General features: G+C 71.2%; 46 protein-coding genes and 1 tRNA gene (2 of these 47 running past the window's edge). 26 read left to right on the forward strand and 21 right to left on the reverse strand.

The window, feature by feature from the left end; all coding sequences use genetic code 11:
- Nucleotides 1–104, forward strand: partial view of a sigma-70 family RNA polymerase sigma factor gene (locus tag OG588_RS38220; protein WP_405951205.1) — the final stretch only. 1759 nt of this gene lie to the left of the window's left edge; the window shows 104 of its 1863 coding nt (coding positions 1760–1863); its start codon lies beyond the left edge, outside the window; it ends in the stop codon at nt 102–104.
- A gap of 24 nt (nt 105–128) precedes the next feature.
- Here OG588_RS38220 and OG588_RS38225 read toward each other — a convergent pair whose 3' ends face one another.
- Complete coding sequence (locus OG588_RS38225; RefSeq protein ID WP_405951206.1) at nt 129–1109, reverse strand: thaumatin family protein; 981 nt, start codon at nt 1107–1109, stop codon at nt 129–131.
- Nucleotides 1110–1510: 401 nt separating this feature from the next.
- Here OG588_RS38225 and OG588_RS38230 point away from each other — a divergent pair, with 401 nt between their 5' ends.
- Complete coding sequence (locus OG588_RS38230; protein WP_405951207.1) at nt 1511–2071, forward strand: DUF3455 domain-containing protein; 561 nt, start codon at nt 1511–1513, stop codon at nt 2069–2071.
- A 60-nt stretch (nt 2072–2131) separates the two neighbouring features.
- Here OG588_RS38230 and OG588_RS38235 read toward each other — a convergent pair whose 3' ends face one another.
- Nucleotides 2132–4273, reverse strand: a complete 2142-nt coding sequence (locus OG588_RS38235; protein WP_405951208.1) for an ATP-binding protein — start codon at nt 4271–4273, stop codon at nt 2132–2134.
- A 299-nt stretch (nt 4274–4572) separates the two neighbouring features.
- On the opposite strand from OG588_RS38235, the gene OG588_RS38240 reads away from it, so the two are divergent.
- A complete protein-coding gene (locus OG588_RS38240) occupies nt 4573–5838 on the forward strand; it encodes an alpha/beta hydrolase (protein ID WP_405951209.1) in 1266 nt (421 codons plus the stop codon).
- Between the two features lie 13 nt (nt 5839–5851).
- Here OG588_RS38240 and OG588_RS38245 read toward each other — a convergent pair whose 3' ends face one another.
- The gene (locus OG588_RS38245) at nt 5852–8635 is read right to left on the reverse strand and encodes a LuxR C-terminal-related transcriptional regulator (protein ID WP_405953306.1); all 2784 of its coding nucleotides are present in this window, start codon (nt 8633–8635) and stop codon (nt 5852–5854) included.
- A 236-nt stretch (nt 8636–8871) separates the two neighbouring features.
- Between OG588_RS38245 and OG588_RS38250 the strand changes: the two genes are divergently transcribed.
- The 3 genes from OG588_RS38250 (at nt 8872) to OG588_RS38260 (ending at nt 12453) form a co-directional block, all read left to right on the forward strand.
- The gene (locus OG588_RS38250; RefSeq protein ID WP_366092906.1) at nt 8872–9540 is read left to right on the forward strand and encodes a LuxR C-terminal-related transcriptional regulator; all 669 of its coding nucleotides are present in this window, start codon (nt 8872–8874) and stop codon (nt 9538–9540) included.
- A 178-nt stretch (nt 9541–9718) separates the two neighbouring features.
- A complete protein-coding gene (locus tag OG588_RS38255; protein ID WP_366092905.1) occupies nt 9719–10402 on the forward strand; it encodes a DUF4255 domain-containing protein in 684 nt (227 codons plus the stop codon).
- A complete protein-coding gene (locus OG588_RS38260) occupies nt 10399–12453 on the forward strand; it encodes an ATP-binding protein (protein ID WP_405951210.1) in 2055 nt (684 codons plus the stop codon). Before OG588_RS38255 ends, OG588_RS38260 begins: the two co-directional genes overlap by 4 nt.
- A gap of 17 nt (nt 12454–12470) precedes the next feature.
- On the opposite strand, the gene OG588_RS38265 is transcribed toward OG588_RS38260, so the two are convergent.
- Nucleotides 12471–13898 (reverse strand): hydrolase, encoded by a 1428-nt coding sequence (locus tag OG588_RS38265; RefSeq protein ID WP_405951211.1) that lies wholly within the window; start codon nt 13896–13898, stop codon nt 12471–12473.
- A gap of 292 nt (nt 13899–14190) precedes the next feature.
- Between OG588_RS38265 and OG588_RS38270 the strand changes: the two genes are divergently transcribed.
- The 11 genes from OG588_RS38270 to OG588_RS38320 all read left to right on the forward strand — a co-directional run bounded on the left by OG588_RS38270 (nt 14191) and on the right by OG588_RS38320 (nt 28090).
- Nucleotides 14191–15783, forward strand: a complete 1593-nt coding sequence (locus tag OG588_RS38270; RefSeq protein ID WP_405951212.1) for a phage tail sheath family protein — start codon at nt 14191–14193, stop codon at nt 15781–15783.
- 65 nt (nt 15784–15848) lie between these two features.
- Entirely contained in the window at nt 15849–16292 is a 444-nt protein-coding gene (locus OG588_RS38275; RefSeq protein ID WP_019063375.1) for a phage tail protein, read from the forward strand.
- The gene (locus OG588_RS38280) at nt 16292–16789 is read left to right on the forward strand and encodes a hypothetical protein (RefSeq protein WP_405951213.1); all 498 of its coding nucleotides are present in this window, start codon (nt 16292–16294) and stop codon (nt 16787–16789) included. The genes OG588_RS38275 and OG588_RS38280 overlap by 1 nt, the downstream gene beginning before the upstream one ends.
- The gene (locus tag OG588_RS38285; protein WP_019063377.1) at nt 16786–16944 is read left to right on the forward strand and encodes a DUF6760 family protein; all 159 of its coding nucleotides are present in this window, start codon (nt 16786–16788) and stop codon (nt 16942–16944) included. The genes OG588_RS38280 and OG588_RS38285 overlap by 4 nt, the downstream gene beginning before the upstream one ends.
- A gap of 3582 nt (nt 16945–20526) precedes the next feature.
- A complete protein-coding gene (locus OG588_RS38290) occupies nt 20527–20949 on the forward strand; it encodes a phage tail protein (RefSeq protein WP_200691099.1) in 423 nt (140 codons plus the stop codon).
- Nucleotides 20950–20980: 31 nt separating this feature from the next.
- Nucleotides 20981–21700 (forward strand): LysM peptidoglycan-binding domain-containing protein, encoded by a 720-nt coding sequence (locus OG588_RS38295; RefSeq protein ID WP_266863037.1) that lies wholly within the window; start codon nt 20981–20983, stop codon nt 21698–21700.
- Nucleotides 21700–23607, forward strand: coding sequence for a VgrG-related protein (locus OG588_RS38300; RefSeq protein WP_405951214.1), 1908 nt, complete (start codon nt 21700–21702; stop codon nt 23605–23607). Before OG588_RS38295 ends, OG588_RS38300 begins: the two co-directional genes overlap by 1 nt.
- 61 nt (nt 23608–23668) lie before the next feature.
- Entirely contained in the window at nt 23669–24112 is a 444-nt protein-coding gene (locus OG588_RS38305; RefSeq protein WP_019062855.1) for a GPW/gp25 family protein, read from the forward strand.
- Between the two features lie 3 nt (nt 24113–24115).
- Complete coding sequence (locus tag OG588_RS38310) at nt 24116–26074, forward strand: putative baseplate assembly protein (protein WP_405951215.1); 1959 nt, start codon at nt 24116–24118, stop codon at nt 26072–26074.
- A 31-nt stretch (nt 26075–26105) separates the two neighbouring features.
- Nucleotides 26106–26672 (forward strand): phage tail protein, encoded by a 567-nt coding sequence (locus OG588_RS38315; protein ID WP_405951216.1) that lies wholly within the window; start codon nt 26106–26108, stop codon nt 26670–26672.
- Nucleotides 26669–28090: an NADase-type glycan-binding domain-containing protein gene (locus OG588_RS38320; RefSeq protein WP_405951217.1), complete on the forward strand. Its 1422-nt coding sequence runs from the start codon at nt 26669–26671 to the stop codon at nt 28088–28090. Before OG588_RS38315 ends, OG588_RS38320 begins: the two co-directional genes overlap by 4 nt.
- 34 nt (nt 28091–28124) lie before the next feature.
- On the opposite strand, the gene OG588_RS38325 is transcribed toward OG588_RS38320, so the two are convergent.
- Entirely contained in the window at nt 28125–28583 is a 459-nt protein-coding gene (locus OG588_RS38325; RefSeq protein ID WP_405951218.1) for a cupin domain-containing protein, read from the reverse strand.
- Between the two features lie 175 nt (nt 28584–28758).
- Between OG588_RS38325 and OG588_RS38330 the strand changes: the two genes are divergently transcribed.
- On the forward strand, nt 28759–29376 hold the full coding sequence (locus OG588_RS38330; protein WP_405951219.1) for a TetR/AcrR family transcriptional regulator: 618 nt from the start codon (nt 28759–28761) through the stop codon (nt 29374–29376).
- Nucleotides 29377–29397: 21 nt separating this feature from the next.
- Here the strand turns inward: OG588_RS38330 and OG588_RS38335 are convergent, their stop codons facing one another.
- Both OG588_RS38335 and OG588_RS38340 read right to left on the reverse strand, forming a co-directional pair.
- Entirely contained in the window at nt 29398–31782 is a 2385-nt protein-coding gene (locus tag OG588_RS38335) for a hypothetical protein (RefSeq protein WP_405951220.1), read from the reverse strand.
- A 3-nt stretch (nt 31783–31785) separates the two neighbouring features.
- A tRNA-Lys gene (locus OG588_RS38340) sits at nt 31786–31857 on the reverse strand.
- 77 nt (nt 31858–31934) lie between these two features.
- Here OG588_RS38340 and OG588_RS38345 point away from each other — a divergent pair.
- Nucleotides 31935–32321 (forward strand): hypothetical protein, encoded by a 387-nt coding sequence (locus tag OG588_RS38345; protein WP_405951221.1) that lies wholly within the window; start codon nt 31935–31937, stop codon nt 32319–32321.
- A gap of 70 nt (nt 32322–32391) precedes the next feature.
- On the opposite strand, the gene OG588_RS38350 is transcribed toward OG588_RS38345, so the two are convergent.
- Entirely contained in the window at nt 32392–33438 is a 1047-nt protein-coding gene (locus tag OG588_RS38350; protein ID WP_405951222.1) for a YbhN family protein, read from the reverse strand.
- A gap of 231 nt (nt 33439–33669) precedes the next feature.
- Between OG588_RS38350 and OG588_RS38355 the strand changes: the two genes are divergently transcribed.
- Entirely contained in the window at nt 33670–35148 is a 1479-nt protein-coding gene (locus OG588_RS38355) for a glycoside hydrolase family 3 N-terminal domain-containing protein (RefSeq protein ID WP_405951223.1), read from the forward strand.
- 64 nt (nt 35149–35212) lie between these two features.
- Here the strand turns inward: OG588_RS38355 and OG588_RS38360 are convergent, their stop codons facing one another.
- Complete coding sequence (locus tag OG588_RS38360) at nt 35213–36514, reverse strand: glycosyl hydrolase (protein ID WP_405951224.1); 1302 nt, start codon at nt 36512–36514, stop codon at nt 35213–35215.
- 8 nt (nt 36515–36522) lie between these two features.
- Here OG588_RS38360 and OG588_RS38365 point away from each other — a divergent pair, with 8 nt between their 5' ends.
- Nucleotides 36523–37533, forward strand: a complete 1011-nt coding sequence (locus tag OG588_RS38365) for an N-acetylglucosamine kinase (protein ID WP_405951225.1) — start codon at nt 36523–36525, stop codon at nt 37531–37533.
- Nucleotides 37530–39764, forward strand: coding sequence for a glycoside hydrolase family 3 N-terminal domain-containing protein (locus tag OG588_RS38370; protein WP_405951226.1), 2235 nt, complete (start codon nt 37530–37532; stop codon nt 39762–39764). The genes OG588_RS38365 and OG588_RS38370 overlap by 4 nt, the downstream gene beginning before the upstream one ends.
- Nucleotides 39765–39768: 4 nt before the next feature.
- On the opposite strand, the gene OG588_RS38375 is transcribed toward OG588_RS38370, so the two are convergent.
- From OG588_RS38375 to OG588_RS38400, 6 genes are all read right to left on the reverse strand, one after another.
- Nucleotides 39769–40653 carry a carbohydrate ABC transporter permease gene (locus OG588_RS38375; protein WP_405951227.1) on the reverse strand — a complete coding sequence of 295 codons (885 nt, stop codon included), beginning with the start codon at nt 40651–40653 and terminating at the stop codon, nt 39769–39771.
- Nucleotides 40650–41666, reverse strand: a complete 1017-nt coding sequence (locus OG588_RS38380; protein WP_405951228.1) for a carbohydrate ABC transporter permease — start codon at nt 41664–41666, stop codon at nt 40650–40652. The genes OG588_RS38375 and OG588_RS38380 overlap by 4 nt, the downstream gene beginning before the upstream one ends.
- On the reverse strand, nt 41666–43036 hold the full coding sequence (locus tag OG588_RS38385) for an extracellular solute-binding protein (protein WP_405951229.1): 1371 nt from the start codon (nt 43034–43036) through the stop codon (nt 41666–41668). The genes OG588_RS38380 and OG588_RS38385 overlap by 1 nt, the downstream gene beginning before the upstream one ends.
- Nucleotides 43037–43165: 129 nt before the next feature.
- Nucleotides 43166–43795: a peptidyl-prolyl cis-trans isomerase gene (locus tag OG588_RS38390; RefSeq protein WP_398848119.1), complete on the reverse strand. Its 630-nt coding sequence runs from the start codon at nt 43793–43795 to the stop codon at nt 43166–43168.
- A complete protein-coding gene (locus tag OG588_RS38395; RefSeq protein WP_405951230.1) occupies nt 43792–48024 on the reverse strand; it encodes an NEW3 domain-containing protein in 4233 nt (1410 codons plus the stop codon). The genes OG588_RS38390 and OG588_RS38395 overlap by 4 nt, the downstream gene beginning before the upstream one ends.
- 133 nt (nt 48025–48157) lie before the next feature.
- The gene (locus tag OG588_RS38400; RefSeq protein ID WP_405951231.1) at nt 48158–49042 is read right to left on the reverse strand and encodes a MurR/RpiR family transcriptional regulator; all 885 of its coding nucleotides are present in this window, start codon (nt 49040–49042) and stop codon (nt 48158–48160) included.
- 118 nt (nt 49043–49160) lie between these two features.
- On the opposite strand from OG588_RS38400, the gene OG588_RS38405 reads away from it, so the two are divergent.
- Nucleotides 49161–49925: a sugar isomerase domain-containing protein gene (locus tag OG588_RS38405; RefSeq protein WP_405951232.1), complete on the forward strand. Its 765-nt coding sequence runs from the start codon at nt 49161–49163 to the stop codon at nt 49923–49925.
- Nucleotides 49926–50161: 236 nt separating this feature from the next.
- On the opposite strand, the gene OG588_RS38410 is transcribed toward OG588_RS38405, so the two are convergent.
- On the reverse strand, nt 50162–50947 hold the full coding sequence (locus OG588_RS38410) for a DeoR/GlpR family DNA-binding transcription regulator (protein ID WP_405951233.1): 786 nt from the start codon (nt 50945–50947) through the stop codon (nt 50162–50164).
- Between the two features lie 143 nt (nt 50948–51090).
- Here OG588_RS38410 and OG588_RS38415 point away from each other — a divergent pair, with 143 nt between their 5' ends.
- From OG588_RS38415 to OG588_RS38425, 3 genes are all read left to right on the forward strand, one after another.
- A complete protein-coding gene (locus tag OG588_RS38415; protein WP_405951234.1) occupies nt 51091–51738 on the forward strand; it encodes a bifunctional 4-hydroxy-2-oxoglutarate aldolase/2-dehydro-3-deoxy-phosphogluconate aldolase in 648 nt (215 codons plus the stop codon).
- A gap of 112 nt (nt 51739–51850) precedes the next feature.
- Nucleotides 51851–53146, forward strand: a complete 1296-nt coding sequence (locus OG588_RS38420; RefSeq protein ID WP_405951235.1) for an MFS transporter — start codon at nt 51851–51853, stop codon at nt 53144–53146.
- The gene (locus OG588_RS38425; RefSeq protein WP_405951236.1) at nt 53143–53739 is read left to right on the forward strand and encodes an AAA family ATPase; all 597 of its coding nucleotides are present in this window, start codon (nt 53143–53145) and stop codon (nt 53737–53739) included. Before OG588_RS38420 ends, OG588_RS38425 begins: the two co-directional genes overlap by 4 nt.
- A gap of 63 nt (nt 53740–53802) precedes the next feature.
- On the opposite strand, the gene OG588_RS38430 is transcribed toward OG588_RS38425, so the two are convergent.
- The 5 genes in view from OG588_RS38430 to OG588_RS38450 are tightly spaced (at most 3 nt apart) and all read right to left on the reverse strand, a layout consistent with a single transcriptional unit that may run on beyond the window.
- Nucleotides 53803–54885: a class I SAM-dependent methyltransferase gene (locus tag OG588_RS38430; protein WP_405951237.1), complete on the reverse strand. Its 1083-nt coding sequence runs from the start codon at nt 54883–54885 to the stop codon at nt 53803–53805.
- The gene (locus OG588_RS38435) at nt 54882–56081 is read right to left on the reverse strand and encodes a glycosyltransferase (RefSeq protein WP_405951238.1); all 1200 of its coding nucleotides are present in this window, start codon (nt 56079–56081) and stop codon (nt 54882–54884) included. The genes OG588_RS38430 and OG588_RS38435 overlap by 4 nt, the downstream gene beginning before the upstream one ends.
- Complete coding sequence (locus OG588_RS38440) at nt 56078–56917, reverse strand: alpha/beta fold hydrolase (RefSeq protein WP_405951239.1); 840 nt, start codon at nt 56915–56917, stop codon at nt 56078–56080. Before OG588_RS38440 ends, OG588_RS38435 begins: the two co-directional genes overlap by 4 nt.
- A gap of 3 nt (nt 56918–56920) precedes the next feature.
- Nucleotides 56921–57223 carry an acyl carrier protein gene (locus OG588_RS38445; protein ID WP_317884646.1) on the reverse strand — a complete coding sequence of 101 codons (303 nt, stop codon included), beginning with the start codon at nt 57221–57223 and terminating at the stop codon, nt 56921–56923.
- Nucleotides 57220–57671, reverse strand: the 3' end of a protein-coding gene (locus OG588_RS38450; protein ID WP_405951240.1) for a beta-ketoacyl synthase N-terminal-like domain-containing protein. 4117 nt of this gene lie beyond the right edge of the window; 452 of the gene's 4569 nt are visible here — the last part of the coding sequence; its start codon lies off the right edge, out of view; its stop codon occupies nt 57220–57222. The genes OG588_RS38445 and OG588_RS38450 overlap by 4 nt, the downstream gene beginning before the upstream one ends.

The raw sequence follows: 57671 nt of genomic DNA on the forward strand, positions 1-57671 counted from the left end.
CGTGGTTCGGGCTGGGCGCTGACCCGTCGAAGCCGAGCAGCGGTCTCTTCACGGACGGTACGACGACGACCGCGGCGGGCCGGGCCTTCCAGTCCGCCGACTGAGCAGGCCCGGCCGCATCACCTGGGTCAGGGGCTCACCCCCCAGGTGATGCGGTAGCCGCACTCTCCCGAGCAGGTGAGGACGCTGGTCGCGTCGTCGTTGACGTAGGAGTAGGCGAAGGGCTCGGCCTTCTTGAACACGGCCGCCGAGTCGACGGGCCAGGACGAGGGGACGCACTGGGGGCGTGCGGCGTAGGCGCCGGTGCAGCAGGTCTGGTCCGTCTTGAAGACCAGGCAGGCGCTCAGGCAGGCCACGACCTTGCCGCCCCGGATCCGCTGCAACTTGGTGGGACAGGTCGCGTTGGCGTCCCGGGTGCAGCCCGCGGCGGAGCAGCCGTTCGCGTCGAGCTTGTCGCGGGACGAGCCGCCGTAACTGTTGATCCACATCGGCAGGTTGTTGCCCTCGACCAGGCTGACGTCGTAGAAGTCCATGCCGTTCCAGGCGTTCAGGTTGAACTCGGCCAGCGTGGACGGGAATTCGCCCCAGGTCGAGCCGCACTGGAAACGGCCGCAGTCCCCGGTCGCGCAGTGGCCGTCACCGGCCGCGTCGAAGGAGCAACCGGTGCGCGCCCACACCCGGACGTCCCAGTGGTCGGGGACGGCGAAGCTGAGGCTGGCCCCGGGCTTCAGCACCCAACCCGTCGCCTCCACAGGGTGTTTGGGGTCCGCCGCGATCGCGGGCCAGATGGTCTGGTCGAGGCGGTTGACGAGGGTGACGGTTCGCTTGCCGGGGGTCGCGGCCTTCGGCTGACCGGCCGCGCGGGACGGCGAGGGGCCGGACTTGGACGGCTTCCGTGCGTCAGGGGTGGGCGAGGGGGAGGGCTTGGCGCTCGGCGATGACGTCGTCGTGGGCGAGGGACCGGGGCGGGACGGGGTGCCGGCGGTCGCCGTACCGTGCGCGGACGACGGGCCGGCGACCGTGCGGTCTCCCGGGGTTCCCGTCTGCGCGCGGGTCAGCAGTACGCCGGTCACCACGGCGAGGCAGGTGAGGACCGCCGCGGCGGCCATGCCTGCCTGTCTGCGTCCCGGGCGGGGCGCGCGGCGGTGGCCCGCCACGGATCGTGCACGCCCTTGGCGGCGGATGGACAACCGGCAACGAGGCATCTCTCAACACTCCTGTCCGTTCCCACGTCTCCGTCGCGCGGCGATCCGGCCGACGGAGTCTTCCGTAGAGGAGACCGGCGGGCCGTGTGCCGGACAACGGAAACAGGGCCGGCAATACGCACGAGGTGAGCAGCGCTGGACACAAGTCGATCAGAAGTTGGCAACCCGGCCGTGATTGTTCCTCCATCGTTCCGCCGTACATTGCGGCTGCGGGACCGAAAGATCATCTGATCGGCCCGGGAGTCCGGACATCCGCGACCCCGATACCCGCGACCCTGTTCAGAAATTGCTCTGGAGACACATCGATGAAGATCGCCAGACGTCTTGTCCTCACCACCGCGGCCGTCACCGCCGTGGCCGCCGGCACGCTCGTGAGCGCCACCGTCGGCCAGGCCGCCACCCCGCAGCCGCCGCTGCGCCTCGGCGTCACCGTGCCCGACGCGCTGAAGGTCCCCGACGGCAACAAGCTCACCGGCGTCTTCTCCGCCGCCGGCGTCCAGACCTACACCTGCACCAACAGCGCCTGGACGCTGCTGGAGCCGGCCGCCACCCTGTGGGCCAAGAAGGACCCCGCCAAGCGTTCCGTCGCCCTGCACTCGCGCGGCCCGGTGTGGGTGTCCACGGTGGACGGCAGCGCCGTGAACGGCTCCGCGATCGCCAGTTCGCCCAAGACGGGCGCCATCCCCGAACTGCTGGTGAAGGCCACGGCCACCCGCGGCACCGGGACGTTCGCCGACGTCTCCTACGTCCAGCGCCTGGCCACGAGCGGCGGCGTCGCCCCCACCACGGCCTGCACCGGCACCAGCACGGACCAGGTCAGCGTGCAGTACACCGCCACGTACGCGTTCTACAAGCCCGCCAAGTAATTCGGCGGACGGCGACGGCAGTGGCTCCCGGGTACTTCCGAGGGGGCCACTGTCGGCCGCTCAACTCCCTTGCGGGGGCTCCTGTTCGGCCCTGATCCGGCCGTGCACCTCCCAGTCCCACACCGTCTCGCGCACCTCGTCGAGGGCCCGGGCCAGATGCCGGCGGTACGTGCTGAACGCCATGTTGAGCTTCCGCGCCACCGCGTCCTGGGTGGACGTCGAGTGGTAGGTCAGCGTCAGCACGTCGTGCAGATGTCGGGTGCGGGGATGGGCGTTCAGCCGCTGTACGGCCTTGCCGATCAGGTCGCGCAGCGCGGTCACCGGGTCGCCCTCGCTCAGCTCCTCCACCAGTCGGCTGCGCAGCAACGCATTGTCGGCGAGGCCGCCGGGGTCGAGCCAGCCGCGCAGCGCCTCCCGGACGGCGGCGTCCGACTCCTCCCGACTCAGCGGTGCGACACGGGACTTGGGCTTCCCGGCCGTCGCGGCCGGTGCCCCGCCGAGCAGGCGCGCGTCGATCCCCTCGGCCCACTCCTCCGCCCGCGCCGCCCGCCAGTCGTGGCAGAACAGGCCGTACCCGCGCTCGGCGTGGACGGCCCGCCGGGGCGGCTGGAACATGCCCAGGTACGTCATCAGCGGCGCCCAGAACTTCGGTTCGGCGCTGACGAAACAGGACCAGGCGCAGTGCTTGGCGCGCAGCAGCTCGAAGACGATCCGCATCCGCACCAGGTCCCATGACCGCGAGGGGCGGTGGTGGTTCTCCCCGTGCACCATGAACCGCGCCACACCGAGATGTTCACCCTGGCGCGGGGGAGTCATCGCGGAGACCAGCTCCCACGCCTCCGCCGTCACCGGGTCGGCCGCCCGGGTCTCGTCGTCGAGCGCGTCGATCCTCAACCAGGCCATGAATCCCAGCAGTTGACCCGTCTCGCAGCTCCGGTGGACATGGAACGCCTCGGGCTGGCGCCTCAACCAGTAGGAGACCGCGCGGGCGTTGTGCTCGCCCTCGACCTCGCGGGTCAGCTCGATCAGCGCGGGGGCGTCCTCCGGGCGCATCGGCTGCTCGTGGACGTCGGCCTCGTCCCGGGCGCCCTGGAACTCCCTCAGCCACTGCGCTCTGGAGACGATGTGGTTGAACTCCCGTGCGGCGCGCAGGGCTTCCTTCTCCGGCGCGTCGCGCACCCGCCCCACCAGATGGCGGCGGATCGTGCGGTGCATGGCCTTGTAGCGCTCCGGGTCGCGCCAGCGGAAGTCGCTGTCGAGGGCGTCACGGACCACGTCGTACGGGCACACCCCGAAGGGGCCCGACTTCATGAACGACAACTGCCGTAGCCAGGCGAAGAGTTCGGTGGCGTCCTCGCCCGGGAGCGCCACGCGCAGCAACTCCTCGGTGGTGTCCGCGACATGGCCGCACACCTCCAGCGCCCGCCGGTGGGCGGGCGAGGGCGGTCTGCCGACCATATGGGTCAGCAGCCGGTCGACGACCGTCCGTAACGGAGCCCAAAAGACCTCGTCCGTCGCGGCATTGTCGTGAGTCGCGGCCTCCGCCACCAGGCGCAGGGCGAGCGGATGACCCGCGGCGAACCGGAGGAGCGAGGCGTGCGGTGCGGGGTCGGCGCCCTGCGCGGTGAGCAGTGCCGCCGCGTCCGCGGGCCCCAACTCCCGCAGGGGCACGACCTGGAGGACCTCGCTCCACGCGAGGTCCGCCTTCCAGAGCGGGTCGGGCGCGTGCCGTCCGGCGACGACGACCAGGGCACCGGCCGGCAACCGGGGCAGGAAGCGGTCGCGTATCCACTCCTCCATGTCCCGGTAGCGCTCGAAGTCGTCGACCAGCAGGACAGCGTTGTCGCGGGCGAAGACCTCGGCGGTCGCCTCCTCGAAGGCCGACGGCGAGAGCTCGACCGTACGGGCGTCGACGCCGACGACCGGCCGGCCCGCGGCGCGTGCCTCCGCGCCGAAGCGCTGCAACAGCGCGCTCTTCCCCATGCCGCCCGGGCCGTGCAGCACGATGACCATCGGAGCACCGGGTTCGCCGGCCAACGCCCGCCGGAACAGGGCGAGTTCCTCGTGCCTGCCGACGAAATTCTGCAGCCGGGCGGAGGCCAGCTTGTCCGCCAGCCGACCGTTCCCGGCCGAACTGCCGTGTCCGTCCGCCGAGTTGTCGTCGCCGGGGCCGGACCGCAGGGCGGAATCGTCCTTCGCCATGCCGTTCCCCTCCCCGGAGTCGAGCGCTTCGGGCCGCTGCGAAACCTACCGGGTCGGGATGGACGACGGGATACGGCGCGACCTTACGTAGGGCTTACGGACGACTCGACCGATCGCCGGAGGGATGCCGACCGGACGCCGAACGGGGCGCCGTAAACCTGCGAGGGGGCCGTCCGTGGAAACCCGTACCGACCCGCTTCTTTGTCCTATTCGTGCTCGTTGAGGAACGCGGAAGGGTCCGAAGCCCTCCTTCTGTGTGAAGGAAACAGCACAGGCAAGGAATCTGGGGACTGAGTGGCATGGGTTTGACCAGCGAGACTACCGTTTATGTGGTGGCGGCCGTGGCTGCCGTCTGCGTGGCGCTGCTGGTCTGGGTGTGGCCGCGGCTCGCCAGTCGGGGCGTGCGGCACGTGCTCGGGCGGCTGGCAGCCATTGGAGTGACTCAGGTCACCATCATCGCGGCGTTCGCGTGCTGGCTGAACTCCTCGTACCAGTTCTTCGGATCGTGGGGCGAGCTGTTCGGCAACGTCGACACCGCCCCCGTCGGCGTGACCCAGGCGGCCGACCACACCGGTGACGGCTCGATCGGCGGCGTCACCGTCAAGGGGGCGCTGGTGCAGCCCGCCGGCGACGAGCAGCTGAAGCGGGTCAGCGGACTGCCCACCGGCAATCCCGCGGTGAACGGCAAGGTGGAGTCCGTCAAGGTCATCGGCCGCCGTACGGGAGTCGTCGACCCGGCGTTCGTCTACCTGCCGCCGCAGTACTTCCAGAAGGCGTACGCACGCCAGCGCTTCCCCGTCGTCGTCGCGCTCAGCGGCTACCCGGGCAGCATCTTCAACCTCGCGCAGTATCTGCGGGTGTCGCAGACCGCCGGGCAGTTGCAGAAGAGCGGGCAGATGCAGCCGACCATCATGGTGATGATCCGGCCGACGATCGCCCCGCCGCGCGACACCGAGTGCGTGAACGTCCCCGGCGGACCGCAGACCGAGACCTTCCTCGCCAAGGACCTTCCGCAGGCCCTCAAGTCCGTCTACCGGGTGGGCCACGACGCCAGCGCCTGGGGCGTCATGGGCTACTCCTCCGGCGGCACCTGCGCCCTGCAGCTGACGATGCGCAACCCGCACGTGTACACGACGGCCGCCGCGCTCTCCCCGGACTACCGGATCAAGGACGACCCCACCACCGGCAACCTCTTCGGCAGCGGCCTCGGCCGGGTGAACCGGGTCAACGGACACGACCTGATGTGGCGGCTCAAGCACCTGCCCGCACCCCAGGTCTCCGTCCTGGTCGCCGACAGCAAGCACGGCGAGCGGGGCTACCCGCAGACCCTCGCGTTCATCAAGGCCGTCAAGGCGCCCATGCGCGTCGCGTCGATCCTGCCCGAGTCCGGCAGCCACAACTTCCCCACCTGGGTACGGGAGATGCCCGCCGCCCTGAAGTGGATGAACCAGCAACTCACCTTCCCCCAGGACGTCGTGCCCCGGCACGTCCCCAAGAAGGGCAACAGCACCGTGCGGGCCGAGGGCACCGAGACCAAGAAGCCGACCGCCGGTACGCGCAAGTAGCGCACAGTGGCGGTCACTTCCCGTTCGCACGTCCCAGCGTCCCGGGCAGTTCGCCCCGTCGCCGGATGCCCAACTTCCGGTAGGAACTGGTGAGATGGGTCTCCACCGTGCGGCGGGCCAGGTGCAGCAGATCGGCTATCTCGGTGTTCGTCCGGCCGTCGGCGGCCAGTTCGGCGATCCGCCGCTCACTGCTCGTCAGGGAGCGGCAGCCGGTCCGGGCGGGGGCGGTGCGCCGGGCGCCGCTCTCGCCCAACGCCTCCTCCGCCAGCGCCCATTGACGCGTCGCCCCCAGCCGCTCGGCGCGCTCCGCGGCCTCCCGCAGACAGGCGCGGGCCCGCCGCCGGTCCCCGGCCGCCGTCAGTCCACGGCCCCGCACGGTCAGCGCCGACACCAACTCGGCCTCCGTCCCCACCGGCCCGTCCCGCAGCAGCCGTACGGCCTCCTCCGCGAGCTCCAGACCGCGTCGGCCGCCGGTTGCCGCGGCCAGGACGCGCAGTGAACGGCCCATCGTGCGGGGGGTGTTCCACACCCGGGCCAGCCGCAGCTCCTCCTCCGCCAGGGCGATGGCCTCCCGGGGACGGTCCAGGGCGAGACGGCACTCGGCGGCGGCCGTGCGCCACGGGGTGACGACCGGGCTGATCACCTCACGGGCCGACTGCCGGCGCCCGCACTCCAGGAAGTCGTGCAACGCGCCCGCCGTGTCGCCGGTAGCGGCACGCACCACTCCCCGCGCGTAGAGAAAGCGGTTCAACTCCCAGGAATCGGGCGCCGATCGCAGGTCGAAACCGTCCGCGAGCCGCAGCGCCCGCGCCTCCTCGCCGGTCGCCACGAGCGCCAGCAGCACCTGCGCCTGCCGGTTGGAGGGCCCGGTGTACGCCCGGTCCCGCGCCCACGGCTCCGCCAGCAGCCGCGCGTGCTCGCCGCGCGCGGCCAGGATGTCGGCCCGTACGTTGACCAGCGCCTCGTACATCGGGTGCAGCACGTCGGGACGCTGACCCACCAGGCCGCGCTCCACCAGCCGTTCCGCTTCCGGGAGTTCGTCGGCCCACTGGGCGACGGCGGCGGCCGTACCGAGCAGGAACGGCTCGGTCAGCGGATCGGCGGGCTGCGCGAGCAGCGCCCGCAGCCGCCGCATCGCCTCCGCCGCCGAGATCAGCCCGGCCGTGGCCGCATGCCGCACGACCAGCGCGTGACCGGCCGTACCGACCAGCTCCGGCGAGTGCTCGGCGGCGTCGCACAGCCACTGGTACACCTCCTTGCGCACCGACTGGTCCTGCTCGGACAGCAGCACCGAGGCGGTCTGGAGGGTCCGGATCAACTGCGGACGGTCCGTCAACTCGTCTTCCAGCGTGCGCAGTACGTCCACGGCGGCCACGGTCCTGCCCCGGCCGGCCAGCGCCGTGCCGAGCGCCACCGCCGCGCGCACCGTGTCCTGCGGTGCTCCGGACAGCCGTAACGCCTCGCTGAGTCGGGGGATACCGGCCGCCGCCGTCTGCGCCTGGTACTCCAAAGAGCCCAGTTCGGTGAGCAGTTGCTGTCTGCGGGCGTCCGTGAGCGGTTCCTCCAGGACCCGGCGCAGGAAGGCGGCCGCGTCGGCCGTGCGGCCGTCGTGCAGCGCGAGGGTGGCCGCCTCCTGGAGAGCGGTCGACGTCCAGAGCTCGCCCACCGGGTCGGCCAGCAGCAGCTGCCGGGCGACCGTGTCGGGGGAGACACCGTGGCGCTGCATCGTCTCGGCCGCCGCCGCGTGCGCGGCCCGCCGTCGAGCCGCGGGGACGCCGGTGAGCACCGCGTCCCGCAGGAGTGGATGCGCGTAGCGCGGACGCCCGTCGGGGTCCGGACGCAGCACCCCGAGCCCGCTCATCGCGGTGAGCCAGCCGGTCACCCGCGCCGGGTCGGCACCCGCCAACTCGGCGATCACAGCGGCCAGTTCGTCGGCGGGGCAGGTGGTGTGGCCGCTCGGCAGATCCCGTGGAGTGCCCCCGTCCCAGCCCTCGTCCAGCGCGGCCAGCGCTCGGGCGACCTCACCGGTGGCCGGGCCCGCGCTGTCCAACCACCAGGACACGGCGGCCGGATACGCGCCCGGGTACAGCGCGGCGGACGTCTTCGGCACGGTCGGATGCCGGCCGGCGCCGAGGTCGTCGAGCAGGGCGCGCAGCAGCAACGGGTTGCCGGCACCGGCCCGTACGCAGTCGTCGATCCACGGTGCGGGGGCGTCCGGGTGGGCCGAACGCACCAGCCCGGCGGCCGAGTTCGCGGTCAGCGGGGCCAGCGTGAGGGTGCGGACCAGGGCGGGCGACAGGGTGTGGGTCAGGCCCGGGGCCGGTGGGTCGACGTCGTACTGGCTGCGTTCCGTGGCGACCAGCAGGATCCGTAATCGGTCGACGTGCCGGGCGGACTCGACCAGCCAGCGGTGCGAGGCCGGGTCGGCGAGGTGGACGTCGTCCACCGCGATCAGTAGCGGCGCCCGGTCGGCGTAGGAGTGCAGCACCCGACGGAACAGCTCCGCGCTCGCCCGCTCGTCCCCGGCGAACGCCGTGTCCCCGAACTCCGGTACCGGGGCCATCAGTTGCAGCACGGTGGCGTACGGCACCGCCTGGTCGCGGGGCGAACAGCGGGCCCGCAGCACCCGCATGCCGTGCGCCAGGGCGTCCGTGACGGCACCCTCCAGCACGGTGGTGCGGCCCGTCCCGGTGGCCCCGCGCAGCAGCACCAGCCGACCGGCACCGGCCCGGGCCCACGCGGCCTCCGCCGCCAACAGCCGTGTCGCGTCCCGGTGTTCGGGCGGTGTCGCGGACATTGCGGCGTCAGACGTCGTCCCCGTCATCGCGGTCCTCCTCATGTCCGTCGTACCCGTCGTGTCGGTCGCCGCCGTCCTCGTCGCTCACTGACCGTGGTCCGCCGTACGTCCGATCTCGTGGTGCTGCTCGTGGTGCTCCACGATTGCGCGCGCCCCACCCGCCCCGTGAGGGTGAGGAGTACACGGCCGCCACCAGTGCAACCGGGGTGGCACGTATGTGGATTCGAGGGAGAACGTTGCTCAGCTCATCGCGGCCCGCACACCCCGGCACGGCCGACTCCGGCGACCGGATACCCGTGGCGGTGCACGCCCCGGACCCGATCTCCCGTGAGGGAGCCCTCAGCCAGCTGCGCAGATACCCGGAGATCGACCTCCGCGAGGAGAACGACACCGGGCCCGGCAGAGTGGCCCTGTTCATCGCCGACACCCTCGACGAGACCGCGCTGACCCGGCTGCGGCGGCTCGTGCGCAGCGAGGGCGGGCGGGCCGTGCTCGTCGTCGGGGCGCTGCGCGAGGCCGAGTTGCTCGACGTGATCGAGTGCGGGGTCGGCGCGATCGTGTGGCGTGGGGAGGCGACCGCACAGCGCCTGGTGCAGGCCGTGGTCGCCGCGGCCCGCGGTGACGGCGATCTGCCGGCCGATCTGATCGGCAGACTCGTCGAGCAGGTGGGGACGCTGCACCGCAGCGCGGCGGGCCGGTCCGGAGTCCATCCCTCGGGGCTCTCGCCGCGTGAGGTGGACGTCCTGCGGCTGGTCGCCGAGGGGCTGGACACCGGAGAGATAGCCAGCAAGCTCTCCTATTCCGAACGCACCGTCAAAAACGTCATGCACGGGCTGACCACACGCCTTCACCTGCGCAATCGGGCGCATGCCGTGGCGCATGCCCTTCGGGAAGGCTACATCTGACCGAACGGGCACTCGAAGGCGGACACGCGGGCAACCTACCGTGCCCCGCCGCTGTCCCCAAGGTGCTTGCGGGGAACGGCGGTTGGGACGGCACGATCGGGGGACGGCCGACAGGGGCGTACCGGGCGCCGACGCGTACCGCGGGGCACGAACAGCACGGCAGGGCGGGAGCACGGCGGTGATCCACGAGGTGGACGAGGTCCTGGGGGACCTGATCGGCGGCGGCGCACTGGCCGGTTCGGGCATCGAGGTCTCCTTCGACGCCCCGACCCGCGACTGGGCCGCCCGCCGCAACACCCCCACGATCAATACGTACTTGTACGACATCCGGGAGGACGTGCACCGCCGCCAGCGCGGGCATGTCGCCGTGCGCGACGAGCGGGACGTGGTCGTCAAGCGCCGCCAGCCGCCGCGCTGGTTCCGGCTGTCGTACCTGGTGACGGCGTGGACGAAACGGCCGCAGGACGAACACCGGTTGCTGTCCGCCGTGTTGTCGACCCTGATCCCGCGCGAGCTGCTCGCCCCCGACGAACTTCCCGGTTCCTTACGTGAGTTGGGCCTTTCGGTGCCGATCTCGGTGGCCGGTATCCAGACCGAGTCACGCTCCCTCGCGGAGATCTGGTCCGCCCTCGGCGGTGAACTCAAGCCGTCCCTCGACCTCGTGGTCACCGCGCCCTTCCCGGCCTACCCCGAGTACGACGCCGGCCCACCCGTCACGGAGGGCGCGGCGGTCCGCGTACACCGCCTCGACGGCACCGAGCCGGGCGTGGAGGAACGCGCCCACCGTCCTCGTCAGGTGGCGGCGGTACGGGAAGCCCGCGAGGTCGCCCGGCGCAAGAGGGCGCCGGGGACGCCGACATGACGGTCACGGACGAGGCCGGGGGCGTCGAAGTGTCAGTGGCCGAAGATGCGTTGGGCTTCGCCGCCGAGCCGAAGACCGATGCCCTCCTCGCCCGCCTCGGTCACCTCCGCGAGCGGGTCGCCCAGCTCGTCGACCGGCGTTCCGCCACCGACCCCACGGCCACCGACCCGCTGCGCGGCCTGTACCTTCAGGAAGAGGCGGTACGGCATCTGCTGCTGCGCCCGCCGGAACCGGAGCGTGAACCGGGCTCACCCGCACCGGAGTTGACCTACGGCCCGGCCGACCGGCTGGCCGCACTGCGCCTGACCGACCTCGACACCGCCCTCCTCCTCGTCGCCCTCGCCCCCGACCTGGACCGCACCTTCGAGCCCCTCTACGGCTACCTCAATGACGACGTCAGCCGCCGCCGGGCCACCGTGGGACTCGCCCTGGACCTGTGCGGCGTACCGGCACACCAGGCCGAGGGCCGGGCCCGGTTCCTTCCGACGGCCCCGCTGGCCGCCCTCGGGCTGCTCACCGTGGAGGAACCCGAACGCCCCTTCCTCAGCCGTTCGTTGCGCGTGCCCGACCGGGTCGTGGCCCATCTGCTCGGCGACGACACCCCGGACGCGACCCTCACCGGGCACCTCCACCCGCTGCCGGTGCCGAGCGGGTCGTACGACGGACAGGAGCCGGGCACGGACGGCGAGTTCACCGGCTTCGTGGACCGGCTGGGCGTGCTGCTGGCCGAAGGTCCGCCGGTCGCCGTGTATCTGAGGGAGCGTCACGAGGGTGACGGGCTCGTGTGCGTGGCGAGCGCCTTGCACGCGGCCGGAGTGGCCGCCGTGCGGTACTCGGGCCCCGTGGAGCAGGTGCCGGAGCTGCTGCGCGAGGCCCGGCTGAGCGACCGTACGGTCGTCGTGGGCGGACTGTCCGACCAACCCGGCGCGCTGGTACGGGCGTTGACCGCTGCCCGCGATGTCTCCGTGCTGATCGCCGGTGCGCGGCCCTACGATCCGCAGTGGTGCGAGAGCGATCCGCTGATCCTGGAGGCGCCCCGGCAGCGGGCCGCGGCGGTGCGGGCCTGGACGGATGCCGTCGGTGAGGAACACGGCTTCGACGTACGGGCCACCGTCGCGCCGTACCATCTTGGCGCCGACCGCATCGCGCGCGCCGCCCGGGCGGCCCGGGGGCTCGCCGCGTTCGACGGCACCCCGCTGACCGCCGCCCATCTGCGGCTCGCGGCACGGCAGCAGTCGGCGTCCGGGCTCGAGCAGCATGCCCGGCGGATCCGGCCCGCCGTCGACTGGCGGGACCTGGTCCTGCCCGACCGTTCCCTGACCCAGCTGCACGAACTCGCCCTGCGCGCCCGGCACCGCGACCGGGTCCTCGGCGACTGGCGGCTCAGCGCGGGCGGCGGCCGGGGGCGTGGTGTGCTCGGTCTGTTCGCGGGGGAGTCCGGCACCGGCAAGACGCTGTCGGCCGAGGTCGTCGCGGCCGAACTCGGCCTGGATCTCTATGTCGTTCAGCTGTCGTCGATCGTGGACAAGTACGTCGGCGAGACCGAGAAGAACCTCGAACGGATCTTCACGGAGGCGGACCGCACCGACGCCGTGCTCCTCTTCGACGAGGCCGACGCCGTCTTCGGCAAGCGGTCCGAGGTGAAGGACTCGCACGACCGGTACGCCAACATGGAGAGCGCCTATCTGCTGCAACGCCTGGAGTCCTTCGACGGGATCGCGCTGCTCACCACCAACCTGCGCGCCAACATCGACGAGGCGTTCACCAGGCGGCTCGACCTGGTCGTCGACTTCCCGTTCCCGGACCCGACGCAGCGGCTCGCGCTCTGGCGGCACGGGCTGACGCACGTGCCGAGCGTGCCCGACCTCGAACTCGGGCCGCTGGCCAAGGAGTTCGAGCTGGCCGGCGGTTCCATCCGCAGTGCTGTCGTCACCGCCGCGTACCTCGCCGCCGGACGTGCGGGCGAGGTGTCTGCGGCGGACCTCCTTGAGGGGGCCCGCCGCGAGTACCGCAAGGCGGGGCGGCTGGTGCCGGGAGAGGGCACCTGGTAACGCCCCTGCCAGGACGGTCAGTTCGGCACCGTCATCCTGACCGCCACCAACCAGTGCGCGTTGTCCAGGGTGCCGGAGAAGCCGTACTCGGGCCGCGGTTTGGTGCACCCCTGAGGGTCCCAGCCCCAGCCGGAGCTGCGGACGATCCAGCAGAGCTGACCACTGCCGATGTTGTTCGCGAAGCCCGTCATGTACGCGGAACCCGGCTTAGGGGTGCCGATGTAGATGTCCTTGCCGTCGGCGATGATGTGCGTCCACCCCGGGTCCCAGTACTTGCCGTAGCCGTTGGTCGACGCGGGGTCGTGGATGAAGGCGTTGGCGGCCGAACCGGCGGTCCCGGAGACCGCGATGTTCACGGAGAGGATCTGCTCGTCGTCGGTGGACGTGGCGGCCGTGGCGCCGTCGCACTCCGGGGCCTGCCAGCCCTTGCCGCCGATGTAGATCCGGTAGCAGACATGGCGTCCGGAGTCCTGCGCGGCCAGCTTGTTCACCGCGGTCGCCGCCGTCACGGGCTTCGGCTTGGCGGACGGCTTGGAGTCCCCGCCGCCGCCCGACTCGCCACCGGCCGCCGCGGCCGTCGAGGTCTCGGCCGCCGGGGGCGCGCTCGTCACGACGGGCGAGGGCGGCGGGGGAGCGGCGCTCAGGGTGGGGCTGGGCGCGAGCGTGCTGACGCCCGCGTCCTTCAACTGCTCGGTGGCGGCGGTCTTCACCGACGGCTTGTACGCGATCCACAGCATGAGGAAGGTGAGCGCGAGCGCGAGGAAGGCACCGAGGAAGGTGGCCAGCCAGCGCGGCAGGAACCCGCGCTGGAGGTAAGTCCCCTCCACCGCAAGGGGGTTGGCACCGGACCGCAACACGCTGAGCGTGTACGGCCGTTGCTCCTTCGGCCCGAACCAGATGATCTTCCGCGGCTTCAGCGAGGCCTTCACGAAGGCGGCCCGGCCCGGCTCGATCTGCACATTGCCCGGATGGATGTCGTACGACAGCTGGTCGCCGTTGTCGCTGCCGCTGATCGACGCCGTCAGCTTGGTGTTGCCCAGGTTGTCCACGGCGAGCTGGGGGCGGCCCCGGAAGCGTCCCTTGACCGTCGGCGGCACCAGCTCCGCCCGCACCTCCGTGAACGGGGTGATGGTCAGATTGCCCTCGGGGACGGTGACCGCCTCCGGGTGCTCGGTCGGCGTGATCCGTACGGCGTACGGGTTCGGGCCGGCCGTCGCGTCCGGGGTGCGCGGCGGCGCGAACGTCAGGTCGACCGTCCCCGTCGTACCCGGGTAGAGCCGCAGCGTCTGCGGCTCCACGACGGTCCAGGGCGCGATGCTCCCGACCGGCTCGAAGCGGTACTCGTCCACGACGTCGCCGGTGTTGCGCAGCCGCAGCCGCACGCGGGTACTGCCACCGGGATCGACGGTCGCGGACGCTGGCTCCAGGGAGGTCCACAGACTCATGAGCCGACGCTACGACGGCTGGTGAGGGCGCGTCAGGAGTCGCCGGGGCAACAGAAGTTGCCCAAAAGGGCCGCCCGGCAAACCCGTCACTGCCCCCGTGCCGACGGCGTCCACCCCGGCGGGACGGCCCCGCGGACGATACGAGGCGGCGGGCTGCCCGCGAACCGTGCGGCGGACTGCCCTTGAGGGCAAGGAAGTTGCCCCGAGGCAGGCACTCGGGGACGTTTCGGCGGCCGGGGTACGCGCGTGACGCTTAAGAGCGTCTTATCTCGTACCCCGAGGAGAGCAGAGCATGCCGTCCTACCTGTCACCCGGCGTCTACGTCGAGGAGGTGGCCAGCGGCTCGCGCCCGATCGAGGGAGTGGGCACCTCGGTGGCGGCCTTCGTGGGCCTGGCCCCGACCGGTCCACTGAACGAGCCGACCCTGGTGACCAACTGGACGCAGTACGTGGCTGCCTTCGGTGAGTTCACCGACGGGTACTACCTCGCTCACTCCGTCTACGGCTTCTTCAACAACGGCGGTTCGGCCGCCTACGTCGTCCGCGTCGGCGGTACGGCCGAGGGCACCTCGGCGGAGACCAAGTCCCCCTCCGCCGTGACCGGTTCGGCCGCGCAGGCCGCCCTCCCCGCGGGCGAACCGGCCCAGCTCGGCACCTTCGCCGTGACCGCGCTGGCGCCCGGCGACCTGAGCGTCGAGGTGGCCGACGCCGAGGGCGAGGGCCCCGCCGAACGGTTCCGGCTGATCGTCAAGGACGCCGGCAAGGACGTCGAGAGCTTCGACGTGACCGCCAAGAAGGGCGGCCGCAACTACGTCGTCACCCAGGTCAAGGAGCGCTCCAAGCTCATCGCCGTGGCCGAGACCGCGCCCGCCGCGCAACTGGCCCGCCCGGACAACCAGACGGTCGCCCTCACCGCGCCCGCCGCCGCCCCGGCCACACCCGCCGTACCCGGCAAGGGAAATGACACCGCGTCACATCCCGGCCCGGCCACCTACCTCGGCGACTCCTCCGACCGCACCGGCTTCGGCGGTCTGGAAGCCGTGGACGAGATCTCCATGGTCGCGGTGCCCGACCTGATGGCCGCCTACCAGCGCGGCGCGATCGACCTGGAGGCCGTCAAGGCGGTCCAGTTGGGCCTCATCGCACACTGCGAGCTGATGGGCGACCGGGTCGCGGTCATCGACCCGCCGCCGAGCCTGAACGCCCAACAGGTCCGCGTCTGGCGGCAGGAGACGGCCGGCTACGACTCCAAGTACGCGGCCCTGTACTACCCGTGGATCAAGACCTTCGACCCGTCCAGCGGACAGTCCCGGCTGATCCCGCCGAGCGGCCACATCTCCGGTGTCTGGGCCCGCAACGACTCCGAGCGCGGTGTGCACAAGGCGCCGGCCAACGAGGTCGTACGCGGAGCGGTCGACCTGGAGACCCAAATCACCCGCGGTGAGCAGGACTTGCTCAACCCGATCGGCGTCAACTGCATCCGCGCCTTCCCGGGCCGCGGCATCCGCGTCTGGGGCGCCCGCACCATGTCCTCCGACCCGGCCTGGCGCTACCTCAACATCCGCCGGTACTTCAACTACCTGGAGGAGTCGATCCTGATCGGCACCCAGTGGGTGGTGTTCGAGCCGAACGACCACGCCCTGTGGGCGCGGATCCGGCGCAACATCTCGGCCTTCCTGGTCAACGAGTGGCGCAGCGGTGCCCTGTTCGGCCAGCGGCCGGAGGAGGCGTACTACGTCAAGTGCGACGAGGAGACCAACCCGCCGGAGTCCGTCGACGTCGGCCGGGTCGTCTGCGAGATCGGCATCGCACCGGTCAAGCCGGCCGAGTTCGTGATCTTCCGACTGGCTCAGTTCTCCAGCGGCAGCGGTGAGTTGGAGGAGTAGTCCCCCCATCCCCGGCCCCATCAGCCAGCAGTCAGCCGCCGTAACGCCAGAAGGAACGCGCATTCATGAGTCTCCAGCCGGGTGACGCCCTCACCTCACACAATTTCGGCCTCCAGATCGACGGCGTGATGGTCGAGTACCTCGCGGAGGTCAGCGGCCTCAGCATCGAGCAGGACGTCATCACCTACCAGCAGAACACTCCCAACGGCCAGAACGTGGTCAAGAACCTGCCGGGCGTGAAGAAGAACGGCACCTGCACGGTGATTCGCGGCATGACCCAGTCGGCCTCGTTCACCCAGTGGATCAACGAGTCGATCTCCGGTCAGATGACCACCGCGCGCAAGAACGCGTCGATCATCATGATGGACTTCCAGAACAACCCGGTGAAGCGCTACCACCTGCGCAACGCCTGGTGCAGCAAGATCGACGCGAGCACGGTGAAGGCGGGCGAGGCCGCCGCGCTCACCGAGTCCGTGACCATCGTGTTCGAAGAACTGGTCATCGAATAATGAGGCGTTCGGCGGCTGCGGGCGCAACTACGGCTGTGGCCGCGCCGGGTGCGGAGGCGTCGGCGGGGGTGGGGGTGGGTGCCGGTCCGATAGCGGCTCCGGCGCCCGCTCCGGCCGTACGGCAGACGCTGCGGACCGAGTTCCCCTTCCAGCTGCCGCGCGGCTACGTCGACGAGTCGGGCACCGTCCACCAGGACGGTGTGATGCGACTGGCCACCGCACGCGACGAGTTGGTGCCGTTGCGGGACGTCCGGGTGCAGGAGAACCCGGCGTATCTGTCGGTGGTGCTGCTCGGCCGGGTCATCACGAGGCTGGGCACCGTCCCCATGGTCCACGACGGGATCGTGGAGAACATGTTCGCCTCCGACCTCGCGTTCCTCCAGGACTTCTACCGCCAGATCAACGCGGAAGGCCACACGCGCGCGGCAGTTCAGTGCCCGCACTGCGCGGAGCCCTTCGAAGTGGAGCTCGGCGGGAGCCGCCTGGGGGAATCGTGACGTACGCGACCGACCGGCTGCACGAGGAGATCGCGTACGTCGCCTACCACTTCCACTGGAGCCTGGAGAACATCCTGGACCTCGAACACCACGACCGCCGCCGCTACTTGGGCGAGATCGCGTCCCTGGTGACGCGGTCCGGGGCGGAGGGCTGAGCGGTGGGGTTCTTGGACCGGTTGCGGGGAGGACGGGCCGACGGGCTTCGGGGTTCCGCTGAGGAGGACGACTCCGCAGGTCCTGTGAGTTCTTCGGGTACTACGGGTACTGCGGGTGCTACGGCTCCTGCGGTGGCCCTGGCCGCCTGGCCCGGGTTGCCGCCGATCCAGCGGGCCTCCGCCGTTGGAGGCACCGGGGTTGCTGACGCCGGGTTCGGCGCGCGTCTGCCCACGTGGCAGAACCCGTCCTTCACGGGGACGGGGTTCCGCGCGGTGCTGGACGCGGAGCGGAGTGCCCGGATCGCGGGTTCCTCGCTGCCTGCGGCACCGGTGCGGGCGGTACCGAGCCTGGGGCAGCCTTCCGGTGAGCTTCCCTTGGCGGGGCGGGCGTTGGCTCCGCAGCAGGGGTCGCCCGTGGCGGTTCCGTTGCGGGCGAGTGCGCGGAGTGTGTCCGGGGCGGTGGTGCAGCGGGCGGTGCCTCTTGCGCGGAGCGGGTCCGTGGATGCCGGGTCGCGCGGGACTGCTTCGGTTGCTGCGGTGGGGCCAGCGGGGCCAGTTGGGCCAGTCGAGGCGGTGGGTCCGGCTTCGGGTATCCGGGTGACTGCGGTGTCGTCGGAGCCTGCCCGGTCGAGGTCGGGAGCCTTGACCAGATCGAGTGCTGCGGCGGTGGTGCAGCGGCGGCTGGTTGGTCTGCGGAACTCGGCGCCTGTGGGGGATGTCGCGTCAACTGGCTTGAGTAGAGGGGAAGTTGGTCCAAGTGACGACCCGCCTGGCCCGCTTGAAGTGGTGGAGCGACTCGGTGGTGTGGCCGACGTAGTTGGTGGCGGGGGAGAGGCTGCACCTCGTCCCGTCGTTCCCGCTGTTCCTCCTCTGGATGTGGTTCCGGCGAGTCCAGGCAGGTCGGCCCGCGTCGGCCCCAGCACGGCCGAGCCCGAAAGCCGCCTCGGTACACAGGGCAGCGCGGCTCCCGTTTCCGGGAACGGGACGGACAGTGTGCAGCGGGCGATCACCACACCGGAGACGGCGACTGCCACCCCGACCGCTCCGACGGCTCCGAAGCCCCCTGCGAACTCCGCACCACCGCACGCCGATTCGCCGTCGGCCGCCCCGGCCCAGCCGACGACACCGAACGCCTCCCGCGCACCGATGCCCGTACAGCGAGCCGTGCCCGTATCCGCCCCACGCGCCGACGGCACCGCCCAGCCGCAGCCCCACACCCCGGCTGCCCCCGCGGAACCGGCGGGTTCCCCCGCCGAACCGAACCCCCATATCCGCACCACCCACACACGAACCGACGTTCCGGGCAACGGACCAACTCCCGCTCCTACGCCCCCTCCCGCGCCCGAGATCCAACGCAGCCCCGCCCGCCGCCCGTCTCGCATCCCCCTGGGCGCCCCGCTCGCCACCACACGGCAACCCTCCACGCCCGTACTGCCGATGCCCAGTCCGGCTACTCCCCCCGCGCAGGGCAACCCACCCAACACCCTTGCCCCACAAGGCGATTCGCCCACCCGATCTCCGGCTCCCGCGACGCCCACTCCCGTCCAGCGCCGTTCACCCCTCGGCGCTCCGGTCACCTCCACACCCGCAGACGCGAGGCCGCTCATCGGTTCGCCGTTCCCACCGGCCGGCACCAGGCCCCGTACGGAACCGGGTTCGAGTCCAACAGCGGGACCCGGGCCGGCGATCCAACGAAGCGTCGCCCCCAACCCGTCCGCACCGCCCCCGACCACGGCCCTCACACACCAGTCCGCCGCATACCCGACCACCGCGCATCCGCTTGCCGCACCCCCAACCACCACGCACGGGTCGACCACAGCCCCGGCCAACTCGGGGGCTCTGGCGACCCCGGATCCAGGGCCGACGGTCCAGCGGAGTGTTGCCCCGGGCACGCAGGTTCCGGTTGGGCAGGCTCCCTCGGTCGCGGGTCCCGCATCCGCCGCGTCCCCCATCACCGCAGCCCCGGCTGATCCGGCAGCTCCGGCGACTCCCGGTCCGGGCCCGACGGTCCAGCGGAGCGTTGCCCCGAGCGAGCCTGTACGGGCCGCGCAGGCATCCTCGGTCACGGGTCCCACATCCGTCACGCTCCCAATCACCGCAGCCCCGGGCAACCTGACAGCTGCGACGACACCGGGTCTGAGGCCGACGATTCAGCGGAGCGTTGCCCCGAGCGCGCCGGTACCGGCTGCGGAGGCTCCTTCGGTCCCGGGGCCCGCATCCGCCGCGTCCCCCATCACCGCAGCCCCGGCCAACCCGGCAGCTCTGGCGACTCCCGGTCTAGGCCTGACGGTCCAGCGGAGTGTTGCCCTGGGCGAGCCTGTACAGGCCGTGAAGGCTCCCTCGGCCACGGGCCCCGCACCCGCCGCACCCTCAACCACCGTGCACAGGCCGACCGCAGCCCCGGCCAACCCGGCAGCTCCGGCGACACCGGGTCCGGCGCCGACGATTCAGCGAAGCGTCCCGCCCAGCACGCCGGCACCGGCCCCGCAGGGTCCCTCGGCCACCGCAGACCGGACGCCTGCAGCCCCGGCCGCGAGCCCGTCTCCGGCTGCGCTTCCGTCCTCGGTCGGTCCCCGGCCCCCGGCGATGACTCCAGCCTCAGCCGTGACGCCGTCACCAAGTGGGCCTTCGTACTTGGCCCCGCCCTCAACCCCGGCTCCGCCCGCCCCGGCTCCGCCAGCCCCGACCACTCCTGCTCCGACCGCGCCCACCCTCCCCACCTCCCCGCTCACCCCGCCCCACCCCAATCCCCTAGGGGCGCGGGGAACTGCGCGACAAGCCCCCACACACCTGCACCCCACAAACAACCCAAACCACCCACCCCCATCGCCCTTCACCCCCGTACAACGTCACCGCCGCACGACACCCACGAGGCCTGCCACCCCCGTAGTACCCGGCACGACCACACCCCCTAGCACCATCGGAGTACCGGGCACCCCCACAACCCCGGGCGCCCGTGCCGTACCCGTAGTACCCCTACGCCTCTCCGCCCCCGCACCCCACACCCCCCTCCCGGTAGCCACCCAACCCGCACCCGGACCGGGCCCCCTCTCCACCGCATCCCGCTCGCTCGCCCCGATCCCCACGGTCCAGCGCAACCCCGCCACCCCCACCGCACTCGCCCCCGCAGCTGCCTCCCCCTGAACCGAGCCCGCCCCACCCTCACCAAATCCCCCACCACAGTCGCCGCCCCCGCCTCACCCCCGCCGTACTCCGCACCCCCTCCCAGTCACCCCCACCCCCCGACCCGCCACCCCCGTACTCCCCAACCCCAACCACAACCGCCAATGCCTCCACCCCCCACCCCCCGCCTACGAAGCAATCCCCGCGGGCCACTTCGACCCCCGAGACCTGACCGACTTCCAGCTCGACGAACTAGTGCACCGGATCATCGGCCGCATCACCCGCCTCATCCGCACGGAACTCCGCCTGGACCGCGAACGGATCGGCAAACTCCGCGACCCCCGCCGCTGACCAACACGACACCGCACCACACCGCAACCCACCGCACCCGCACCTGCACCCCACCCCACCGCACCGCACCGCACCGCACCGCAACAACAGAAAGGCAGGCCCACCCCGATGTCCCGCCTCGACCCGGGTTCCACCATCTGGTTCACCCTCAGCATCGACGGCGAGAGCCTCGGCTACTTCAACGGGTGCGACGGGCTGTCGTCGACGGTGGAGATCGAGCACCGGCAGGAGGGCGGCAACAACGGTTTCGTCTGGCAACTCCCCACCCGTGTCACCTTCTCCACCATCCGGCTGACTCGCCCGCTCACCCCGGACACCGCGAAGGTCGCCAAGTGGATCTCCTCCGTGCAGACCGGGATCAAGCGCCCCACGGGGCAGATCGCGGCGCTGCGCGCGGACGGGTCGGAGGTCGCGCACTGGGGGCTCATCGACGTGCTGCCGGTGAGCTGGCAGGGGCCGTCCCTCGACCCCGCCGGACCGGCCGTCGCCACCGAGGTCCTGGAGATCGCCCACCACGGATTCACGGACTGAGCGGGGCGGCGGAGGAAGGGAGAGCAAGACCATGGCCACCAGCAGAGGCGCGGGCAAGAGCCTCGTCCGGGCGAGCCTCGCCATCCACGAGCCACCCGTCGGTGGCAGCACCACCCCGGGCGGACTCATCAAGACCTTCGCCTTCGACTTCAACCCGGCGCAACTGTCCCTCACCCGTCGCGCCCAGTGGAAGACGACCCCCGCACAGATCGAACGGGACGGTTCCCTCCCGGAGTTCATGGGTTCGCAGCCGCGCGAGATGGGCGTGGAGATCTTCCTCGACTCCTCCGACGAGCCGACCAGCAACTCGGTACTGAAGAAGGTCGAGTCACTGCTCGCCTGTTGCGATGTGACCACCAAGTCCATTGCGGCCAAGCAGCCTTCACCGCCGTGGGTCGTGTTCCAGTGGGGGTCCTTCTCCACCGCCCGGTTCACCTCCTACGTCTCCTCCGTCGAGGCCGCCTACTCGCTCTTCGGCACCACCGGCGTGCCCATCCGCGCCACCTGCCGGCTCCAACTGCACGAGATCCCGAGCAACACCAAGGGCCAGAACCCGACTTCGGGCGCCCTCACCGCGCAGCGGGTCCACCGGGTCGTAGCGGGCGACTCCTTGCAGTCGCTGGCCTGGCGGGAGTACGGCGACTCCGCCGCGTGGCGGGCGATCGCCGAGGCCAACGGGATCGACGATCCGACGCGGCTCGCGAACGGTGTCGAGCTCGTGCTGCCCGCCGCCGAGGAGGTGCGTTCCTGATGGTGAAGTCCGCGTTCTCGAACGTCGTCGAGGTGAAGATCGGCGGGGCCAAGATCCCTTCCGAGTACGCCCGTTACCTCGTCGACAGCTACGTCGACCAGGGCGTCGGCGTCCCGGCCGCGTTCCGGCTCACCTTCCGGGACCCCTACCGGCTGATCCTCGGCAAGCTCGGGGTCACCTTCGGCACGAAGGTCGTCATCGCACCGGTCGCCGACGGACAGGGCGCGTCCGATCCGCTGCTCACCGGTGAGGTCACGGGACTTGAGGCCGACTACGACGGCACCGGCACCTTCACCGTCGTGCGCGGCTACGACTTCGGGCACCGGTTGCTCCGCCAGCGCCGCGTCGCCGCCTACCGCAACCAGAGCGCGTCCGACATCGCCCGCAAACTCGCCGCCCAGGACGGGGTGCCGATCGGGAAGATCACCTCGACGCGGACCGTGTACGAGTTCATCTCCCAGTCCAACGTGACCGATTGGGACTTTCTCGCGCGGCTCGCCGACGAGAACGAGATGGTCATGTCGGTCGACGCGGACGGCAAGTTCCAGTTCGTGGAGCCGAAGCCGTCGTCCGGTGCGCCGTCTCCCGAAACCGACGGCGACAAAAGCCCGTTCGTGCTCCAGGCGGGGCACGACATCCTGCGGCTGCGCGCCGCCGTGACCGCCGCCGACCAGGTCGGCACGGTCGAAGCGCGCGGCTGGGACGTCACCACGAAGAAGAAGCTCACCGCCACCTCCCCCGGAGCGTCGAACCCGGCCATCGGCATCGGGACCACGCCGGGCGCCGCGGCCGGCAAGTTCAAGACGGCCAAGCTGGTCGAGACGGGCACGCCCTACGACAAGCAGACCGAGGTGAAGTTCGCCGCCGCCGCCCTCGCCGACGACGTGACGTCCTCCTTCGCCGAACTGGAGGTCGTAGCGCGCGGAAATCCCAAGCTGCGCCCGGGAGTTCCGGTCGCGCTCGCGGACGTGGGAACCCCCTTCGAGGGCAAGTACACGGCCACCTCCGTACGGCACGTCTTCGGCGACGGCAAGCACTACGAGACCTGGGTGACGGTCAGCGGACGGCAGTGGCGTTCGCTGTACGGGCTCGCCTCGGGTGGTTCGGAGACCGCGCCCAGGCTGCCCGGTGTCGCCAACGCCCTTGTCACGGACGTCAATGACCCGCTCAAGCAGGGGCGGGTGCGGTTGCAGTTCCCGTGGCTCGACGACACGTACGTCAGCGACTGGACGCGAACTGTCCAGTGGGGCGGGCTCGGTGGGGGCGGGATCTTCCCCATGGACGTCAACGACGAAGTGCTGGTCGCCTTTGACCGAGGGGCACTTGACCACCCCTTCGTGATCGGCGGGCTCTACAACGGCAAGGACAAGCCGACCGTCGTCGGTGACGTACCGCTGCACGACGCCGTGCGGAAGAAGGCGAGTCGGCACACCATCTCCGACCGGGACGGCAACCGGATGGACCTGCTCAGCCAGAAGACCGGCGGCCGCAAGCAGGGGGTCCGACTGGCCTCCGGGGACAAGCAGTTGACCATCACCCTGGACCGCACGAACACCGAGATCATCGTGGACAGCAAGGGCGAGGTCACCATCAAGGGCAGCCGCTCGGTGTCGGTCGAGGCCGGTACCGATCTCACCCTCAGCGCCCGGCGCAGTCTCACGATCAAGAGCGGCGGGCCGCTGAACATCGAGGGGCGCGGGCTGGTCAACGTGAAGTCGACCGCGGGCGCCATCACGGTGGACGCGATGGGCGCCCTGAACATGAAGGCACTGGGCAACGCGATGCTCACCGGGATCGGCAGCGTGCAGATCAACTCTGTTGCCACCGTGGGCATTCGGGCCGTCACCGTACCGATCATGGGCATCGTGACCCTCAACGGCCTTGCCCCGATGGTGATTCCGGCATGAGCCGCCTGACGGGCAAGGACATGAGTGGCCCAACGGGCAAGGAACGGGCGGGTGTTGTCTGATGGCCGAACAATTCGTGGGCTCCGGGTGGTCGTTCCCGCTGCGCATCGGGCCGACCGGCGGCATCGCGCTGGTCAGCGGGGAACGCGAGGTCGAGGAGGCGATCCGGCTCGTCCTGTCGACGGCGCCGGGCGAGCGGCCGATGCGGCCCGACTTCGGCTGCGCGATCCACGACCTGGTGTTCGCGCCGGTCAACGAGCAGACCGCGGGCCGGATCCAGCACGAGGTGCACGTCAGCCTCGACCGCTGGGAACCGCGCATCGAGGTCGACGACGTCGAGGTCACCGCGGGCACCGAGCAGAGCGTGCTGTACATCGACGTCCGCTACTCGATCCGCGGCACCAACAACCCGCGCAGCCTCGTCTTCCCCTTCTACGTCATCCCGTCCCACGACGAGCCGGACACCTCCGGTACGCCCGGCACGGCTGCTGAAAGCGACAACTGACCGATGGCCCTGCCCTCCCCGAACCTCGACGACCGCCGCTTCCAGCAGTTCGTCGACGACGCCAAGCGCTACATCCAGCAGCGCGCCCCGGAGTGGACCGACCACAACGTCTCCGACCCCGGCGTCACGCTCGTCGAGACGGTCGCGCACATGGCCGACCAGATCGTCTACCGCCTCAACCGGGTACCGGACAAGAACCACTTGGCCTTCCTCGACCTGGTCGGCATCACCCTCTTCCCGCCGTCCGCGGCCCGCACCGACGTCACGTTCTGGCTGTCGGCGCCCCAGGAGGAACCGGTGCACGTGCCGCTCGGCACCGAGGTGGCGACGATGCGTACGGAGGGCGAGGAGGCGGTCGTCTTCGCCACCGAGCGCGAACTCGCCGTAGTACCGAGCGGGTTGCGGCATCTGGTCGTGCAGCACCAGGGCAAGCAGGTCATCGACCGGACGCACGACCTCGCCGAGGGCAACCACGTGATGTGCTTCGCCGAGTCGCCCGATCCCGGCGACTCCATGCTGTTCGGGCTGACCGCCGCCGTCCCGCACTGCGCCCTCGCCCTCGAACTCGACAGCCGCGTCGACGGAGTCGGCGTCGACCCGCGCCAACCGCCCCTGGTGTGGGAGGCGTGGACCGCCGACGGCTGGCAGGCGTGCGAGGTGGACCGCGACGGCACCGGCGGCCTCAACCGCCCCGGCGCGGTCGTCCTGCACGTCCCCGGCGGCCACACCCTGTCCCGCAACGGCGGCCAGGAAGCGGGCTGGTTGCGCTGCCGCGTCACCGAACCCCACTCCGACCAGCCCTTCTACACCACCTCGCCGACCGTCCGCTCCGCCGAGGCCTTCACCATCGGCGGCACCACCACCGTCGTCCACGCCGACACCGTCTACGACGAAGCGCTCGGCGAGTCCACCGGCCTCCCCGGGCAGCGGCTCCGGCTCTCCCACACCCCGGTGGTCGGCGACGCCGTACCCCTCCTCCTCCAGACCGCCGAGCACGACGGCTGGACGGACTGGCAGGTCGTCCCGCACTTCGCCGCCTCCGGCCCCGACGACCGCCACATCACCCTCGACGCGGCCACCGGCGAACTCGCCTTCGGACCCGCAGTCCGCGAACCCGACGGCTCCCTGCGCCAGTACGGCATGGTCGCCCCCAAGGGCGCGGTGATCCGCGCCCGCCGCTACCGCACCGGCGGCGGCCGGGCCGGCAACGTGGCACGCGGCGCGGTGCAGATCCTGCGCAGCTCCATCCCGTACGTCTCCGAGGTCGTCAACCGCGAGGCCGCACGCGGGGGAGTCGACGGCGAGACCGTCCAGGAGGCCAAGACCCGCGCCCCGATCACCCTGCGCGCCCAGGAACGAGCCGTCACCCTCCGGGACTACGAGGAACTGTCCCGCCGTGCCGCCCCCGAGACCGCCCGCATCACCTGCCTGGAGGGCGACGAGGAGGAGCACGGGGCTTATGCCGTACGGGTGTTGGTGGTCCCGCAGGCCGTACCCGACCCGGGTGGCCGACTGCGCTTCGAGCAACTGGTCCCCGGGGACGCCCTGTTGGACCGCATCACCCGGCATCTCGACGAACGGCGGCTGATCGGGACCCGGTTGGCGGTCGGCCCGCCCTTCTACCAGGGCGTCACCGTCGTCGCCACGGTCCACGCCTTCCGGGGCGTCGACACCGACCGGGTGCGCCGCCAGGCCCACGACGCCCTCTACCGCCACCTCGACCCGCTCACCGGCGGATCGGACGGAAAGGGCTGGCCGTTCGGGCGTCCCGTGCAGTCCGGCGAGGTCTTCGCGGTGCTCCAGCGCGTACCCGGCGTCGAGTTGGTCGACGAGGTCGTCCTGCACCCCGCCGACCCGCTCACCGGCAAGCGCGGTGACCCCACGGACCGCATCGACCTGGAGCGGCCCTCGCTGGTGTTCTCCTTCGACCACCGGGTCCGTGTGATCGGAGACGGCGCGTGAACACCATCAACTACCGGCAGGGAGGCGTCCGTTGAGGGGATCAGTCGACGGCCTCGGCTCCTCCGCGCCGATCGGCGCCATGCTGCCCGCCGTGTTCGCCGACGACGACCTCGCCCAGCGTTTCGTCGCCGGGCTCGACGAGGTCGTAGCGCCGATCCTGAGTGTGCTGGACTGCCTCGACACGTATTTCAGGCCGTCTCTCGCACCGCTGGATTTCGTTCAGTGGCTGGGGAGTTGGGTCGGTGCCGAGACCGACGGCAGCGAACCGGAGGAGCGGCTGCGGGCCGCCGTGGCCGCCGCGACGTACCTCCACCGTATTCGCGGCACCCGGAGAGGTCTTTCGGAAGCCGTCCGGCTCGCCTTCGGTGTCGAACCGGAGATCACCGAGAGCGGCGCCGCCGACTGGAACGCCCGCCCGCTCGGCCCGGTACCCGGCGAGCGCAGCCCGCGTCTGCACGTCCACCTGCGGCTGCCCGCGCCGACCACCCTCGACACCCACCGCCTGGACGCCCTCGTGGCGGCCGCCCGCCCCGCCCACATGCCGTACACGGTCCAGGTGACCGCCACCGTGCTCGCCGAAAGGAACCCCGAGAGATGACGACCACCCAGAGCTGCGCCGAATGCGGAACCCGCGCGGAACCGGGCCAGTCGTTCTGCGACGCCTGCGGCGCCGTCCTGAGCTGGACGGACCGCGCGGGCGCCCGCACCGGGGCCCCGGCGGCCGAACGCGGCGAGGCCGCCGGCGGCGACCCGCGCCGGGACGCCTTCCCGCAGTCCAACCAGGCCTCCACGCAAGGGAGTTCGGCCCCGGACGACCCCTCGGCCCGCCTGGACGCACTGTCACGGCAACTGGACGCCCTGGCCGCGGGCGGCTCGTACGACTCGGTCGGCGCGGGCGCCCGCCAGGAGCCGGCGAACGGTGAGGCCTCCAACGTTTCTACGACTCCCCACGCATCCGGCGCCGCCACGACCCACCCCGCGACCACGGGCCCGACCCCCGCCCCCGACGCGCCGTACGGCCACCGTGACGCGCCCGCGACCCGCACCCCCTCCACGACCGACACCGCCCCCACCCAACCGGTCCCTGCCACCTCCCCGGAACCGGAACCGCAACCGGAGTCCGAGGCCGAGCGCGCCCGGCGGCTCCTCGTCCCGGTCTCCGACCCGGAGCCCCGCCAGGCCCCCTCCGTCGCCCCCGTCCTGCCCGGCCGTCCGGTCGCCGCGCGCCCCCAGACCGTACGGGCACCCGGTGTCGAACCCGGTGCCATGGGCGGCGTGCCCTGCCCCTGGTGCGCCACGGCCAACCGGCCCGACCGGCACTACTGCGCCCGCTGCGCGATGCCCATGGCCGGCGAGGAACGCGCCCCCGGCCAACTGCCTTGGTGGCGGCGGCTGTTCGCGTTCCGGAACGGTGAGATCCCGTGGGCGGGCGACCGGCCCCGGCTGCGTCGTACTTTCGACCGGGTGCTGACCTGGGTGGGCGCGGCGATCGTGCTGACCCTGCTGATCGTGCTGGCCGTCAACATCCCGCGTGCCGTGGACGCGACCAAGGACCACTTCGCCAAGCGGGCCCCCGTCTACCCGGACCGGGTCAGCGCCTCCCGTTCCTTCCCGGGGCACAAGCCGGAGTTGGCCTTCGACCGGCTGAACAACACCTGGTGGGGGCCGGGGGTCAGCCAGGCGGGCAAGGGGCAGTGGCTGGAGGCGCAGTTCGACGAGCCGACCCGGCTGCTGGACCTGATGATCACCCCGGGCGTCTCCACCCGCCCCGACCAGCTCGGCCAGTCGGCGCTCCCGCACCGGATCGAGGCGGTGATCACCACGGCCAAGGGCAAGACGATCACCCGCCAGATCACCCTGGACCAGGGGGCGGGTGCCCAGCGCCGTTCCTTCCGGGTCGGCACGGTCACGTCGGTCCGCTTCACCATCGAGTCCGCCTACGGAACCTCCGGCAGCAAGCAAGTGTCCATCGCCGAGATCGAGTTCTTCGGCCCGTCGAACGCGGGCGGTTCCTGACGGACGGTCCGCGCGGCGGCGGGTGCGGTGCGCCTCAGGCGTAGTCGGTCGCGGGGACCGTGCCGTAGCGGCTCATCGTCTCGATCGTCGACTCGGTGTTGAACTCCCGGCCGCCCGCGATCATGTCCCGCAGGTCGCGGAAGTACTGAACGAACAGGTCGGGCGTGAAGGTGTTGATCATCACCGCGGGCTCGTCGCCGGGGTTGGCGAAGGTGTGCGGGGCGCCCGGCGGGATCATCGCGAGGGTGCCGGCGGGGGCGACATGGACGGTCTCGCCGATGGTGAAGTGCACGATGCCGGAGACGACGTAGAAGCCCTCGTCGTGCTGGGCGTGGCGGTGCTGCGGCGGGCCCTGGGTGTGCGGGGCGAGGGTGATCTCGCCGATGCCGAGACGGTGGCCGGTGGTGCTGCCGTCCTCCAGGATGCGCATCGTGACCGGGCCCAGCCGGATCGACTCGCCGTCGTCCGGACCGACCACGGAGACCTCGTTCATCGCCGACTCCCTTGTGTGTGGCGCCAGTTGAGCGCTTGCTGCGCAGTGGCGCGCCCTCGAAACAGTAGGCGGGCATTTCTCGTTATGCAAGCGGACTCTCACAATGAGAGCTTGTCGTGATAACGTGAGGGAGACGGACGGCAACGACGAGCGAATACGGGGAAGTGACGCACCGATGGCGACAGCACAGACGGACACGGGCCGCAGCAACCAGAAGAAGCGCACCCGTACGGCGATCGTCGAGGCGGCCCGCGGGCTGATCGGCACGGGCAGCGAGGTGACGATGCCCGAGGTCGCCCGTGTCGCGCTGGTCTCCGAGGCCACCGCCTACCGCTACTTCCCCGACCTGCCGTCGCTGATCGGCGAGGCCCTGGCCGGTGTCTGGCCCGACCCCGTCGACGCGCTCGGCCCGGTCGCCGACTCCCGCGATCCGGTCGAACGGATCGCGTTCGCCTGCGAGTTCCTGCTCCGCGGCACCCTCGCCCGCCAGGGTGGGGTGCGCGCGATGATGGCCGCGACCATCGTCCGCCCCGACACGGCGAACGTGCGCCCCGGCATCCGCTTCGGCCTCATCGACCACGCCCTCGCGCCCCTGGCGGCCACCCTCGGGGAGACCGATCCGGACGCGTTCACCCAGCTCAAGCGGGGTCTCGCGGTGGTCATGGCCTCGGACGCCCTGTTCACCCTCACCGACCAGTGCGGCCTCACCCCCGACGAGGCGATCACCAGCGCCGTACGCACCGCGAAGACCCTGACGGAGGCGGCGGTGCGCGCGGCGACGGAGGGGCAGTAGCTCTCAATTGGCCAGTAGCTCTCAACTGCCGTGCGGCGCACCGGTTGTCGGGTCGGATGCCAGCCAGTGGTTGTCCGTGGTCCAGCCGAGGAGGCGGCGGGTGCGACCCCTGTCCGCCGTGCCGTCGGCGCCGAACGCACCGCCGTCGGCGACCAGACGTAGTCCCGCCATCGCGGGGCCGAGGCGGATGAGGACATGGGTGGGGTGACGGGCCACCTCCTCGTCCAGATCGTCGAGCACCCGCCGCTGTTCGGAGGGCGGGCAGAGGGACAGGTGGAACACCAACTGCCGCCAGGCGTACGCCGCGTCCTTGATCGTGGAGTACGGCCACGGGTCGCGGTGCACCCGGGCCGTCAGCCGGCACACGGTGCCGAAGCAGCGGCGCGCCAGCTCGGCCCAGCCCGGCTCGGGGGCGATGCCGACCCGGTGGACCAGCGTGGCCAGGTTGTGCGTGGTCAGGATCTGGGACTGCTCGATCACCTTGCCGTTGGCCGCCACCCAGGACCCGGACGAGGAACCGGACTTCGACCCCGCCGGAGCCGAGGACGCCGCCGCGGCCCGCTCCGCACACAGCCGCGCGAACCCCGGGGACGTCCGGGGCCCGGCCCCGGCTTTGTCCCGTCGTCCCGCGGCCTTGCCTCCCGCTACGACCGCTTCGGCGATCGCCAGTTCCCGGATCGCCGCGTAGTCGATGCCGTAGTACCGCTCGTACAGCGAACCGCCGAGCAACTCGCCCGCGATCCGGGCCGCCACCAGGAACTTGGGGCCGAAGGTGTCCATGAAGATGTCGGCGGCCAGCTCCTCCACCAGCGGGGCGCCCAGGCCGGACTGGCGGGCGAGCACGCCGAGTTCGCGCACCAGCGGGTTGGGGAGGATCGTGCCCGGGAACCCCCGCACCGCCAGCTCGCCCAACTGCCGTAGCAGCAGGGCCGATTCGGCCGTGCCGTCGCCGCGCTGCGCGGACACCGCCCGTACCCAGGGCAGTTCCTCGATCCGCACCTGCCCCTCCAGGTTGAGCAGGAGCAGCGAACGGCGGTTGCGGAACGCGCGGTAGTTCGCGGCCATCAGCGTCCGCAGCGCCTCGTCGTCGTAGGCCCGCGCGGTCGCGACGGCGACCAACTGCGGTACCAGTTCGGCCAGTACCTCGGCCGAGGGGACAACTCCCCGCTCCACCAAGGTGGCCACCGGTGCGCTGAGCGCGCCCTCGACCACCCGGCTGATGGCAGGCGGGAGTTGGGCACCGGCGGGCAGGCCGGTCTCCCGCTGCTCCGGCTCGGAGACCGGGGCGAGTACGGGTGCGAGGTCGGCGATGCCCGACTCCTGGGGCAGCCCGGCGAGGCGGCCCACGACCACGTGCGCCAGGGCGTGATGGGAGGGGAGCGCGGCCTGGACCCGCTGTACGTTGCGCAGTTCCGTGTGCGGTGCCGAGCCCGGCAGGCCGCGCCGCCACACCATCGACGTGACGGCGTGCCGCAGCAGCCCGAGCCGCCGCGCGTCCAACACCCGCCCGGCGACGGTCTCTTCGAGCGCGCCGCGCAGAATGCCCAGGTTCTCCTTGGGGTTGCGGTGCTTCCCGCAGCGGGTGTGCTCCTCGGCCAGCGACCGGTAGCGGCTCAACAGCGCGGCTCCCCGCCCCAACCAGTCGGCATCCGGGGCGAGTTCGAGCACCCGCCCGTCCTCCCCGCCCGCCGTCTCCAACCAGTGGACGAGCAACTCGTCCCCGAACGGCTGCCATACGGCGAGTGCCTCGCGCTGTGTCTCCACGGCCGCGTTCGGACGCCGCCGGACCAGCCGGTCCACGGTGTCGGAGACGGTACGGCGGTGCAGCGCGTCGGTGACGTCCGGCGCGGGCCGGCCGGTCGACGGGCGTGGCAGGAACCGGAGTTGATCCGCGAACGGCTCCAACTCCGCGATCAGGTCCAGCGCGGCGGCCGTCTCCCCGTGCCGCACGAGCCACGCCATGGTGAGCAGCGCGCCCTCCTCGGGCACGGTCACCTCGTACCGCCCGCTGTTCAACTGCCCCCACAGCCAGGTGAGTCCGGTGTCGGTGAGACAGTGCGCGAACAGCGCCCGCCGGTCCGCGGGCACCCCGAACCGCTCCGCGAGCCGCGTCTCGTACGGCTGGAGCGGGCCGCCCGCGCTCGGGTTGCCCGTGGCGAAGCCGCCGTGCACCACCTCGGGGGTGACCCAGGCCGGCAGCCCGGCTACCGGGGTGCGCGAACCGATCGACAGCAGACCGTCGGCCATCCCCGCGAGCACGGCACGCCAGCGCGTCACACGACCCTCCGCGCGACGCCGGGTGTCGACGTCCTCGTGGGTCAGCGCGGTCGTGAAGGCCTTGGCCAACTGCCCTTGGGCATAGCCGGGGCTCGCGGTGAGGTGCTGCTGGTCAGCGTCGTCGTTCATAAGCCGACGTGGCAGGTCCTGCCCCTGCGCCCTCCGGGATAAGAGCCCGGTGCTCTGCTGCTGAGCTACACGCCGATGAGCAGCGACGTTAGACGTGGGACGGGCCGCCGTACAAGGGGATTTCGACGTAGGGTGAGGCGGGGGAGATCATCGTGGGAGCAGAGCCGTCGAGCACTTCGAGCCGCTGGTTCGGCGGAATTCGCTGTGGTGTTCTCTTCGGTGGGCTGACCGCAGGGGTGACCGTTGCCGTGATCGGAAGGGCATGGGCTGCCTGCGACATCGGCGTCAACGCAGGGGCCAACAGCGCGACTCTGCTGTTTCTCGCGCCTCTCATATGGATCGCCGCCGCGGTTCCGTGGGTGGTCCTGCACGGCACCCTTGGAAGAGGCCATCGCAGGACCGCCCTGCTGGCAGGGCTCGTCTTCGCCTTGTGGTTCAGCTGGTTCCTTGTCACATGGCTCGGTATGCCGGACTCCTACCCCGACCCCTTCTGCCCGGGCAACGTCCCACCCTGGTGGCCGAGCTTCATCCCGGCATGACTCAGCCCTGCTGACGCTCAGCAGGGGCAGACTGTCCCTGCCCCTACCACCTCGTATGCGAATGCGCCCGTCACAACACCTTCCGGTGGACCAGCGTCGACAGCATCAACGCCCCCGGCAGCAACGGCACCCACACCGTCAGGACCCGGTAGCCGATGACGCTCGCCGTGGCCAGGTCCATGGGGGCGCCGAACGCGACCATCGTGAACACCGTCGCCGCGTCCACCGGGCCGATCCCGCCGGGTGCGGGTACCGCGCCGACCGCGGTGCTGGCGGCGAGGAACGCGAGGACGACCTGGGCCCAGGACAGCGGCATGCCGAGCGAGGCCCCGACCGAGAAGATCACGGTCGCCTGTAGTACCGGGGCGGCGGCCGCTCCGCCCCAGAGGGCGAGGATGCGGCTGGGCATGGTGTGCAGTTGGCGTACGTCGGTGAGGGCGGTGCGGACGCAGCGGAGCGCCGGGCGGCGCAGCGGGCGTACGAAGGTCAGGAGCACGGCGGCCGTGGCGAGCGCGGCGCCCAGGCCGCCGAAGGCGAGGACCAACGACCAGCCCCGCGGGACGAGTTGGCCGAAGCTCAGCATCTCGGGGAAGGTGATGAGGAAGGCGAGGAGCACGATGGTCTTCGCGATCGGCCGGACGAGTGAGTACAGGGCGAGCGAGGCGGTGGCGCGGGCGAGCGGGATGCCGCGGCCCTGGAGGAAGCGCAGCGTCACGGCGTGCGCGCCGATGCTGGCCGGCAGCGCGTGGTTGGCCGCGCCGGCGGCGAACTGGGAGGCGATCAGCAGACCGGTCGGCAGCCGTTCCGGCACGGCACCCTGGCGGACCAGGGCGGCGGTGCCCCAGCCGAGGCAGGTGAAGAAGAACGCGGCCAGCAGCCACCAGGGGTCGGCGGCGGCGAGCCGGGCCGTGCCGGCGTACATGGCACGCCAGTCGACCGCCGCCCACACCGCGATCAGCAGCAGGGGCAGCAGGGTCAGCACCTTGGTGGCGAGGCGTGCCGCGGAGGGGAGGCGGAAGGGGAGGGGGACGGGGGCGGAGGTGGTCGGCGTGGCATCGGGGCCGGCGGTGGAGGCGGGGAGCGGCCCGGGGATGTCTTCGAGCGGAAGCAGGGACACGTGGCGAAACGTTCCCGTCCGGTATGACGTCGCGGTGTCCGGAAGCGGAAGGGGCGCGGGCGGCTGGGCGACGCGGACGGCGTGAATGGCTTGAAGGGCCCGGGTGAACGCACCGGGCGCACCACCGGCACCATCCGCTCCCTCAACCACGCCACCACCCCAGATCATTGCCTGAATCAACAATCCATCGGTTTGTTGACTTTAGGTTGAGCGAGCCATTTGAATTCCAGTATGACCCACGCCGAGCGTACGTCCGCCGCCGTCACCGCCCTGCCCGTCGACCTCGACGAGGCGGCTCACCGCTGTCTGGTCGCCGGGTTCGACGGCACGACGACCGTGCCGGACACGCTCAAGCGCCTCATCGACCGCGGCCTCGGCGGCGTCATCCTCTTCACCCGCAATGTGCGCGACGCCGAGCAGGTCCGCCGGCTCACCGACGAACTCCGCGCCCTGCGCCCCGACCTCCTCGTGGCCATCGACAACGAGGGCGGCGGCATCGGCCACCTGGTCAGTGCCGGAGCCCCGGACGTCCCCGGTTCCTACGCCCTCGGAGTCGTCGACGACCCGGCCCTGACCGCCCGCTGCGCCGACGCGCTCGCCGGTCACCTCGCCACGCTCGGTATCACCGCTTCGTACGCACCCGTAGCCGACCTCCAGCACCAATCGCGCAACCCGATCGTGCGCACCCGTTCCTTCGGCGCGGACCCCGATCTGGCCGCCCGCCATCTGCGCGCCTGGATCACCGCCACCGACATACGAGGCATCGCCTCCTGTGCCAAGCATTTCCCGGGCCACGGCGGCACAATCACCGACAGCCATCACGGTGTGGCCATAGATCCCCGCCCGTACGACGAACTCCTCGTCGATCTCGAACCGTTCCGCGCCTCCATCGCCGCCGGCGTGCCGATGCTGATGAGCGCCCACGTCGTCTTCCCGGCCCTGGACGCCAACCGCCCCGCCACCCTCAGCCGCCGCATCCTCGGCGATCTGCTCCGCCTCGAACTCGGCTTCGACGGCGTCCTGGTGAGCGACGCGCTGGAGATGAAGGCGATCGCCGACGCGTACGGCGAAGCCGCCGGGGCCCGCATCGCGCTCGCCGCCGGAGCGGACCAAGTCATCGTCGCCGTACCGGACTTGGCCGTCACCCTGGCCTGCCGGGACGCCGTGCTCGACGCACTGCACTCGCAGGTGCTGCCCGAGGAGCGGGTGTGGGAGGCGGCCGGGCGGGTGCGGCGGCTCGCCGAGCGGTACGCGACCCCGCGCCGGAGGATCGCCGCCTGGGACGCGGACGCGGGACTTGAGGCGGCCCGCCGTGCCGTACGCACCCGGACCCTGCCCGCGCCGGTGCGCGGCGCCCATGTCGTCGACCTGTTCCCGGCCCCGCACCCCGCCCTGAACTGGGGCGGCGAGGACCTCCTCACCGCACTCCGCGCGATCGACCCCACTGCCACCGGCACCGCCCTCAACACGGAACCGGCCGACCCCGCCGCCCTCGTCGACACGATCCTGCGCGAGGGCGCCCCGCTGATCGTCGCCACCTCCGACGCCGGCCTGCACCCCTGGCAGACCCGGCTGCGCGACACGCTGCTGGCCCGGCGCCCCGACGCCGTCCTGGTCGACACCGGACTGCCGGAGGACGGCGCCCTCTGCTCCTACGGCCGGGGGCGGGTCAACCTGCGGGCGGTCGCGGAGGTGTTGGCGGGCGCGTGACCGCCGAACACGGGCGCGCGATCACCCGTCGCGTGACTGTCAGCGACCACCCCCCACATGACTGTCACGGCAGGCGTACGACTTCCTTGATGCCCCGCGCCGCCAAGTACCCCTCGTCCTCAGCCCGTTCGGCCAGCACCACCGCGGGCCGGAGACCCTCCGTGCGCAACCGCATCCACTCCTCGAAGTACGCGCCGCCCGGACCCGACACCGACCGGGTGCCCGGGGTGCAGTCCAACACCAGGGCGGTGTCCCGGAGTTGGACAGTGTGCGGCTCCGCGATCGCTTCGGCGAAGGCCTCGGCGATCGGCTTGGGGCGGCCCGTCGAGTCGAACAGGCCCAGCGTGTACTCGAGTTCGGGGTAGTCCGCGAGCGAGCGGTCCACATCGTGCGAGCACCACCAGGTCACCCCCCACAGCCCCGCGCACTCGGCCGCGTTGCGCACGGTCGCCCGCGCGAACTCCGGGGCGTCGGCCGCCGGGATGTGCGGTTCGGGCGCGCCGGTCTCCTGGACCCAGACCGGGCGGGCCGGGTCGGTGGCGTACGCCTTGGCCAACTCCGTTCCGTACTCGGCGAGATGGAGCACCTGCGGGGAGCGCGGGCCGTAACGGCGGGCGCAGTCGCCGGAGAACACCCACGGGTGGACGGTGGTCAGGTCGCCCTTGCGGGCCGAGGCCTCCGGGGTGAACGGGTGGTCGTCGCCGTACCAGGCGGCGTCGTACGCGGAGTGCGTGACCAGGCGGTCCGGCGGCAGGTGCTCGCGGGCGGCGGCCAGCAGCGTGTCGAGATAGTGGTCCACCTCGGCCACCGTCACCGGGTTGTGCTCGACCAAGTTGTTGAGCTCGTTGCCGAGTTGGAGGCCGATCAGGTTCGGGCGGTCGGCGAGGGCGGCGCCCAGCGTGCGCATCAGCTCGGCCTGGGCGGTGATCGCCTCAGGGTCGGTGAAGACGTTGCGGTGGTGCCAGCTGCGGGTCCACTCCGGGTAGAAGTCGAAGCTCGACAGATGGCCCTGGACACCGTCCACGAGCACATCGAGGCCCGCCTCGCCCGCCAGGTCGACGAGGTGCACCAGCTGGTCCACGGCCGTCCTGCGGATCAGTGTCCGGTTGGGCTGGAGCAACGGCCAGAGGTGGAAGATCCGGACGTGGTCCAGGCCGAGCCCGGCTATCTGGGCCAGATCCTCGCGGACGTGCGCCGGGTCGAAGTCGTGCCAGGAGTGGAACCAACCGCGGCGCGGCGTGTAGTTGACGCCGAAGCGGAGCGTAGGAATGGGATCCTCCCCAGGTCCGGTCTTGCCCTGTCTGTGGCTTTGGCTCTTGTTCTGCGGTCTTCGGCTCTTGTTCTGCGCGAATGTATCAACCACCATAGTCAGTGATGAGCAATGATTTGAACCAAGAATTCACCGGTGGCCTCGTCGTCGGCCTCGACGCCGGCGGCACCCGTACCCGCGTCGTCCTCGCCGCCGCCGACGACGGCCGTCCCCTCGCCGAGGGCGCGGCCGGTCCCGGCAACGCCCTGACCGTCCCGGTACCGCGCCTCACCGACCACCTGGTCGAGGCGATCGGGCAGGCCGTCCCGGAGCGGGCGCGCCCCCAGGTGGTCGCCGTGGCCGGTGGCTTCGCGGGTGCCACGGCCGCCTCCACCGAGGAGCCGGGACACGTCAACGCCCGCACCGCCCTCACCGCCGCGCTACGGCGCCTCGGCATCCCCGCCGACCGGCTCCGCGTGTGCAGCGACATCGAGGCGGCCTTCGCCTCCGCCCCCGGCGCCCCCGCCGACGGCCTCGCGCTGGTCGCCGGCACCGGCGCGGTCGCCCTGCGCATCACCGACCGCCGCTCCACCGCCACCGTGGACGGCGACGGCTGGCTCCTCGGCGACGACGGCAGCGGCTTCTGGATCGGCCGCAGCGCGGTACGCGCGGCCCTGCGCATGGCGGACGGACGCGGCCCTACGACCGTGCTGGCCCGGTCCGTCGGACAGGCACTCGGAGTGCCGGCCGAGGAACTGCCCGGCGACGGCGACTGGTCCCGCGCCCACCGCGAGGCCTACCGCATGCACGTACTCCCCGCCGTGATGGCCGAACTCCCCATCCGCCTCGCCCGGTTCGCCCCCCTGGTGGTCGAGGCGGCCGGCGAGAAGGACACCGTGGCGGAAGGCCTCCTCGACCAGGCGGCGGACCAACTGACCGACACCGTCCGCGCGTTGGAGCCGACCCCCGGCGAGCGCATCGTCGCCACCGGCGGCCTGCTCGGCCCCGAGGGCCCCCTGACGGCCCCCCTCACTGCCCGCCTCCACACCCGCGGCCTGACCCTCGACTGGGTCCCGGACGGCTGCCGCGGCGCGGTCGCCCTCGCCCGCCTCGCCTACGACGGTGACACCCGATGACCGACCCCACCACCCCCGTCTACCGCGACCCCAACGCCCCCGTAGGCGCCCGGGTTTCCGACCTCCTCGCCCGGATGACCCTGCGCGAGAAGGTCGGCCAGCTCAACCAGCGGATGTACGGCTGGGACGCCTACCGTCGCACTCCCGACAGCCTCGATGGGTTCGAACTCACCGACGCCCTCCGCGCCGAGACCGACCGCTTCGCCGGACTCGGCGCGCTCTACGGCCTGTTCCGCGCCGACGCCTGGTCCGGCGTCGACCACACCAACGGCCCCTGCGCCCAAGACAGCGCCGCCCTGGCCGAGTTGGTGCAGCGCCATGTCATCGCGAGCAGCCGACTCGGCATCCCGGCCCTGTTCGTCGAGGAGGTGCCGCACGGCCACATGGCCCTGGACGGCACGGTCCTCCCGGTCAACCTGGCCGTCGGCGCCACCTGGGACCCCGACCTGTACGAGCGGGCCGCCGCCCACGCCGCCGCCGAACTCCGAGCCCGTGGCGGCCACATGGCCCTCGTCTCCGCCCTGGACATCGCCCGCGACCCACGCTGGGGCCGCACGGAGGAGTGCTTCGGCGAGGACCCGCACCTCGCCGCCCGCCTCACCGAGGCACTCGTCAGGGGCATGCAGGGCGATGACACGACAGCCGGATTCGCTCCTGACAAGGCCCCCGTCGTCCTCAAGCACTTCGCCGGACAGGGCGCCACGGTCGGCGGCCGCAACTCGGCCGAGTCCGAACTGGGCCTCCGCGAACTCCACGAGATCCACCTCCCCGCCGCCCGCGCCGGAGTCCGCGCGGGTGCCGCCGCCCTCATGTCCGCCTACAACGAGGTCGACGGCCTGCCCTGCTCCGCCAACCGCGCCCTGCTGACCCAACTCCTGCGCGAGGAATGGGGTTTCGAGGGCCTGGTGATGGCCGACGGCCTCGCCGTGGACCGCCTGGCCCGCATCACCGGCGACAAGGTCTCGGCGGGCGCCCTCGCCCTCAACGCCGGTGTCGACCTGAGCTTGTGGGACGAGGGATTCACCCACCTGGAGGAGGCGGTCGAGCGGGGGTTGGTGAGCGAGGAGACCCTCGACACGGCCGTGGCGCGCGTGCTCGGCCTGAAGTTCCGCCTCGGCCTCTTCGAACGGCCCTACAGCACAGGCGAGTTCCCTTCCTCGCAGCAGGGCAGAGAGCTGAGCACAGCCCTAGCCCGAGCCGCGGTCACCCTCCTCCACAACGACGGCGACGTCCTGCCCATCCCGGCGACCGTCTCCCGCATCGCGGTCATCGGCCCCCAATCCGCCACCACCGCCCACCAGTTGGGTGACTACACAGCACCCCAGACCTCCGGTGTGAGCGTCCTCGAAGGCCTACGGCGACTCGCCCCGCCCGGCACCGACATCCGCCACGCCCCCGGCTGCGCCCTCACCGGCGACGACCTCTCCGGCATCCCCGAGGCGGTCGCCGCGGCAGCCGCCTCCGACCTCGCCGTCCTGGTCCTGGGAGGCAGCAGCGCCCGTACCCCCGACACGGACTTCGACGCCAACGGGGCCGCACGGAACGCCGTTTCGGAGATGACGTGCGGCGAGGGCGTCGACCTCGCGGGCCTGAGCCTCGGCCGCGCCCAGCACGCCCTCCTGGACGCGGTCACCGCCACCGGCACACCCACGGCGGTCGTCCTGATCCAGGGCCGCCCGCACGTCGTCCCGGAACAGGCGGGCGCCCTGCTCACCGCCTGGTACCCCGGCCCGTGGGGCGGCGAGGCCATCGCCGAGGTACTGCTCGGCCACGCCGAACCGACCGGCCGCCTGCCCGTGTCCATCCCCCGCTCGGTGGCCCAACTCCCCGTCTACTACAACCACAAGGACACCGAGTACGGCGGCTACGTGGACGCCGACGCCGACCCGCTCCACTCCTTCGGGCACGGGCTGTCCTACACGAGCTTCGCGTACGGTCCGCCGCGCCTCGCGGGGAACGTCATCGAGGTCGACGTCACCAACACCGGGAAGCGCCACGGCCGTTCGGTCGTCCAGGTGTACATCCGGCGGCTGCTCACCCCGGTGTGGCCGCGCACGCTCGAACTGCACGCCTTCCAAGGCGTCGAGTTGGCCTCGGGGGAGCTCCGTAGGGTGAAAATCCCCTTCGGCACCGACCAGTTGGAGCAGGTCGGTGCCGTGGAGGTTCGGGTCGCTCAGTCCGCGCGGGCGGCGCTCGCCGTCGAGCCCGTCGTCGTACGGCTCGAAACCTGACGCCTCAGAGCTTGACGGCTCCCGCCGACACGCCCTTGTAGAACCAGCGTTGGGTGATGACGAACAGCACGAGCACCGGGATCACGGAGATCACCGAACCGGCCATCACCACGCGCTGGTCGTAGCCGAACGACGAACTCTGCAACCGCGAGAGGCCCAGTGTCAGCGTCATGTGGTCCTCGGAGCGGAGCACGATCAGGGGCCAGAGGAAGTCGTCCCAGGCGCTGATGAAGGTGTTGATGGTGACCACCATGATCGCGCCCCACGCGGACGGGAGATAGAGGTAGCGGAAGCGCTGCCACTCGCTCGCGCCGTCCAGCATCCCCGAGTCCTCGATCTCGCGCGGTACCGCGAGGAACGCGCCGCGCATCAGCAGGACGTTGATCGCGCCGACGAAGCCGGGCAGCCACACGCCCACCACACTGTCGACCAGGCCCAGGTCGCGGATGCTCAGGAACAGCGACACCATGATCGACTCGAAGGGGAACATCATGGAGGCGATCAGGAGGATCCAGACGGCTCTGCGGCCCTTCCAGGCGGGCTTGGAGAGCATGTAGCCGGCCGTCGTGGAGAACAGCAACTGGCTTGCTATCGAAAGGAATACGACGATCAGGCTGTTCCTGATGTACGTCACCACCGGGACCTGGCTGAAGACCTCGCGGTAGGCGTGCAGGGTCGGGTGGTGGGGCAGCAGGGAGGCGTTCGCGCCGAAGACGTCCTCGCCGGTGCCCTTCAGGGAGGCCAGGAGCTGCCAGATCAGGGGGCCGACCGTGAGGCCCAGGACGAGGAGCAACAGCAGGTAGCGGACGAGGAGTTCGCGGGGGCGGCCGTAGTCGCGCCAACGGGGCGTCAGGCGCCGGGACTTGGGCCGCACGGCGGTCGTCGTCATGACTCGTCCTCCTTGGTGAGGCGCTGCGCCAGCAGGGTCAGGCCCAGGGTCAGGACGAACAGCGCCACGCTCACCGCCGAGCCGTAGCCCGCGTTTCCGGTGATGGGGTCGAGGCCGACGTCGCGGATGTAGAAGGGCAGCGTGCGGTCGGCGCCGCCGGGGCCGCCGGTGGAGCTGCCGAGCATGTAGATCTCGGTGAACACGCGCAGCGAACCGATGCCGGTGAGAGTGCCGACCAGCATCATCGCCTGCCGTACGCCGGGCACGGTGATGTGCCAGAAGCGGCGGGCGGCACCGGCGCCGTCCATGGAAGCGGCCTCGTGCAGTTCTTTTGGAACGTTCCCGAGGGCGGCCAGGTAGAAGACCATGTACCAGCCGAGGCCCTTCCACAGGGTCAGACCCATCGCCGACAGCAGGATCAGCCACGAGTCGGAGAGGAAGGGGATCGCCGACCGGATCAAGTGGGCTTTCTCCAGCCAGGTGTTGACCAGTCCGTCGTCCGCGAGCAACCACTGCCAGCTCAGGCCGACCACCACGCTGGAGGCGAGCACCGGAGTGTAGAAGGCCGAGCGGAAGAAGCCGATGCCGGGGAGGTTCTTCTCCACCAGGACGGCGAGCAGGAGGGGCAGCAGCACCATGAGCGGGACGACGATCACGGCGTACAGGACGCTGTTGCGGGTCGCCAGCCAGAAGTCCGAATCACCCAGCATCCGGCTGTAGTTGGAGAACCCGACGAAGCTCGCCGCGCCGCCGAGCGGCTTGGCGTTCGTGAACGACAGCAGCAGCGTGTTGAGGAACGGGAACACCCCGAACACCGCCGCACAGACGATCGCTGGAGCGGTCCAAAGCCAGGGCAGCCACCAACGGCGGTACAGCGCGGCCCCGTTGGCGCCGGGGGCGGGACCGGGGAGGACGGCCCTGGCGAGCTTACGTATGCGGGACGCGCCCGGCGCGGAGGCGACGGCCTCCGCACCGGGCACGGTCACCGGCTTCGCGGTCTGCGTCGCCACCATCAACCAGCCTGCTTCAGCAGCTCGTTGGCCTTCGCCTGGGCGTCCTTCACGGCCTGCGCCGGGCTCTTCTTGCCCTGCATGGCCAACTGCACCTGGGACACGATCGCGGTCTGCACGGCCGGGGAGATGACGGTCTGGTAGGCCGTGGTCGTCTTGAGCTGGTCCGCGACGAGCTTGCGGGCCTGGGCGAACTGGTCGTTCCCGCTGACCTTCTGGAAGAACGGGTCGTCGAGCGAGGTGGTGGTCGTCGGGAAGATCACCACGTCCGGGTCCTTGGCCCAGGCCGTCTGGTTCTCCGCGTTGGTGAGGTACTCCGCGAACGCCAGGGCCACAGGGGCGTGTTTGCTGGTCGCGGCGACCGAGATGTACTGCGGGGCGCCGGTGGTGTGGCCCAGCGCGTCGAAGGGCTGCTGCCCGACCGCCGTCTTGGCGTAGATCGAGGGGCTGTTCTGCTTCACGAACCGCACATAGCTCGGGTTCGTCGAGCCGTAGGCGACCTTGCCCTGCGTGTACGGCGTGGACGGGTCGTTGCTGGAGGACAGCGAGTCCTTCGGCATCGCGCCCTCCTTGTACAGCTTCGCCATCCAGGCGACCCACTGGGTGGTGCGCGGATCGTCGGCGAACACGGCCGACTTGCCGTCGCTGGAGAGGGTCTTGATGTTCATCTGGTCGAAGTCCGCCGGGATGCGCCAGATCGGATTGGCCATCGTCGCGTAGTACTTGCCCTTGGCCGACTTGGCGATCTTCTCGTAGTCGGCGAACAGCCCGAAGATCGTCGTCGGCGGCTTCGCGGGATCGATCCCGGCCTTCTTCAACAGGTCGGTGTTGTACGTCAGGACGATGCCGCCGGTGTACCAGGGGAGCACGGTGTGCAGCGCGGAGCCCGAGGCGTCCTTGAAGGTGCTGGTCTTCCAGAACGCGGGGACGAACGGCTTGCCGGCCGAGGGGTCCTTGACGCCGAGGTTGAGCAGGTAGCCGGCCTTCGTAAGTGCCGTCGCCGTCTCGGCGTTGAGGTTGATGACGTCCGGCAGCGTGCACGCCTGAGCGTCGGCCACGTTGCGCTGGGTGAAGGTGCTGTCGCCCGGATCGTCGATCCACTTCACCGACGTACCGGGGTGCGCCTCCTCGAAGGACTTGATGACCCCGTTGAAGAACTTCCCGAAGTCCTTCTTCAAGTTGGTGGTCTGGAAGGTGATGTTGCCCTTCACCTCACCGGTGAGCTTCCCGGACCCCACATTGCCTTTGTCGACCTTGCAGCCGCCCGCGGTGGAGTCGCTGTCGCCCGAACCGCCGGACAGCCCGCAGCCGGCGGCCGTCAGGGTCAGGACGACGATCCCCACCATCGATCCGGTCAGTCTTCCTGTGCGCATCGCTGCCCTCCTGAGCACCAGCCAACAGCTGGTTCAATTAACCAACTTCGACCCCGATTGATGAAAAGGTGGACCAGAATTCATCGGAGGTCAATGGGTTCTCATGTTGCTTTTAGGTTCCGGGAGTGATCAGTGCCGATGCTCGTGGTCCGGATGCGCCGGATCGCCGGGGTGCTCATGACCGGCCGCGTACTCAACTCCGGCCTTGGCCTGGTCCAACCAGCCAAAGAAGGCCCGCCGTCCCGCGGCCCGCCGCAACGCGCGCCCGACGCCCTCGCGTGCCTGCTCGTACGGCACGAAGTCCTCCGATGACACCCCGCCGAACGGATCGACACCGCGCCGTAGCGCCTCCGGGGTGAGGAAGCGATCCCGGTTCCGGTCGTAGTAGTCCCGTACGGCCGCCTCCGCGACCTCCTGCTCGCCCTCCAGCTCGGCCAGCAGCAGCCGGGCGGCCGGGGAGTGCGCGAGGGCCGCCGCGACGATGCTGCCGAGATCCGCGACATCGGTCTCGGCGACGGCGAGCACCCGATCCGGCGCCACTTCGGCGGGAGGCTTCAACCCCCGCTCCACACACGCCCGTTGGGCAAGCTCGTCGATGACCACCACCTGCGTCGCCCAGCGCCGCCGCTGCCGCTCGGCCCGCGCGAGCGCCTCGGGCCGGGTGCTCTCCCGATCCCGCGCCGGTACGGCCGCCAGCAGCGCGTCCACCCGCCTCTTTGGAACGGTCCTGCCGCGCACCACGGCCGCGTGTTCGGTCACGGCGTCACCTCCAGCGCGACGGCCTCCGTGTAGGCGACACACCCGTGCCAGGCGACCTTCGCCAGCAGCCAGTACGACCCCGGCGGCACCGCCGAGCCGTCCACCTCGATCACACACTCCTGCTCCGCGCCTCCGGCCACCGTGAACCCTTGGCAGCCGGGCGTGACACCGGCCCAGGTGCCCCACGAGGAGACGGCCCAGAGGGTGCCGTTGATGGGTCCCTGGGTGGTGTTGCGGACGGTCACGGGGACGCGGGCGCGCTCACCAGCCCGTACGGTGATCCGCTCAACGCCCAGACAGGACACGAGCGTTGGCCCGTACTGCCCGTCCGCCACATCCAGCGCCACGGTGTCCTCGTACGTCTGCCCGTCGTACTCCAGCCGTGCCGCGAGCCAGTGCCGGCCGGGCTCCGGTTCCGGCGGTGGCGTCACGGTCACCTCGGCCAGCGTGAACCCGCCGGGGCCCAGCGCGTACGGCAGTTGGGCGGGTTCGGCGGTCCAGCCGGGCGGTACCTCGAAGCCGACCGTGCCCGACACCGGCGCGTCGGTGAGTTCCGAGCCGACCCGGACGGTCGCGGTGACGGGGCCCGACACGGTGAGCGTGCCGGGGGAGAGGTACACCGACACCGGTATGTTCCCTCGGGGCGCGGGGCCGGAGTTGTGGAGCCAGTAGCGGGTGTGGATGGGCTGGGCGGGCTCATGTGCCGCTGTTCCGGGGCCGGTTGGGGATGCGGATGCGGTGCCTGGCGTGGCCAGCACCGTCGCGACCTCGAAGCCGGTCAGATCGAGGGCCAGCCCGCCGTCCCGCTCCGGGGTCAACTTCTCGCCGGGCGCCTCCAGTACGTCGGCTCGGGCGCCCTCGGCCCAGTCGTGCGGGCCGCGTATCCGGGCCCGCACCGGCCGACCGTTCACCTCGTGGAGCCGTACGACGACACCGCGACCCGGGTCGACCGGTACCGCGCTGCCCCGGGCCAGCGGGGAGCCGAGCGGCTTGAGGGCGTCGAGGACGACCTCGCCCGCCGGTTCCAGGCTCAACAGGGCCAACTTCCTGGGCAGGGGGCCCTGTTGGGTGGAGGTTCGCAGGCGGGCCGTGAGTGGGTGGTTGAACTCATGTCCGGCCTGCGGGAGTCGGACGTCGCGCCAGTCACCCGCGCCCGCGACCACCGCGTACTCGAACTCATGGGTCCAGCGCTGGAGTTGGAAGGCGGAGCCGTCGGGTGCCGTGCGGCGGGGCGGGTCGACCCAGATGCCGGAGGGCCAGCCGGTGCAGGAGCGCATGAGGGACATGTAGAGGTCGCCGGAGGAGGTGACGACACAGCCGGGCGTGCCCCGGTTGAGCACGGCGAAGCTACGGCCGTCCCAGGCGTCGCCCGGCGGTAGCGCCTCGCAGCCGCCCGCCGCCGTGGCCGTGAGGACCGCGTCGTCGAGGTCGGCGATCAGCGCGTCGACCGCCTTGGCGTCGTCCTCGGGGCGGGCGCCCGCGACGACGAGCAGTGGCAGCCGTTCGAGGTCGCGCAGATCGGCCCCGGGCACCCACTCCTCCCGCAGCCCGGCACGCGGCGCGACCCACACCGCCGCCACCCCGCGATCGGCCAACTGTCGGCGCAGTTCGCGTCCGGCGGCCGGGTCCCAGCCGAGCGCCTCGGCGACCACCGAGTTGCGCTCGGGAGCGCCCACGGCGATCCGGAAGTCCGGGAGATTGGAGTCGACTTCGAGGTCGCCGTAGCGCGGACCGCCCGCGATCGTCGAGGTCGCGGTGACCCCGACGCGGACCAGCGCAGCGGCGAGCGGGGCACCGAGTTCACCGGCCTCGTCCCAGTCGGCGTAGACGAGTTCGGCGACCCCGATCGACCGGTGGCCGAGCAGCCGCCCCGACTCGTCCCGCACCGCGACCCGCGCGGTCGACCCGAGCCCGAACCAGGTGTTCGCCGGGTTGTCGAGCGTCCACGGGAACTCCTCGCTGTCCACCTCCACGAACCCGAACCCGCGCCCGATCACCGCGTCCGCCACCTCGTGCACCGGCAGCCCGCCGGTCACGTCGGAAGGCCAGCGCACCCGGATCAGCCGGTCGGCACCGTCGTAACCGTCGATGGTCGTCGTCACATCCAGGCGCGGCACCCCGGCCCACAGCGTCAACTGCTGTGTGTACCGGAAGAGTCCGAGGTCGGCGGTGACGGTGATCCGTGAACCGGCGGGGGAGTGCTGGACCTCGACCTCGGCGGTGACGTCCCGGCTGCGTGCGGCGGTGGTCCCGGTCGGCGTGAGATGCCACGGCCCCTCACCGAAGCGCGGGTGCCGCGCGTACTCCTCCTGTACGACGAGTTCGTTGCCGATGTCACCGGTGCGCAGCAACTCCCGGCCGTCCTCGGCGAGTTCGCGCAGGGAACTCACGCCACCACCCCGCGCGGGGTCGACCGTCAGCTCGTAGAACTCGTTGCGGATGGTGAGGCCTTCGCCGGGTGTCCACTCGGGTACCGAACCCTCCGCGAGCGGGAGGGCCTTGAGGCCCATGCCGGGTACGTCCGGTACGACGACGCGGAGTTGGTCGCCCTCGCGTACGGCGGGCAGCGGCAGACCGGTGTCGTCCAGCGGGACGCGGCCCGGGTCGGCGACCGTCAGGACGTCCCGGCGCTCCCAGGTCGCCGCGTTGAACACGACCAAGTCGTCGGTGCCGCCCGGCAGTTGGGCCACCTTCGCGGCCAGGGCGTCCGTCGCGTCGGCGTGCACCGTCTCGGCCAGGTCGTACAGCTCGCGCCAGCCGGTCATCAGGTCGATGTACACCTGGTCCGACTCGGAGCCGGTGATGGCGTCGTGGTGGGCGCCGTAGATGAGCTGCCGCCAGGCCTTGTCCAACGCCGCTTCAGGGTACGGGTGTTGGACGACGAGCGAGGCCAGCGTCGCCCAGGCCTCGGCGTCGGCGAGGAGCGTCTCGCCGTAGCGCTGGGCCTGCTTGGTGTCGATGTAGGAGACGTCCTTGCCGGTGTAGATCGGGTTCATGTCCCGGGTCTGCGGGGACGCCTTGCGGCCCTCCTCGGCCAACTCGGCGCGCACGGCGGCGAAGAAGTCCCGGGGGATCGCGCTGACGAAGCGCGGCCAGACGTAACGGGCGTTCCAGTCCCGGTGGATGTCCATCACCCAGCGGCACGGGGGCGCGTAGTCGCCGCCGACCGGGAGCAGCACGTTGCGGGTGAGCGCGACCTTCTTGAGCCCCCGGAACAGCTTGAGGGCTGCTGCTTCCGCCTCGGGGAGTGTGGGCGCGTTGTCGATCGCCCAGCCGGCGCCGTAGTGGTTGACCATGTAGGCGGTGAGCAGCCCGCGCCCGGAGGGGGCGATCCAGCTGAACTCGGCCGGGAACTGCATGCGTTGGGGGTCGCGCGGCTCCTCGCCGAACACGGACAGGGTCGGGCCCCACTGGTGGAACGGTCCACGCGCCCACGAACTGGAGGACACTCCCGCGTCCGCCATCAGGCCGGGGAACTGCGGGTCGTGCCCGAACGCGTCGAGTTGCCAGGCGGTTTCGGGGGTCGCACCCAGGATGCCGCGCTGAAAGCCGTCCCCGTACAGGGCGTTGCGCACGGTCGCCTCGGCGCCGGTCAGGTTGGTGTTGGGCTCGTTGTAGGTGCCGCCCATGATCTCGACGCGGCCGGTGCGGATCAGCTCGCGGAGGAAGCCGCGTTCCTCCGGGTAGGCGTCCCAGTACGGCTTGAGATAGTCGACCTCGGCCAGTACGAAGGTGTACGCCGGGTCGCGGCGGGCCAGGTCGCAGTGGGCGCGGACCAGGCTCATGCCGGACTGGCCGCGGGAGTCGAAGGTGCGGGCCGGGAGACCGGTGGAGCCGGGATCGTCGGCGACGTCCCAGGTCTCGGTGTAGGCGCCCTGGGTGTTCCACCAGACGGGGTCGTAGTGGAAATGGCTGACCATGAACATGGTCCAGCCGGGTTCGGCGGCCGTGAACTCGGCGGTGAGCGTGGCCAGTCGGTCGCCGTCGGCCGCCGTCACCTCGATCGCGCACCGCTCGCCGGGCGCGAGGTCCGAGGTCACCGGTACTTCGGCGCGCGCGGTGCCGTCCTCGCCCACGACCGTCTCCACGCTGCCGTGCACACCGGGGCCCTCGACCGTGAGGCGGACCGGCCGGCCGGGGACATGGGTGAGCTCGGCGGCCACGACCTGGAGCGGATGCTCGGCGGTGCCGACGAACAACTCGGTCGACAGGGCAGCGGTGACGCGCATGGGTCTCCTACCAGAGGCTCGGCGGAGCGCCCATCCTGACACCGCGAAGATGATTCAAACAACCATCTCCGCGTAACTTCGGTGGTTCATCCATGCAGACTCGGCCGAGATCACGGCCGGGTCTCGGCTGGGATCACCGGCCCCGGCGGGACTTCACCGTGTGCTCCCCGGCGATGTGGTCGGTGAGGGCCAGGGAGGCGCTCGCGCGCTGGTAGGAGAGCTGCGCGATGCGGACGTAGAGGCAGTCGATGAGGACCAGGACGGAGTGGCGGGCGCCGATGATGCCGGTGGGGAAACTGGTCGCCGAGGACGAGGAGATGAGCCGGATGTCGGCGGTGCGGGCGAGTGCGGAACGCGGGTCGGAGGTCAGGGCGATGGTGGTGGCGCCGCGCTCCTTGGCGAGTTCGAAGGGCTCGATGGTCTCGCGGGTCGAGCCGGACTGGGAGATGCCGATGGCGACGTCCGCCGGGGTGAGCAGGGCGGCGGAGGTGGTGGCGGCGTGCACCTCGGTCCAGCCGCGCACCGCGCAGCCGATGCGGAACAGTCTCGTTTCGGTCTCCTGCGCGATCGCGCCGCTGCCGCCGGTGCCGTAGACGTCGATGCGCCGGGCGCGGGCGGCGGCCGTGGCCGCGCGCTCCACCGCGTCGAGGTCGATCCGGTCGATCGTCTGCTGCACCGCGCGGAGGTCCGCGCTGCCCACGACCTGCACGACCCGTTCGAGATCGTCGTCCGGGGAGATGTCCGGGCCGATCTCGGCGGTGCCCCAGTCGGAGACCTCGCCGCGACCGCGCTCCTGGGCCAGCTCGATCAGCAGATGCTGGTACGAGTCGAGGCCCACCGCCCGGCAGAACCGGGTCACCGTGGCCTGTGAAGTGCCGGTGCGGCGGCCCAACTCGGCGGCCGAGCAGTGGGTGACGGCGGCCGGATCCTCCAGGATCAGCTCGCCGACCTTCCGCAGTGAGCCGGCCAGCCGGGGCAGCTCGGTGCGGATCAGGGTGGTGACGTCTGTCGGGGGCATGTGGAGAAGGTATCAGCCACCCCAGAGGCCATCGATTGAATACCAGGACCGCATGTGATTTATTGATTCATTGATCGAGAAGGAATAGGTGGTTTGATCCACCGGTGGGGAGAATCGCGTGTCCGCCGAGTCCGTAAGCGCCGAGACCTTCGCGCGTGAGAGCCTGGCCGTCCTCCAAAACATCACCGAGTCCAGCCGCGACACCGTGTCCCGCGCCGCCGAACTGATCGCGGACTGCGTCCGCACGGACGGCGTCATCCAGGCCTTCGGCACCGGCCACTCCCAGGCCATGGTCCTCGAACTCGCGGGCAGAGCCGGGGGTTTGGTGCCCACCAACCGCCTGAGCATCGCCGACCTCGTCCTCTACGGCGGCGACGCCCCGAGCGTCCTCGACGACCCGCTCCTTGAGCGACAGGCCGGGGTCGCCGAGCGCCTCTACGACCTCGCGGCGCCCCGCCCCGAGGATCTCTTCGTCATCATCTCCAACTCCGGTGTGAACAAGGTGATCGTGGAGATGGCCCTGCGCGTGAAGGAGCGCGGCCACCGGCTCCTGGCCATCACCTCGCTCGCCCACACCCACGCCGTCCCGGCCGGTCACCCGAGCGGCAAGAAGCTCGTCGACCTCGCCGATGTCGTCCTCGACAACGCGGCCCCGCGCGGCGACGCACTCCTCGAACTCCCCACAGGGGGTGCCGTTTGCGCCCTGTCCACGCTCACCGGCGCGATGCTCGTGCAGCTCTCCGTCGCGGAGGCGGCGGCCCAGCTGCTCGCCTCGGGGGAGCGCCCGCCGGTGTACGTCTCGGCCAATGTGCCCGGCGGCTTCGAGGGCAACCTGGAGCTGGAGAAGCGGTACGAGGGGCGAATTCGCCGTACCGCGAGCTGAGTTGTCGTAGAAGTGCCGTCGTAGAAGTGCCGTCGTAGAGGTGCTGGCGTAGAGGTGCAGTGGAGACGAGCGGCCGGAGCCCCCGGAACCGGGCCGCGGCCGCTCGTCGTCACGCGCGCTGTACCTGGCGAGAGTCAGACGGGAATTGCTGGAGTCACCGAGTGATGCTAGACGCGGTGAATGCATCATTCAATGGGGGTTAGCCGGTACTCGGCCAGTACTCACCCAGTACTCACTCAGCCCGTACGGAGCACCGTCGGGCCCTCCTCCGCGATGCGGTCGACCACCGCGGACGGCAGGCCGTCGTCGGTCACGACGGTGTCGAGCCGGTCGAGCGTGGTCACCTTGAACCGCTCCACCGTGCCCCACTTCGTGCTGTCGGCGAGCAGCGCGACCGAGCCGGCCGCCTCCATCACCGCCTGCTTGAGCAGCACCTTGTCCATCGAGAAGCTCGTGATGCCGTGGGCCAGGTCCCAGGAACCGGCGCTCAGGAAGGCGAGGTCGAGGTTCAGTGCTCCGACCGTCCTGGCTGCCAGGGGCCCGCTGCTCGAACCGCTCGACACATCGACCTCGCCGCCGGTGTGGACCGTCTGTACGGACGGCAGTTCGCACAGGGCGAGGACGGCGTGGAAGTCGTTGGTGACGACGGTGAGGTCCTTGCGGCCGACCAGGAACGGGACGACAGACTGACAGGTCGTCCCCGCGTCGAGGAACACCGTCATGCCGTCCTCGACGAGCTCGGCGGCCCGCTGGGCGATGGCCTGCTTGCGGGGCATCTCCAGCGCCGCGCGTGAGGCCCGCTCGCGGGGCGGCACGTGGCCCGTCCAGTCCGCGAGCCTGACCCCGCCCTGCACCGAGACCACCTGACCGCTCTTCTCCAGCGCGGTGATGTCCCGGCGCACGGTCATGTGCGAGACGTTCAGCGCCGCGGTCAGGTCGTGGATGCTCAGCACCCCGCTGCCCCTCAGCAGGCGCAGCAGCTCCTGATGGCGTTGCTCGGGGATCAGGGGTGCCCTGCTCAATGCGTCTCCTCGAAGCCGGGGTCGAGCGGTGGGTGCACCGGTGACTGGACCGGTGGGTGGAGCGGCGGCTCGCCGGGGTCAGCCTAACTTCGTGTGACAAGGGGCGTGACAACATGTGAATTCATGTTCTAACGTGTTCTCCCATGGTAACAAAGTTTAACGCCCTGGAATCAATCACCGGCACGGGCGCCCTGCTCATCGTCCGCCTGGAGAGCGCCGAGGAAGCCCTCGCCGTCTCGGAAGCGGCGATCGAGGGCGGCATCCGTGCCCTGGAGATCACCCTCTCCGTGCCCGGCGCGCTGGACGTCATCAACAAGCTCTCCGAGCGCTACGGCGACGACGGCATCCTCGTCGGCGCCGGAACCGTCCTGGACGAGCACTCCGCGTACGAGTGCCTCTCGGCGGGCGCCCGTCTCCTGGTCAGCCCCAACCTCAACCCGGCGATGCTGACCACCGCCAACCGCTACCAGGCCGTCACGGTCAGCGGCGCCTTCACGCCGACCGAGATCGTCGACACCATGCAGGCCGGCGCCGACATAGTGAAGCTCTTCCCCGCCGAGTTCGGCGGCCCGGCCTACGTCCGTACGGTCCGCGCCCCGCTCCCGCAGGCCCCGCTCATGCCCGCGGGCGGCGTCACCGCCGACAACGTCAAGGAATGGTTCGACGCCGGAGTCGTCGCGGTCGGCGTCGGCAGCTTCGTCACCAAGGCGGCCCGCGCGGACGGCGATTACCGACACGTCACGGACGCCGCCACGACGATGCTGCGGGCCATCGAGGGAGCGCGGGCGTAACTCCCGCTTCCCGCAAGGCGGTTCCCGCACCGCTCACACCCTCCGCACCCCCCCCGCACCACCCGTCCCCAACTCCCCAGCACCCGCACGGTGGTTCAAAGAGGAGCTCACCATGGCTCAGCAGTCCCTCACCCCCGACTCCCTCGACCTGGGCGACACCGCCCGCCGGACCTCGATCCGCATCCGCTGGGTCCTGGTCGCCCTCCTCGTGATCGGCGGGGTCGTCAACTACCTCGACCGCGCCACGCTGAGCGTCGCCAACACGACCATCGCCGGTGAATTCGGCCTCAACGCGACGGAGATGGGCGTACTGCTCGCCGCCTTCTCCTGGCCGTACGCCATCGCCAACCTCCCCGCCGGCTACCTCGTCGACCGCTTCGGCCCCAAGCGGATGTACGCCTGGGCCGCCGGACTCTGGTCCCTGATGACGATGGTCACGGCCGTCGCGCACTCCTTCGGCGTGCTCTACGCCGCCCGGGTCGCCCTCGGGGTGGCCGAGTCCCCGTTCTTCACGGCCAGCCTCAAGGTCAACGAGCGCTGGTTCAACAAGGACGAGCGCGCCCTGCCGATCTCGATCGTCAACACCGGCTCGCAGATCGCCAACGCCATCGCCCCACCGATCCTCACCGGCCTTCTCCTGACCGTCGGTTGGCGCGGCATGTTCGTCGCCGTGGGCGCGCTCGGCATCCTCGTCATGCTGGTCTGGCTGCGCGTGTACCGGGACCCCACCCTGCGCGAGCAAGCGATCATCAGGGGCGAGGAGTTGGCGGAGGCCCGTGCGAACGAGCAGGCGAAGCCCGCCAGTTGGGGCGCGCTGTTTCGTCAGCGCAACACCTACTTCATGATCCTCGGCGCCTTCGGCATCTTCTACACCGTGTGGGTCTACCTGACCTGGCTGCCCAGCTACCTCCAGACCTCCCGCGGCCTGAGCCTCTCCGAGACCGGCTGGCTGTCCTCCCTTCCCTACCTCTGCGGCATCCTCGGCGTCCTCTTCGGCGGCTGGCTCTCCGGCCGGCTGATCCGCCGGGGCCACTCCGCGGTCGTCTCCCGCAAGGTCCCGATCGTCGGCGGCGCCGTGCTGGCGGCCGCCGCGGTCCTGCCCGTGGCGTACGTCCACAGCACGCCGGTCGCGCTCACCCTGCTCTCCCTCGGCTACTTCGCCGCGCAGGTCCCGATGGGCTGCCTGTGGACGCTGGCCTCGGACATCGCCGAGTCGCACCAGGTGGCCTCGCTGGGCGCGATCCAGAACTTCGGGGGCTTCCTCGGCGCCGCGATGGCCCCCATCGTCACCGGTGCGATCCTGGACGCGACCGGCAACAACTACACGTACGTCTTCCTCGTCGGCGGAGCGCTCCTGCTGCTCGGCGGAATGTCGTACCTCTTCTTCGTGAAGGAACGCCGCGCATGAGCACCGCCCCACGCGTCCACGTCGTGATCGGCCCCGCCGGGTCGGGCAAGACCGGCGTGGCCCGGCTGATCGCCGAGCTGAGCGGCGCCGCGTACATCGACAAGGACACCGCCTGCACCCGCCTCACCGAGGCGCTCCTCGAACTCGCCGGCACGGACCGGAACGAGCGGGACCTCAACCCGTACTACCAGTCCGTGGTGATGGACCTCGAATACGCGACCATCCTCGACCTGGCCGCCGACAACCTGCGGTTGGGCCGCCCGGTCGTCCTGGACGCGCCGTTCGGCCGCTACTTCCAACAGCCGGACTACCTCGCCGAGATGACATACCGTCACCACTGGCCGTCGGACGTCGAGTTGGTCGTCGTCCAGGTGCAGGTCGACAAGGACACCGCTCGCGAACGCGTTCGGGCCCGGGGCTGCGCCCGGGACCGGTCCAAGCTCGCCGACTGGGACACGTTCTGGAAGACGGCCGAGGCCAACGAGTGCCGATGGGCGGACGGGCGGCGGCTGGTGTTCGACAACCGGGCCGACGGTGTCACGGCGGACGCGGTCGCCCGCGTGCTGGCGGAACTGGACGGACCGCGCCCCTGAGCAGGCTCGGGGAATTGGGCCGGCCAGGTCCTTGAGCAGGCTCAGTCGCGTCCCTGACCGGGCTCAGTCGCGCCGCGCCACCAGCCGATAGGCGTTCGACACCCCCAGCCGATGCGACAGCCGCTTCACCACGAACCGGTCCAGGAACGTTCCAAGGAGCAGCGCCGGAATCCCCGCGATCAGCACCGCCGCGCGACCCGTACGGGCCGGCCCTGACGGCGGATTCGGCAGCCACGGCAGGTTGTCGCGGGGCGCGGCCGTGTCCAGGGCCAACCAGGTGCCGGCGAGAAGATCGACCGGGTCGTGCGGCTCCGCGTGCTGTTCGGCTACGACCGTGAAGCCCAGGTCGGTGAGTCGGCGGCGCAGGTTCGCGACCGGGATGAAGTGCAGGTGCTGGGGCTGGAGCCAGGGCAACCACCAGCGCCCGAGGAGGCGGGAGTAGCGGCTGTCGGGGTCCGGGACCTCGATCAGGAGATGGCCGCCGGGGCGTACGGCTTGGTGTGCGGCGGCCAGTTCGCGCTCGGGCTCGGTGCTGTGCTCCAGGTAGTGGAACATGCTGACGACGTCGTAGTGGCCCGACAGCCCCGGGGCCAACTCGGGGAAGCTGCCCCGGTAACCGCGCTCCACCCGCCCCGCCTGCTCGGCGAGTTCGGCGCCGTCCGTGAAGTCGAGGCCGTCGAAGGTGGTGTCGGGATACACCGTGCGGGCCGACTCGCAGAAGTGACCGTGGCCGGTGCCGACATCCAGCCAGTTCTTGGGGGTTGGTGAGTGCGCGAGCAGTGACTCCGCGCGCTGCTCGTACATCTTCGTACGGGCCGCGAAGGTGTTGCCCAACTGCTTCTCGCCCAGGCCGTCGTAGAAGTCCCGGTAGTAGAACTCCAGCCCGGCCGGGCTCAGTCGGGGGTTCTGGAAGGTGTGCCGGCAGTCCTCGCACTGGTCCAGGACGAAGGTGCCCGGCTTGTGCTGGATCAGGTCCCTCGTGCGCAACCGGGTCTTCAGACGGGACGAGTCGCACCAGGGACAGGTCTCGCGCCGGGGTTCGAAGAAGCGGTCCAGGCCGTCGGCCAAGTCGGCCCGGTAGGTGGGCCGTAGGGCCGCCACCTGGTCGTTGCGGCTCGGGGGCTTGGGGTCGTCCTCGTTGCTCACGGGGTCTCCTTGAGGGACGCGCCGGTGGCCAGCAGCTCCAGATGGGTCGCCGCCGCGCGGGTGCCTCCGGCCGCGCGGAACGCCGTACGGATGCGGTCGGCTGCCGCGCGGTGGTCGGGTTCGTGGAGTACGGCGTCGATCGCGGCGCCCAGTTTCGGTGCGGTGACCCGGCCGAAGCGGACGCGGATACCCGCGCCCGCGCCGGTGACCTGCCCGGCGATCACCGGCTGGTCGTCGCGGATCGGCGCCACGACGAGGGGGACGCCGTGCCACAGCGCCTCGCACACCGTGTTGTGCCCGGCGTGCGAGACGACCGCGTCCGCCCTTTCGAGGAGCGGGAGTTGGGGGATGGAGGGCAGGACGAGGATGTCCTTGTCCTGCTCGTCCGCTGCGCCCAGCGCGCCGCCCGGATCTGCAATCACCGCTTGCACACGGTCCGTTCGTGCCCGCAGCGCCGTCACGCACTCGGTGAGGAAACGGGCGCCCACATCGGTGTTGGCGGTGCCGAGGCTGACCAGGACCAGGGACCGCGCCGGGTCCAGCCACTCCCAGGGGAAGTCCGGCGCGGCCGGGCGGGGCGCGATCGACGGGCCGACCCAGCGGATCTGCTCGCCCTGCCGTGCTTCGGGGCCCACGAGTTCGGGAGTGCTGAACGCGAGCACCAGGTGCGGGGAGAAGCGCGGGTCGGCGGTGCCGGACGGATCGCCGATCTCGGCGCGGAGTCCGTGCAGCAACTCGTCCAGCCAGAGGGCGACTTTGGGCATCCCTGCCAGTACGTCCGTGAACTCGGCAGAGGTGGTCGCCGAGGTCGCCCACGGCACGCCCAGCCGTTCCGCCACCAGCCCACCGGCCAGGGCCTGTTGGTCGGCGACGACCGCGTCCGGCCCGAACTCCCCGACGGCCGCGGCGACTCCGGGCGCCATCTGCTCGGCGAGCGGCGCGAGAAAGGCCTCCCACAGGAACTTCAGCGCCTCGGGGCCACGGATGTCGGGCGGGCGTACACCTTCGCCCTCACCCGGAACCGGTCCGGCGCACGGGAACACCCGCGCGGACTCGCCCGCGAGCCGCCGCACGAGACCGGGATCGGGGCAGACCCACGCCAACTCGTGTCCCCGCGACGCCAGTTCGGCCGCCACGCCCGCCGCCGGGTTGATATGGCCGACCAGCGGCGGGACGACGAACAGGAACCGGCTCACCGGACCGCCGCCGATTGTGCGGATGCCGTCGCACTTGACTCCTGGATCCTCGCCTCCTGGATCAGGGAGAGGATGTGCCCGCCGACCGTGCCCGCCGCCTCGACCAGCACCGAGTGCTCATGGCCGGGGACGACGACCGTCCGGCAGTCGGGCAGCACGGACTCCAGCCAGGGTGTGAGCAGGGCGAGGTCCGAGTCGCCGCCGTAGATGCCGAGCACCGGGCAGTGCACCGCGCCGATCTGATCCTCCGTCAACACGCCGCTGGCCGGGATGTCCTGGGAGAGGGAGGTCTCCCGGGCCAGCCGGGCGGCGCCCTTCGCGAGGCGGGCGGTGTTGTGGCCGCGGTTCGCGCTGATCCAGGCGATCGCGTCGTCCTCGTTGTGCGCCAGCTCGTGCAGCACCCGGTCCAGGATGGCGCCGAGTTTCGGTGCCCAGGCCGCGGTCGCCGGTTCCGACTCGATGAGGGAGACGCTGGCGGCGCGCTCGGGGTGACGGGCCGCGTAGCCGAACGCGACTGTCCCGCCGTAGGAGTTGCCGACCAGATGGACCGGTCCAGTCACCTCCAGGCGGTCGAGCAGCGACTCCAGGTCGTCGATGTTGTCGTCGAGGGTGTAGCCGGTGGCCGGGCGCCCGCTGCGGCCGTGGCCGCGCAGGTCGTACATGACGACGTCGACGCCGGCCAGCGCGAACGGCGGCGCGAGGGTGAAGTAGTAGCTGGCCAGGCTGTCGGTGAGCAGACCGTGCACGAGCACCGCCGTGGCGGTCACCGGGCGGCCGTCGGGCGGGCTCATCCGCTGTACGTGCAACCGGAGTTGACCGGTGTCGACCATCGCCATGGCTCAGCCCGCCTCGGCTGCCTTGAGGCTCTGCACGACATACTCCACGAGCCGGCCGACGGTGAGTTCGATGATCTCGTCGAACTCCATCCCGGCCAGGAACTCGGCGAAGTTGACCTTCGTGCCGTAGTGCTCCTGGAGCAGCCCGGCCAGGGTCACCAGGTCGATGCTCTCCAGCTCCAGATCGCGGTTGAAGGTCGTCGTCATGGTGATCTCGGCGTCGTCGACGCCGTACTCGTCCTCCAGCAGCGCGGTCAACATGCCGGTGAGGTCGGCGAGGACGGTGTCCTCGGTGGTGGGGGTCATCGGTCGTACTCCTCTTCGTGCGCGGGTCCCGTCGTCCAGGCCACGACGTAGGTCCTGTCCGGCAGACTGGGGGGATTGCCGGCCGGCTCGTAGTGCACGGTGTAGGCGCGTTCCAGGCGCCCGGACACCAACAGCCGTGATCCGGAGACCACTTGGAAGACGGCGAAGTCACGCGGCCGTCCCCGGAAGCCGGTGCCCTCCGCCTTCGCGACCGCCTCCTTCGCCGCCCAGAAACGGGCGAACCACAGCGCCTCGGACTCACCGGTGGCGGCCAACTGGGCTCGCAGGAGCGCCAGTTCCTCCTCGCCGAGAGCGGTGGTGAGGGTGCTGGCGGGGCGCTCCACGACCTCCTCGATGTCGATCCCGGGGCCGGGACCGGGAACATGCGGCCGTACGATCGCGACCGCCGCCTCGGCCCGATGGGCCAGCGAGACATCCAGCGGCGGCA

The organism is Streptomyces prunicolor, from assembly GCF_045162825.1.
Lineage (GTDB): Bacteria > Actinomycetota > Actinomycetes > Streptomycetales > Streptomycetaceae > Streptomyces > Streptomyces prunicolor.

Excerpts from the sequence above, each read along its gene's own strand:
- OG588_RS38225 (WP_405951206.1), bottom strand. The coding sequence starts at position 1,109 with ATGGCCGCCGCGGCGGTCCTCACCTGCCTCGCCGTGGTGACCGGCGTA.
- OG588_RS38230 (WP_405951207.1), top strand. The coding sequence starts at position 1,511 with ATGAAGATCGCCAGACGTCTTGTCCTCACCACCGCGGCCGTCACCGCC.
- OG588_RS38235 (WP_405951208.1), bottom strand. The coding sequence starts at position 4,273 with ATGGCGAAGGACGATTCCGCCCTGCGGTCCGGCCCCGGCGACGACAAC.
- OG588_RS38240 (WP_405951209.1), top strand. The coding sequence starts at position 4,573 with ATGGGTTTGACCAGCGAGACTACCGTTTATGTGGTGGCGGCCGTGGCT.
- OG588_RS38245 (WP_405953306.1), bottom strand. The coding sequence starts at position 8,635 with ATGTCCGCGACACCGCCCGAACACCGGGACGCGACACGGCTGTTGGCG.
- OG588_RS38260 (WP_405951210.1), top strand. The coding sequence starts at position 10,399 with ATGACGGTCACGGACGAGGCCGGGGGCGTCGAAGTGTCAGTGGCCGAA.
- OG588_RS38265 (WP_405951211.1), bottom strand. The coding sequence starts at position 13,898 with ATGAGTCTGTGGACCTCCCTGGAGCCAGCGTCCGCGACCGTCGATCCC.
- OG588_RS38270 (WP_405951212.1), top strand. The coding sequence starts at position 14,191 with ATGCCGTCCTACCTGTCACCCGGCGTCTACGTCGAGGAGGTGGCCAGC.
- OG588_RS38275 (WP_019063375.1), top strand. The coding sequence starts at position 15,849 with ATGAGTCTCCAGCCGGGTGACGCCCTCACCTCACACAATTTCGGCCTC.
- OG588_RS38280 (WP_405951213.1), top strand. The coding sequence starts at position 16,292 with ATGAGGCGTTCGGCGGCTGCGGGCGCAACTACGGCTGTGGCCGCGCCG.
- OG588_RS38290 (WP_200691099.1), top strand. The coding sequence starts at position 20,527 with ATGTCCCGCCTCGACCCGGGTTCCACCATCTGGTTCACCCTCAGCATC.
- OG588_RS38295 (WP_266863037.1), top strand. The coding sequence starts at position 20,981 with ATGGCCACCAGCAGAGGCGCGGGCAAGAGCCTCGTCCGGGCGAGCCTC.
- OG588_RS38300 (WP_405951214.1), top strand. The coding sequence starts at position 21,700 with ATGGTGAAGTCCGCGTTCTCGAACGTCGTCGAGGTGAAGATCGGCGGG.
- OG588_RS38305 (WP_019062855.1), top strand. The coding sequence starts at position 23,669 with ATGGCCGAACAATTCGTGGGCTCCGGGTGGTCGTTCCCGCTGCGCATC.
- OG588_RS38310 (WP_405951215.1), top strand. The coding sequence starts at position 24,116 with ATGGCCCTGCCCTCCCCGAACCTCGACGACCGCCGCTTCCAGCAGTTC.
- OG588_RS38320 (WP_405951217.1), top strand. The coding sequence starts at position 26,669 with ATGACGACCACCCAGAGCTGCGCCGAATGCGGAACCCGCGCGGAACCG.
- OG588_RS38325 (WP_405951218.1), bottom strand. The coding sequence starts at position 28,583 with ATGAACGAGGTCTCCGTGGTCGGTCCGGACGACGGCGAGTCGATCCGG.
- OG588_RS38330 (WP_405951219.1), top strand. The coding sequence starts at position 28,759 with ATGGCGACAGCACAGACGGACACGGGCCGCAGCAACCAGAAGAAGCGC.
- OG588_RS38335 (WP_405951220.1), bottom strand. The coding sequence starts at position 31,782 with ATGAACGACGACGCTGACCAGCAGCACCTCACCGCGAGCCCCGGCTAT.
- OG588_RS38355 (WP_405951223.1), top strand. The coding sequence starts at position 33,670 with ATGACCCACGCCGAGCGTACGTCCGCCGCCGTCACCGCCCTGCCCGTC.
- OG588_RS38360 (WP_405951224.1), bottom strand. The coding sequence starts at position 36,514 with ATGGTGGTTGATACATTCGCGCAGAACAAGAGCCGAAGACCGCAGAAC.
- OG588_RS38365 (WP_405951225.1), top strand. The coding sequence starts at position 36,523 with ATGAGCAATGATTTGAACCAAGAATTCACCGGTGGCCTCGTCGTCGGC.
- OG588_RS38370 (WP_405951226.1), top strand. The coding sequence starts at position 37,530 with ATGACCGACCCCACCACCCCCGTCTACCGCGACCCCAACGCCCCCGTA.
- OG588_RS38375 (WP_405951227.1), bottom strand. The coding sequence starts at position 40,653 with ATGACGACGACCGCCGTGCGGCCCAAGTCCCGGCGCCTGACGCCCCGT.
- OG588_RS38380 (WP_405951228.1), bottom strand. The coding sequence starts at position 41,666 with ATGGTGGCGACGCAGACCGCGAAGCCGGTGACCGTGCCCGGTGCGGAG.
- OG588_RS38385 (WP_405951229.1), bottom strand. The coding sequence starts at position 43,036 with ATGCGCACAGGAAGACTGACCGGATCGATGGTGGGGATCGTCGTCCTG.
- OG588_RS38395 (WP_405951230.1), bottom strand. The coding sequence starts at position 48,024 with ATGCGCGTCACCGCTGCCCTGTCGACCGAGTTGTTCGTCGGCACCGCC.
- OG588_RS38400 (WP_405951231.1), bottom strand. The coding sequence starts at position 49,042 with ATGCCCCCGACAGACGTCACCACCCTGATCCGCACCGAGCTGCCCCGG.
- OG588_RS38415 (WP_405951234.1), top strand. The coding sequence starts at position 51,091 with ATGGTAACAAAGTTTAACGCCCTGGAATCAATCACCGGCACGGGCGCC.
- OG588_RS38420 (WP_405951235.1), top strand. The coding sequence starts at position 51,851 with ATGGCTCAGCAGTCCCTCACCCCCGACTCCCTCGACCTGGGCGACACC.
- OG588_RS38425 (WP_405951236.1), top strand. The coding sequence starts at position 53,143 with ATGAGCACCGCCCCACGCGTCCACGTCGTGATCGGCCCCGCCGGGTCG.
- OG588_RS38440 (WP_405951239.1), bottom strand. The coding sequence starts at position 56,917 with ATGGCGATGGTCGACACCGGTCAACTCCGGTTGCACGTACAGCGGATG.
- OG588_RS38445 (WP_317884646.1), bottom strand. The coding sequence starts at position 57,223 with ATGACCCCCACCACCGAGGACACCGTCCTCGCCGACCTCACCGGCATG.